At 74.4% G+C, this 43,223-nt stretch carries 37 protein-coding genes and 1 pseudogene; 21 read left to right on the top strand and 17 right to left on the bottom strand.

From position 1 onward, the window contains the following. The 3 genes from lnt to fxsA form a co-directional block, all read left to right on the top strand. Positions 1-1,006, top strand: a 1,006-nt coding sequence (gene lnt, locus ABD358_RS17290; protein WP_344631937.1) for an apolipoprotein N-acyltransferase, incomplete at its 5' end; no start/stop codon positions are given. Then, positions 1,003-1,773: a polyprenol monophosphomannose synthase gene (locus tag ABD358_RS17285; RefSeq protein ID WP_344631936.1), complete on the top strand. Its 771-nt coding sequence runs from the start codon at positions 1,003-1,005 to the stop codon at positions 1,771-1,773. The genes lnt and ABD358_RS17285, both read left to right, overlap by 4 nt. A gap of 1 nt (position 1,774) precedes the next feature. After that, positions 1,775-2,395, top strand: a complete 621-nt coding sequence (gene fxsA / locus ABD358_RS17280) for an FxsA family membrane protein (RefSeq protein ID WP_344631935.1) — start codon at positions 1,775-1,777, stop codon at positions 2,393-2,395. A gap of 150 nt (positions 2,396-2,545) precedes the next feature. Here the strand turns inward: fxsA and ABD358_RS17275 are convergent, their stop codons facing one another. The 4 genes from ABD358_RS17275 to yczE all read right to left on the bottom strand — a co-directional run bounded on the left by ABD358_RS17275 (position 2,546) and on the right by yczE (position 6,190). Next, entirely contained in the window at positions 2,546-2,923 is a 378-nt protein-coding gene (locus ABD358_RS17275) for an RNA polymerase-binding protein RbpA (protein ID WP_344631934.1), read from the bottom strand. Between the two features lie 265 nt (positions 2,924-3,188). Beyond that, positions 3,189-4,616 (bottom strand): MFS transporter, encoded by a 1,428-nt coding sequence (locus tag ABD358_RS17270; RefSeq protein WP_344631933.1) that lies wholly within the window; start codon positions 4,614-4,616, stop codon positions 3,189-3,191. Positions 4,617-4,691: 75 nt separating this feature from the next. After that, on the bottom strand, positions 4,692-5,486 hold the full coding sequence (locus ABD358_RS17265) for a glycerophosphodiester phosphodiesterase family protein (protein WP_344631932.1): 795 nt from the start codon (positions 5,484-5,486) through the stop codon (positions 4,692-4,694). After that, the gene (yczE, locus tag ABD358_RS17260) at positions 5,483-6,190 is read right to left on the bottom strand and encodes a membrane protein YczE (RefSeq protein WP_344631931.1); all 708 of its coding nucleotides are present in this window, start codon (positions 6,188-6,190) and stop codon (positions 5,483-5,485) included. The genes ABD358_RS17265 and yczE overlap by 4 nt, the downstream gene beginning before the upstream one ends. 98 nt (positions 6,191-6,288) lie before the next feature. On the opposite strand from yczE, the gene ABD358_RS17255 reads away from it, so the two are divergent. Then, positions 6,289-7,836, top strand: a complete 1,548-nt coding sequence (locus ABD358_RS17255) for an SCO1417 family PLP biosynthesis transcription factor (protein WP_344631930.1) — start codon at positions 6,289-6,291, stop codon at positions 7,834-7,836. Between the two features lie 25 nt (positions 7,837-7,861). Here the strand turns inward: ABD358_RS17255 and ABD358_RS17250 are convergent, their stop codons facing one another. Together ABD358_RS17250 and ABD358_RS17245 are read right to left on the bottom strand one after the other, a co-directional pair. After that, positions 7,862-9,211 (bottom strand): hypothetical protein, encoded by a 1,350-nt coding sequence (locus ABD358_RS17250; protein WP_425576356.1) that lies wholly within the window; start codon positions 9,209-9,211, stop codon positions 7,862-7,864. Positions 9,212-9,508: 297 nt separating this feature from the next. Further along, complete coding sequence (locus ABD358_RS17245; protein ID WP_344631928.1) at positions 9,509-9,703, bottom strand: hypothetical protein; 195 nt, start codon at positions 9,701-9,703, stop codon at positions 9,509-9,511. Between the two features lie 210 nt (positions 9,704-9,913). Here ABD358_RS17245 and ABD358_RS17240 point away from each other — a divergent pair, with 210 nt between their 5' ends. The 3 genes from ABD358_RS17240 (at position 9,914) to ABD358_RS17230 (ending at position 13,896) form a co-directional block, all read left to right on the top strand. Continuing rightward, entirely contained in the window at positions 9,914-10,744 is an 831-nt protein-coding gene (locus tag ABD358_RS17240; RefSeq protein ID WP_344631927.1) for an ATP-grasp domain-containing protein, read from the top strand. A gap of 41 nt (positions 10,745-10,785) precedes the next feature. Beyond that, positions 10,786-11,331: a DinB family protein gene (locus ABD358_RS17235; RefSeq protein ID WP_344631926.1), complete on the top strand. Its 546-nt coding sequence runs from the start codon at positions 10,786-10,788 to the stop codon at positions 11,329-11,331. A 174-nt stretch (positions 11,332-11,505) separates the two neighbouring features. Further along, positions 11,506-13,896, top strand: coding sequence for an ATP-binding domain-containing protein (locus ABD358_RS17230; RefSeq protein WP_344631925.1), 2,391 nt, complete (start codon positions 11,506-11,508; stop codon positions 13,894-13,896). A gap of 15 nt (positions 13,897-13,911) precedes the next feature. On the opposite strand, the gene ABD358_RS17225 is transcribed toward ABD358_RS17230, so the two are convergent. Both ABD358_RS17225 and ABD358_RS17220 read right to left on the bottom strand, forming a co-directional pair. After that, positions 13,912-14,331, bottom strand: coding sequence for a DoxX family membrane protein (locus tag ABD358_RS17225; protein ID WP_344631924.1), 420 nt, complete (start codon positions 14,329-14,331; stop codon positions 13,912-13,914). A gap of 130 nt (positions 14,332-14,461) precedes the next feature. Beyond that, positions 14,462-14,683 (bottom strand): DUF2277 domain-containing protein, encoded by a 222-nt coding sequence (locus ABD358_RS17220; protein WP_344631923.1) that lies wholly within the window; start codon positions 14,681-14,683, stop codon positions 14,462-14,464. Positions 14,684-14,893: 210 nt separating this feature from the next. Between ABD358_RS17220 and ABD358_RS17215 the strand changes: the two genes are divergently transcribed. The 9 genes from ABD358_RS17215 (at position 14,894) to ABD358_RS17175 (ending at position 22,093) form a co-directional block, all read left to right on the top strand. Next, positions 14,894-15,715 carry a PRC and DUF2382 domain-containing protein gene (locus tag ABD358_RS17215; RefSeq protein WP_344631922.1) on the top strand — a complete coding sequence of 274 codons (822 nt, stop codon included), beginning with the start codon at positions 14,894-14,896 and terminating at the stop codon, positions 15,713-15,715. A gap of 303 nt (positions 15,716-16,018) precedes the next feature. After that, entirely contained in the window at positions 16,019-16,663 is a 645-nt protein-coding gene (locus tag ABD358_RS17210) for an ATP synthase subunit B family protein (RefSeq protein WP_344631921.1), read from the top strand. A gap of 1 nt (position 16,664) precedes the next feature. Next, the gene (locus ABD358_RS17205; RefSeq protein ID WP_344631920.1) at positions 16,665-17,078 is read left to right on the top strand and encodes a phage holin family protein; all 414 of its coding nucleotides are present in this window, start codon (positions 16,665-16,667) and stop codon (positions 17,076-17,078) included. Then, positions 17,054-17,716, top strand: coding sequence for a DUF3618 domain-containing protein (locus tag ABD358_RS17200; protein ID WP_344631919.1), 663 nt, complete (start codon positions 17,054-17,056; stop codon positions 17,714-17,716). Before ABD358_RS17205 ends, ABD358_RS17200 begins: the two co-directional genes overlap by 25 nt. Before the next feature lie 101 nt (positions 17,717-17,817). After that, complete coding sequence (locus ABD358_RS17195) at positions 17,818-18,876, top strand: YihY/virulence factor BrkB family protein (RefSeq protein WP_344631918.1); 1,059 nt, start codon at positions 17,818-17,820, stop codon at positions 18,874-18,876. Between the two features lie 142 nt (positions 18,877-19,018). After that, the gene (locus ABD358_RS17190; RefSeq protein WP_344631917.1) at positions 19,019-19,219 is read left to right on the top strand and encodes a hypothetical protein; all 201 of its coding nucleotides are present in this window, start codon (positions 19,019-19,021) and stop codon (positions 19,217-19,219) included. 197 nt (positions 19,220-19,416) lie between these two features. Continuing rightward, positions 19,417-20,154 (top strand): DedA family protein, encoded by a 738-nt coding sequence (locus ABD358_RS17185; protein ID WP_344631916.1) that lies wholly within the window; start codon positions 19,417-19,419, stop codon positions 20,152-20,154. Positions 20,155-20,397: 243 nt separating this feature from the next. Next, the gene (locus ABD358_RS17180) at positions 20,398-21,273 is read left to right on the top strand and encodes an RNA polymerase sigma factor SigF (RefSeq protein WP_344631947.1); all 876 of its coding nucleotides are present in this window, start codon (positions 20,398-20,400) and stop codon (positions 21,271-21,273) included. 259 nt (positions 21,274-21,532) lie between these two features. After that, entirely contained in the window at positions 21,533-22,093 is a 561-nt protein-coding gene (locus tag ABD358_RS17175; RefSeq protein ID WP_344631915.1) for a hemerythrin domain-containing protein, read from the top strand. 115 nt (positions 22,094-22,208) lie between these two features. Here ABD358_RS17175 and ABD358_RS17170 read toward each other — a convergent pair whose 3' ends face one another. Beyond that, the gene (locus ABD358_RS17170) at positions 22,209-24,785 is read right to left on the bottom strand and encodes an ATP-dependent Clp protease ATP-binding subunit (RefSeq protein WP_344631914.1); all 2,577 of its coding nucleotides are present in this window, start codon (positions 24,783-24,785) and stop codon (positions 22,209-22,211) included. A 369-nt stretch (positions 24,786-25,154) separates the two neighbouring features. Between ABD358_RS17170 and ABD358_RS17165 the strand changes: the two genes are divergently transcribed. Then, positions 25,155-29,651, top strand: coding sequence for a cation-translocating P-type ATPase (locus ABD358_RS17165; RefSeq protein ID WP_344631913.1), 4,497 nt, complete (start codon positions 25,155-25,157; stop codon positions 29,649-29,651). A gap of 207 nt (positions 29,652-29,858) precedes the next feature. On the opposite strand, the gene ABD358_RS17160 is transcribed toward ABD358_RS17165, so the two are convergent. From ABD358_RS17160 to ABD358_RS17135, 6 genes are all read right to left on the bottom strand, one after another. Continuing rightward, positions 29,859-30,308, bottom strand: a complete 450-nt coding sequence (locus tag ABD358_RS17160; protein ID WP_344631912.1) for an SRPBCC family protein — start codon at positions 30,306-30,308, stop codon at positions 29,859-29,861. Positions 30,309-30,423: 115 nt separating this feature from the next. Next, a complete protein-coding gene (locus tag ABD358_RS17155) occupies positions 30,424-31,308 on the bottom strand; it encodes an SDR family oxidoreductase (protein WP_344631911.1) in 885 nt (294 codons plus the stop codon). A 216-nt stretch (positions 31,309-31,524) separates the two neighbouring features. After that, entirely contained in the window at positions 31,525-31,944 is a 420-nt protein-coding gene (locus tag ABD358_RS17150; protein ID WP_344631946.1) for a DUF2795 domain-containing protein, read from the bottom strand. A gap of 123 nt (positions 31,945-32,067) precedes the next feature. Continuing rightward, a complete protein-coding gene (gene ctaD / locus ABD358_RS17145) occupies positions 32,068-33,780 on the bottom strand; it encodes an aa3-type cytochrome oxidase subunit I (protein ID WP_344631910.1) in 1,713 nt (570 codons plus the stop codon). 321 nt (positions 33,781-34,101) lie between these two features. Continuing rightward, complete coding sequence (locus ABD358_RS17140) at positions 34,102-35,184, bottom strand: CPBP family glutamic-type intramembrane protease (protein WP_344631909.1); 1,083 nt, start codon at positions 35,182-35,184, stop codon at positions 34,102-34,104. 190 nt (positions 35,185-35,374) lie between these two features. After that, positions 35,375-35,881, bottom strand: a complete 507-nt coding sequence (locus ABD358_RS17135) for an anthrone oxygenase family protein (RefSeq protein WP_344631908.1) — start codon at positions 35,879-35,881, stop codon at positions 35,375-35,377. Positions 35,882-36,028: 147 nt separating this feature from the next. Here ABD358_RS17135 and ABD358_RS17130 point away from each other — a divergent pair, with 147 nt between their 5' ends. Continuing rightward, the gene (locus ABD358_RS17130) at positions 36,029-37,018 is read left to right on the top strand and encodes an AraC family transcriptional regulator (RefSeq protein WP_344631907.1); all 990 of its coding nucleotides are present in this window, start codon (positions 36,029-36,031) and stop codon (positions 37,016-37,018) included. Here the strand turns inward: ABD358_RS17130 and ABD358_RS17125 are convergent. Next, the gene (locus ABD358_RS17125; RefSeq protein WP_344631906.1) at positions 37,002-39,428 is read right to left on the bottom strand and encodes a SpoIIE family protein phosphatase; all 2,427 of its coding nucleotides are present in this window, start codon (positions 39,426-39,428) and stop codon (positions 37,002-37,004) included. The two genes, ABD358_RS17130 and ABD358_RS17125, sit on opposite strands and share 17 nt — an antisense overlap. A 185-nt stretch (positions 39,429-39,613) precedes the next feature. Here ABD358_RS17125 and ABD358_RS17120 point away from each other — a divergent pair, with 185 nt between their 5' ends. The 3 genes and pseudogenes from ABD358_RS17120 to ABD358_RS17115 all read left to right on the top strand — a co-directional run bounded on the left by ABD358_RS17120 (position 39,614) and on the right by ABD358_RS17115 (position 41,610). After that, positions 39,614-40,249, top strand: a complete 636-nt coding sequence (locus ABD358_RS17120; protein WP_344631905.1) for a DUF488 domain-containing protein — start codon at positions 39,614-39,616, stop codon at positions 40,247-40,249. A 517-nt stretch (positions 40,250-40,766) separates the two neighbouring features. Further along, a pseudogene (locus ABD358_RS28445) lies at positions 40,767-41,015 on the top strand (glycoside hydrolase family 6 protein); the annotation flags it as partial. A gap of 154 nt (positions 41,016-41,169) precedes the next feature. Then, the gene (locus ABD358_RS17115; RefSeq protein ID WP_344631904.1) at positions 41,170-41,610 is read left to right on the top strand and encodes a DoxX family protein; all 441 of its coding nucleotides are present in this window, start codon (positions 41,170-41,172) and stop codon (positions 41,608-41,610) included. A 74-nt stretch (positions 41,611-41,684) separates the two neighbouring features. Here ABD358_RS17115 and ABD358_RS17110 read toward each other — a convergent pair whose 3' ends face one another. Then, positions 41,685-42,971, bottom strand: a complete 1,287-nt coding sequence (locus ABD358_RS17110; RefSeq protein WP_344631903.1) for an ROK family transcriptional regulator — start codon at positions 42,969-42,971, stop codon at positions 41,685-41,687. Between the last annotated feature and the right edge of the window lie 252 nt (positions 42,972-43,223).

The raw sequence follows: 43,223 nt of genomic DNA, 5'->3' as shown, positions 1-43,223 counted from the left end.
GCCGGCGGCGGGGGCGGTGGCCCTCGCCGCGGCCACCGCGGTGTCCGGGTACGCCGTGCCGGTCCCCACCGGGGCCGCCGACACCGTCCGCATAGCCGTCGTCCAGGGCAACGTCCAGCAGCCCGGCATGGACTTCCTCGGCCGCCCGATGCTGATCCTCGACAACCACGTCCGGGCCACCCTGGAGCTGGCCGAGGACGTGGCGGAGGGCCGGACGGAGCGGCCCGACCTGGTGATATGGCCGGAGAACGCCTCCGACCTGGACCCCCACCGGCACCTGGAGGCGTACGACGCGATCGACCGGGCCGCGAAGGCGGTCGGCGTCCCGATCCTCGTGGGCGCCCTCGTCGACCACCCCACCGAGGAGGGGTACGTCGAGAACCAGGGCATCGTCTGGGACCCCGAGACCGGCCCCGGCGCCTCGTACACCAAGCAGCACCCGGTGCCCTTCGGCGAGTACGTGCCCTACCGGGAGCAGCTCAGCAAGGTGATCACCCGTCTCCAGCGCGTGCCGCGCGACTTCTGGCCCGGGGAGCGCACCGGCGTGCTGGACGTCGGACCGGCCCGGCTCGGCGACGTCATCTGCTTCGAGGTGGCCTACGACGAGATCGTGCGCGACACCGTCAACGACGGCGCCCGCGCCCTGGTCGTCCAGACCAACAACGCCACCTACGGCCGCACCGGCCAGCCCGAGCAGCAGCTCGCCATGTCCCGGCTGAGGGCGGTCGAGCACGGGAGGGCCGTCGTCACCGCCGCCACCAGCGGCATCAGCGCGATCGTGGCCCCCGACGGCACGGTCGAGCAGCGGACGGAGGAGTTCACCAGGGACGTCCTCCTCGCCGATCTCCCCCTGCGGGACGGAACCACTCTCTCCGACCGAATCGGCCCCGCGCCGGAGTGGGTGCTCGCTATCGTGGGCGTCCTGTCCTGTGCCGGGGCATACGTCCTCGGCAGGCGGGGGGCAGACGGGGAGAACGGGACAGAGGGGAAGAGGCAGCAGCAGTGAACGACGCCCGGCAGCGCGGCAGGGGTCCGCTCGGCAGGATCCTGGTGATCATTCCGACCTACAACGAGGCCGACAACATCCGCCAGGTCGTCACCAGAGTGCGCGAGGCCGTCCCCGAGGCCCACGTCCTGGTCGCCGACGACAACAGCCCCGACGGGACGGGGAAGGTCGCCGACGAGCTGGCCGCCGCCGACGAGCGGGTCAGGGTGCTCCACCGCAAGGGCAAGGAAGGACTGGGCGCCGCCTACCTGGCCGGCTTCCGCTGGGGCATCGACAACGGCTACGACGTCCTGGTCGAGATGGACGCCGACGGCTCCCACCAGCCCGAGGAGCTGCCCAGGCTCCTCACCGCGCTCAAGGGCGCCGACCTGGTGCTCGGCTCGCGCTGGGTGCCGGGCGGGCGCGTGGTCAACTGGCCCCGGCACCGGGAGTTCCTCTCCCGCGGCGGCAGCACCTACTCCCGGCTGATGCTGGGGGTGCCCCTGAGGGACGTCACCGGCGGCTTCCGCGCCTTCCGCAAGGAGACCCTGCTGGGACTGGGCATGGACGACGTGGCCTCCCAGGGGTACTGCTTCCAGGTCGACCTCGCCCACCGCGCCGTGCAGGCCGGGTTCCAGGTGGTGGAGGTGCCCATCACCTTCGTCGAGCGCGAGCGCGGGGACAGCAAGATGAGCCGCGACATCGTCGCCGAGGCGCTGTGGCGGGTCACCGCCTGGGGCGTGCGGTCCCGTGTGAACCAGATTCTGGGGCGCGGGCACACTGGATGACATGACGACCCGCGCCCCGTACCCGTACGAGCCTCCGCCGCAGCGCCCCCGCAGCGAACCGCACGCCCGGTCCGGCGGGCCCCGCCGCCCGCGCGGCCGCGGCCTCCTCCCCCTGGGAGCGGCCGCCTTCGCGGTGCTGGAGATCTGGCTGCTGATCCTGCTGGCGGACGCCACGAGCGGGCTGGTGGTCCTGGCCGTCCTGGCGGCCGGGTTCGTGCTCGGCGCCGCGGCGGTCAAGCGCGCGGGGCGGCGTGCCTGGCGCGGACTGGTCGAGACGGTGGAGGGCCTCCAGCCGGGCGCCGGCCCGGCGGAGAGGACGGACGCCGGGCCGGCGCGGCGTGCCGGGCACGGGTTCGCCATGCTGGGCGGGCTGCTGCTGATGCTGCCCGGCCTGGTCTCCGACGCCGCCGGTCTGCTGTGCCTCTTCCCGCCGACCGCGGCCCTGCTGCGCGGGGCGGTCGAACGCCGCCTCGCCCGCCGTGCGGGCCTCGCCCCCGGTTCTCTGGGCGACGCCCTCCGGCAGGCCCGGGCGGCGGGGGAGCAGGTACGCATCCACCGCCCCGACGGAAAGATCGTCCAGGGCGAGGTCGTCCGTGAGGAGGACGGGGGAAGCACGGCGTAGCCCGCCGCCGCCCGGGGCCGGCGGACGTTTCCCCGGCGGCCCCGGGCGCCGGAGGCGTTCCCGGAACGCGCGAGGCCCCGGCCACCCGAGGGTGGCCGGGGCCTCGCGTACGTCTCCCACCCGCCGTGCGGGGCGGTGTGCACGCGGCCGTCAGGCGGACTTGCGCCTGCTGTCCCGCGGGTGCACGGCGATGTTCATGGTGCCGGAGCGCAGGACCGCCAGCCTCTCGGCCAGCACCTCCTCCAACTCCTCACGGGTGCGCCGCTCCATGAGCATGTCCCAGTGCGTACGCGCTGGCTTGGTCTTCTTCTCCTCGGGCCCCTCGCCGTTCACCAGGAGCGCCTGGGCGCCGCAGACCTTGCACTCCCACTCCGGCGGAATCTCGGCCTCGACCGAGAACGGCATCTCGAATCGATGGCCGTTTCGGCATGCGTACTCCACGGCCTGGCGCGGAGCCAGGTCGATACCGCGGTCGGTCTCGTAGCTGGTCACCACGAGTCGCGTGCCGCGAAGAGCTCGCTCACTCATGAATCGTGCCTCCCGGGCTTGTCGCCCACAGGACAGGTGTCGCTGTCGTCGTCATCCGGTCAACGTCCGGTCGGCGGTGAAGATTCCCGATCCGGGAGATGCGTCGCCCGTCGTGCCGCTGCCTCGTCGGATATGCGGTACCCACCGCTGCCCGCTTTGTCACATCTGACAGGGGATGCAACTTAACGTTCGCCCATCTTTGGCATGCAGTAACGGTCCATCCGGCGAGCCAAAGGCGTACACTACCCGCCCTCCGCCCGATGGCCTAAATCCGATCCGGCATCCGGCCCGGCGCCGAGGTGCCCACCGCCGCCACCGCTCTTTCCACCGGTACCCGCAGCAGCAGGACGAAACCCAGGACGAAGAAGATCACCAAAGAGACGATCGCGTCCCGGTAGCTCCCGGTGAGCTGGTACGTCAGCCCGAACACCAGCGGGCCCAGCCAGCTCGTCCCGCGGTCGCTGATCTCGTACAGGGAGAAGTACTCCGCCTCCTTGCCACGGGGCACCAGCTGCGCGAACAGCGAGCGCGACAGCGCCTGGGTGCCGCCCAGCACCATCCCGATCGCGGCGGCCAGTACGAAGAACCACACCGGCTCCCCGGCAGGCAGCGCGTACCCCGCGCACGCCGTCGCCGTCCACGCCACCAGCGAGCCCAGGATCGTCCGCTTGGCGCCGTGGCGCGCGGCCAGCCGGCCCAGCAGCAGGGCCCCCGCCACCGCCAGGACCTGGACCAGCAGGATCGCGCCGATCAGCGTGGTCTGGTCCATGCCCAGCTCCTCGGAGCCGAAGACGGACGCCTGGGTGATCACCGTCTGCACGCCGTCGTTGTAGAGCAGGTAGGCCAGCAGGAACAGCAGGGTCAGCGGATACCGCCGCAGGTCGCGCAGCGTGCCGGCGAGCTGCCGCCAGCCGCCCCTGAGGGACGGCTCCGCGCCGCCCCCCGCGCCCTCGCGCGCCACCGGACGGTCGCGCAGCCGCCGCAGCGGGACGATCGTGAAGACCGCCCACCACAGCCCGGCGGACGCCAGGCAGATCCGCACCGCCGTGCCCTCGGTCACCCCCAGCGACTCGTGCCCGAGGAACAGCGCCAGGTTGGCCACCAGCACCAGCGCCCCGGCCGCGTACCCGAAGGCCCAGCCCCGGGAGGAGACCGCGTCGCGCTCCTCGGGGGCGGCGATCTGCGGCAGGAACGAGTTGTAGATCACCACGGCCGTGGCGAAGGAGACGTTCGCCACCACCAGCAGCGCCCCGCCCAGCAGGTAGCGGTCGCCGTCCAGGAAGAACATGCCCATGGTCGCCGCCGCGCCCAGGTAGGCGAACGCGCCCAGCATCGGCCGCTTGCGCCCCGACCGGTCCGCCACCGCCCCCGCCAGCGGCATCACCAGCACCGACAGCAGCACCGAGGCGGAGACCGCGTAGGCGAAGTACGAGCCCGCCCGCACCGGGATGCCCAGCGGGTGCACGTAGCCGGCCGCGTCCGCCGCGGCCTCGGCGACCCCGGTCAGATAGGGGCCGAGGAAGACGGTGAGCACGCTGGTGGAGAAGACGGAGTTGGCCCAGTCGTAGAAGTACCAGCCGCGCTGCTCGCGCCGCCGGTCGGCGGCGTTCCCGGTGTTCCCGGCGTCCCCGGCGCCTTTGCCGTCCCCGGGGTCCTCCGTGCCTGCGGCGCCCGCCTCGGTCTCGGTGTCCACCCACGCCCCCTCGCGTCCGTACGCCGGCGGGGACGCGCGGGGGCGTCCGGGCCGGCGCGCGGCCGGACCACCGGCCTATCCGTCCCAGGCTCCCCGCTCGGCCAGCACCGTGCGCAGTGCCTCGATGTGATCGGTCATGATGCCATCCACGCCCAGGTCGAGCAGCGCCCGCATCCGCGCCGGATCGTTGACCGTCCACACGTGCACCTGCAGGCCCCTGGCATGAGCATGGCGTACGAACGCCCGGTCCACCACGCGCACGCCGCCGTGCCGCACCGGGACCTGGGCGCACAGCGCCCCGCGGCCCACCGGGCCCGGCAGGCGGTACGAGCGCAGCCGCAGGCCCAGGACGCCGCGGGTGCCCAGCGAGGTGGCCAGACGCGGACCCGCCAGGGCGCGCGCCCTGGCCACCCGGGACTCGGAGAAGGCGCCCACGCACACCCGGTCCCAGGCGTCGGTGGAGTCCAGCAGGTCCAGCAGCGGGGCCAGCGCCGCGTCCGCCTTGACGTCGATGTTCCAGCGGGCGCGGGGGAAGGCGCGCAGCAGGTCGGAGAAGAGCGGCACCGGTTCGCTGCCGCCCACCCTCGCCCGCCGCACCTGTGCCCACGGCAGGGAGGCGATCGGGCCGCTGCCGTCCGTCACCCGGTCCAGTGTGGCGTCGTGGAAGGCGACCAGGCGCCCGTCCGCCGTGACGTGCACGTCGGTCTCCAGATAGCGGTACCCCAGCTCCACCGCCCGCGCGAAGGCGGTGTGGGTGTTCTCCAGGCCGGCCCGTCCCGCGACCGTTCCGCCGCGGTGGGCGAAGGCGAGGGGGGCGGGATGGTCGAAGAAGGGGTGGGCGGGACGCGGGGCCGGGGCGGGAGCTGTCACGGGTGCAGTATCGCGCGCCCGTCCCGCCCCTCCCCGGGGCGGTCGGCGGACGCGGGGCGGGCGCCGGGGGAGGACCCGCCGGAGGAGGATCCCCCGCCGGGGCCGGGCACGGCGAACACCCGCAGGAAGAACTGGGACAGCGGGCCGATCGCCAGTGCGTAGGCCACCGTGCCCGCGCCCGCCGTGCCGCCCAGCAGGAAACCGGCGGCCAGCACCGCCACCTCGATGCCCGTCCGCACCAGCCGCACCGACCGCCCGGTGACCCGGTGCAGGCCGGTCATCAGGCCGTCGCGCGGTCCGGGACCGAACCGCGCCGTGATGTACAGGCCGGTCGCCGCCCCGTTCAGCACGATCGCGCAGGCCAGCATCGGCACCCGCACCGCCAGTGCGCGGGGCTCCGGAAGCAGGGCCAGGGCGGCGTCCATGGCGAGGCCGACCACGATCACGTTGGACACGGTGCCCAGGCCGGGCCGCTGGCGCAGCGGTATCCACAGCAGGAGCACCGCGGCTCCCGTGGCGATCAGCACGGTGCCGATCGACAGCCCGGCGCGCTCGGCCACGCCCTGGTGGAAGACGTCCCACGGGCCGAGGCCGAGGCCGGCCCGCACCATCAGCGCCGCGCTCGCCCCGTAGACCACCAGCCCGGCGTAGAGCTGGACCAGGCGGCGGAGCAGCCGGTCGGAAGAACCTCTGAAGACGGACAACGACCCTTCCTTTCTGGCGCGGTGGACCGATGCGTGACACCCTGTGGCCTGTAAGCGTTCCGTGACCATGGCCAATTCCAAGAAGGTGGACTCGAAAGATGGCTCAGTGGACTTCTGCGGTCGGGGCGCAGCAGCTCGCCCGCCTCCTGGCCTCCCAGCAGGCCGCCGAGCCCGGCGCCGGCGGTTCCGGAACGCGGCGCGTGCCCGCCTACCGGGCCCTCGCCGACGGTGTGCGCCTGCTGGTTCTGGAGGGGCGCGTCCCCGTCGCCGCCCGGCTGCCCGCCGAGCGCGAGCTGGCCGCGGCCCTCGCCGTCAGCCGCACCACCGTCGCCGCGGCCTACGAGGCGCTGCGCGCCGACGGGTTCCTCTCCTCCCGGCGCGGCGCGGGGAGCTGGACGGCCCTGCCCGCCGGCAACCCCCTGCCGTCCGGCGGCCTGGAGCCCCTGCCGCCCGAGTCCGCCGGCACCATGATCGACCTGGGCTGGGCCGCCCTTCCCGCCCCCGAGCCCTGGGTCACCCACGCCTTCCGGGGCGCACTGGCCGACCTGCCGCCCTACGTCCACACCCACGGCGACTACCCGGCGGGGCTGCCCGCCCTGCGGCAGGCCCTCGCCGACCACTACACCGCCCGCGGCGTCCCCACCATGCCCGAGCAGATCATGATCACCACCGGGGCCATGGGCGCGGTGGCCGCCATCCGCGGCCTGCTCGCCCCGCGCGGCGAGCGGATCGCCGTCGAGCACCCCTCGTACGCCAACGTCCTGCAGCTGCTGCGGGAGGCCGGCGCCCGGCTGGTGCCCGTGGCGATGGGGGAGGGGCCGGCCGGCTGGGACCTGCCGGCCTGGCGCCGGGTGCTGCGCGACGCCGCGCCCCGGATGGCCTACGTCATCGCCGACTACCACAACCCCACCGGCGTCCTGGAGGACGACGAGCAGCGCCGCGAACTGGTCTCCGCCGCCCGGGCCGCGGGCACCGTGCTGGTGGCGGACGAGACCATGTCCGGCCTCCACCTCGACCCCCCGCCCGGCGGGCGGGCGCCCCGCCCGGTCGCGGCGTTCGACCCCGGCGGGTCGACCGTCGTCACCGTCGGCTCGGCCAGCAAGTCCATCTGGGCCGGGCTGCGCATCGGCTGGGTCCGCGCCGCCCCCGAGACCATCCGCAGCCTGGTGGCCGCCCGCGCCTGGGCCGACCTGGGCAGCCCCGTGCTGGAGCAGCTCGCCGTCGCCCGGCTGCTGACCGGGAACGGCGGGGACGGCGCGGACGGGGAGGCGGCCACGGGCTGGGACCGGGCGGTGGCCGTCCGCTGCGAGAGGGCCCGGGAGAACCGCGACTCGCTCGTCGAAGCTCTCCGGCGGCACCTGCCCGACTGGGAGTTCACCGTCCCGCGCGGCGGCCTCACCCTGTGGGTGCGCACCGGCGGCCTGTCCGGCTCGCGGATCGCCGAGGCGGGGGAGCGGCTGGGCGTCCGCGTCCCCTCCGGGCCGCGGTTCGGCGTGGACGGCGCCTTCGAGGGCTATGTGCGGCTGCCGTTCACCGTCTGCGGACCGGTCGCCGACGAGGCGGCCGCCCGGCTGGCCGCCGCCGCCCGCCTGGTGGCCGCGGGCCGGAGCGCGGGGGCCGACGCGCCGCGCTCCTTCGTCGCCTGACCGCCGCCCGGCGGGCGGCGGCCGGTCACCGGAGCGTGCGGCGGCCGGCCGAGGCCATCGGCCCTGTCAGCAGCTCCATGACCGCCCGCCGCTGCGGCTCGGACGCCTCCTCGTCGTACGGATCGGGGGTGGCGGGCACCTGGAGGCGGTGCACCGGGCCCGTGCCGAGGCGGGCGTAGCCGCGTCCCGGCGGCACCCGGGGCGGCGGCGTGGTGGCGGGCGCCTCGCCGAGCACCGCCCGCACCTGGTCCGGCGTCGCCGGGCCCAGCACGACCCGGGCCCGGGTGTGGGAGCGTACGGCGGCGGCCAGGCCGGCCGCGCCCTCGAACCGGTCGGCGACCGCCACGGTCACCCGCACCGCGCGCCCGTACCGCAGGGGCACCTGGAGCAGGTCCTGCGGATCGCGCTGCCCCTCGGAGCGCGCCAGGCGGCTGAGCGCCGACGGCCGGTCCACCAGGACCCACAGCGGGCGGCAGACGTCCTCGGGGACGTCCCGCCCGGTCTGCCGGGCCCGGTTCGCCGCCAGCAGTCTGCGCTCGGTCTCCCGCGTCACCCACTCCAGCGACGACAGCGCGCCGGCCAGGGTCGGCTCCACAGCCAGCACCCCCCCGCGCCCCGCGAGGAACGCGTACTCGCCGGCGCCGCCGCCGTCCACGATCAGCACCTCGCCGTGCCCGAGCGCCTGGAGGGCCACCGACCGCAGCAGCGTGGTGGCCCCCGCGCCGGGGCGGCCCAGCACCAGCAGGTGGGGCTCGGCGGAGCGCGGGCCCGTGCGCCACACGACCGGCGGCAGGTCCCGCCGCTCGCCGTCGTCCCCGGTCACCGGCACGGTGCGCCGGGCGGTGTGGAGGTCGGTGAAGCCCAGCACGGTCTCGCCCGGGGCGGTGGCGAAGCGCTGCGCGCACACGCCCGCCGGCAGCGGCGGCAGCGCGGTCAGGGACAGCTCGCCCGTCTCCTCGTGCCAGGCGAAGCGGTACTCCCGGCCCTGCCCGGCCTTGTCGCACAGCAGCCGCTGGAGGCGCGCCCGGGACTCCGGGTCCCCGTCGCCCAGGTGCGGCGGGTAGCGCAGCCGCAGGTGGGACAGCCGCCCCTCCTCGGTGAACGCGAAGGCGGTGAACGCCCGCCGCCAGTCGCCGTCGTGGGCGTACAGCGGCCGCGGGCGGGGGTCGCCGGCGAGGGAGAGGTGCGGGACCAGCGCCTCGTAGAGGGTCTGCAGGCGGGCGCGCTCCGCCTCGCCCGGTCCGCCGTCGGCGGCCTCGGCGGACCGGGCGCGGCCCTGCCAGGCCACGGCGCCCGCCAGGGCGACCGCTCCGATCAGCGTCCCGTACGGCGTCAGCCACAGGGTCAGCAGGCAGGCCGCGACCGCGATGAGCACGGGGCCCCGCCTCTCCCGGGGGGTGCGCTCCCACCACCGCCGCACCGCCGAGGCGGCCCGGCCCGGGACGCGGGCGGCCGCGGCCGGAAGGCGCCGCAGGGCGTCGGGGGCGCGCCCCGCCCCCGTCCCGCCCCGTCCGCCGGCCGGCGGAGCGGCGGCGGACGGGGCGGGACGGGGGGAGGAGGCGGGGGAAGCGTGCAGTGGGGTCAGTGTGCGGGGGTAGGGGCGCCAGGCCACGCCGATCTCCTGCCGTCCGGAGCCCTGGGGCTCGAAGGTCGTGGAAGTCCTGGGGGCTGTCTAGAGACTGAGCTCTCCGATGAGGTCGGCGAGGGTGGCGCCGCTCGCGTGGATGCCGGGCGCGACCGCCGATCCCGCCAGGTAGAAGCCGAACAGCGCGCACACGATGGCGTGGGAGAGCTTGAGGTTGTCCCTGCGGAAGAACAGGAAGACGATCACTCCGAACAACAGGACACCGGAGATCGACAGCACCATGGGTACTCCTGCGCGGGATGAGATGGTCACCGTGTGTCCCTCAAGCTTCACAGAGGGTCCGGTGGGCCGAAAGCGGCAATGGGGTGATTTAGCACATTTCTCCTGCTCCCCTCGGGGGGTCGCGGGATTGACCGACGCGGGCGGGCGAATCCCGCGGGCCGTTTCCCGGGCGGTAGCGTGGGGCCGACCGCGCGACGAGGAACGGCCCCGATGCCCCGCAAGCCCGCACTGCTGTACGTCACCGATCTCGCCTACGAGGCGAGGGGCCGCCGCTACGGGGACGAGGACGTCCGCCTCTCGGGCCGGCTCCGCGCGGACTTCCACGTCGCCCTGTGCTCCCCGCACGACACCGTGGCGCTGATGGACGGCTTCGACGCGGTCGTCGTGCGCAACAGCGGCCCGGTCCTCCACCACCGGGCCGCGTGGGAGGAGTTCCGCGCCCGGGCGCTGGAGCGCGGGACGAGGGTGTTCAACGAGCTGTCCGGCCGTGCCGACATGGCCGGCAAGCGGTACCTGGTCGAGCTGAGCGCGGCGGGGGAGCCGGTCATCCCGACCGTCGGCCGCCGCGAGGACCTGGACCGGCTGCCGCGGGCGGCGGAGTACGTCGTCAAGCCCGAACTCGGCGCGGACTCCATCGGCCTGGAGGTCGTCCCCGCGGACCGGCTGGGAGAGGTCGCGTTCGACGTCGACGCGGGCCTGCTGGTCCAGCCGAGGATCGACTTCCGCTACGAGGTCTCCTTCTACTTCGTCGACCGCGTCTTCCAGTACGCCCTCCACGCCCCCGACCCCGCCCGGCGCTGGGAGCTGGAGCCGTACCGGCCCGGCGCGGACGACCTCGCCTTCGCGCAGCGGTTCGTGGACTGGAACGCCGTCGACCACGGCGTCCAGCGCGTGGACGCCTGCCGCACGGCCGGCGGGGAGCTGCTGCTCGTGGAGCTGGAGGACCTCAACCCCTACCTGTCGCTGGACCGGGTGGACGCCGGGACCGCGGAGCGGTTCGTCGCCGCCATGACCGCCTCGCTGCGCGCGCTCCTCGCCTGAAACCGCCCTCCGGGGCCGGGCCGGGTGCGTAGGGTCGCGGCATGACCGATGCGGCGGACACGACGGGCACGGCGAGCACGGCGGAAACGGCGGGCGGCGCGCCGCGCGGCGACGTACGGCCGCCGGGCATCGACGCCGACGAGCGGACGACCCTGTCGGCCTTCCTCGACTACCTGCGGGACGCCGTCGCGGCCAAGGCAGCCGGAGTGCCGGGCGAGGCGGCCCGCGCTCCCGGGGTGCCCTCCGGAACCAGCCTCCTGGGCCTGGTCAAGCACCTGACGGCGGTCGAGCACAACTGGTTCGCCTGGGCGTACGCCGGGGAGGGCGAGCTGCTGGACGACGAGGCGCCCCCCGCGCCCGGCGAGACGGCCGACGCCCTCCTCGCCGCCTACCGGGAGGCCGCCGGGCGCTCGAACCGGATCGTCGCGGAGTGCGGGAGCCTGGACCGGCCGGGCGTCCGGTCGCTCCGCGAGACCCCGCCGCCGACGATGCGCTGGATCCTGGTGCACATGATCGAGGAGACCGCCCGGCACGCCGGCCACGCCGACATTCTCCGCGAGCGGATCGACGGCACCACCGGCCGGTGACCCGCCCGCGCCCTCGCGCCGGAGACGGAGGGAGAGGGGGAGGGGGAGGGGGAAACGGCGGGAGAGGAGGGGAAAAGCCTTGAGAAAAGCGGCGGCTTTTCGCTAGATTGGTGGTTTCGGGAATTCATCTCGAAAAACTCCGCACATACATATTCTAGCGAATGGAGGGCCTTTTTGTCAAGGCAGGAAATCGACGCCGAACAGCGTTACGTCACCCGCCTCTACCGCCGTCTCGACGAACTCCGGAAAGAGGAGGCCGACCGGCTCGCACAGGCCCTTTCGCAGTCCGGGACCGGCCACCAGGCCCTCCTGGAAAGGGATGTGACGGCCGCCCGGTGCCGGGAGAGGATCACCCGCCTGGACGCCGCCGAGAACGGTCTGTGTTTCGGGCGGCTCGACATGGCCGACGGCGGGCGGCGTTATGTCGGGCGTCTGGGAATGCTCGACGAAGACGCGGACCGGGAACCGCTGCTGATCGACTGGCGGGCGCCCGCCGCGCGCCCTTTCTACACCGCCACCGGAATCTCCCCCCAGGGCGTCCGGCGGCGCCGGCACATCCGGACCGGCGGCCGGACGGTGACCGGGGTCCAGGACGAACTGCTCGCCCCGGACGCGGCTGACGGAGCCACCGGGGAGCTGACGGGCGAGGCCGCCCTGCTGGCGGCCCTCGACGCCGACCGCACCGGGCGGATGGCCGACATCGTGGAGACCATCCAGGCAGAACAGGACCGGGTCGTCCGCGCGCCCCGCGCCGGGGTGCTGGTCGTCCAGGGCGGCCCCGGCACCGGGAAGACCGCCGTCGCCCTGCACCGGGCCGCCTACCTGCTCTACACCCACCGGGAGCGGCTGGAGCGGAGCGTGGTGCTGCTCGTCGGCCCCAACCCGCTCTTCCTGCGCTACGTCGGCGAGGTGCTGCCCTCCCTCGGCGAGACCAGCGTGCTGCCGGCGACCGTCGCGGAGCTGTACCCCGGGGTCACTGCGGACGGCGCCGAGCCGCCCGGGGCGGCCGAGGTCAAGGGGCGCGCGGTCATGGCCGAGGTCGTGGCCGCCGCCGTACGGGACCGGCAGGAGGTGCCCGACGGCGGACTGGAGGTCGTCCACGACGGCGGAACCGTCCGGCTGGAGCGGGACGCCTGCCGGTGGGCGCGGGACCGCGCCCGCGCCACCGGACTGCCGCACAACCCGGCCAGGCCGCTGTTCGTCCGGCTCGTGACAGACCTCCTCGCCCGGCGGATCGCCGAGCAGGTCACGGCCTCCGTGCTCGACGGCCTCCCCGCCGAGGAGACCGGCGGTCCCGCAAAGGAGCCCGTCGTCCTCTTCGACGAGGACGACGTCGAGGACATCCGCCGGGAGCTGCGCGAGGACCCCGGCGTGCGCGCGGCGATCGACGAGCTGTGGCCGCCGCTCACCCCGCAGCGCCTGCTGACCGACCTGTACGCCTCGCCCGGACGGCTGGCCTCCGCGGCGCCCGGCCTCACGCCCGCCGAGCGCGCCCTGCTGCTGCGCGACCCCGGAAGCCCGTGGACGCCGGCGGACGTCCCGCTGCTGGACGAGGCGGCCGAACTGCTGGGGGAGGACGACCGGGCCGCCCGCGCCGCGGCCGAGGCCGAGCACCGCCGCCGGGTCGCCCTCGCCCAGGAGGCGCTGGACATCTCCTACGGCTCCCGCTCCACCGACGCGGACTGCGAGGAGGAGGCGGAGGTCCTCTCCGCCCACGACCTGCTCGACGCGCGGCGGCTGGCCGAGCGTCAGCGGGAGGCGGACCACCGCACCCCTGCCGAGCGCGCGGCGGCCGACCGCACCTGGGCCTTCGGGCATGTGGTCGTGGACGAGGCACAAGAGCTGTCGGCCATGGACTGGCGGCTGCTGATGCGGCGCTGCCCGAGCCGCTCGATGACGCTGGTCGGGGACATCGCCCAGACCGGCTCCCCGGCGGGCGCCTCCTCCTGGCAGGAGGTGCTCGAACCGTACGTGGGGGACCGCTGGAGGCTGGAGCGGCTGGAGGTCAACTACCGCACCCCCGCCGAGATCGCCGAGGTCGCAGCCGGGGTGCCGGCCGCGTTCGGCGTGCCGTGCGACCCTCCGCGCGCGGTGCGCTCCACCGGGACCCGGCCGTGGCGGACGCGTGTGGCGCCCGGCGACCTGCCGGCGGCCCTGGCCGCCCTGGCCGCCGAGGAGGCCGCCGCGGTGGGGGAGGGGCGGCTGGGGGTGATCGTCCCGGCCGGCCGTCTGGAGGAGCTGGGCCGTGCGGTCGCGGAGGCCGTGCCGGGGGCGGAGACGGGCGGGGACGCGCGGTTGGAGAGCCCGGTGGTGGTGCTCGACCCCGCGCGGGCCAAGGGCCTGGAGTTCGACTCGGTCCTGGTGGTGGAGCCGGAGCGCATCGCGGCGGACACACCGCGCGGACCGAACGACCTGTACGTCGCCCTCACCCGGGCCACCCGGCGGCTGGGGGTGGTGCACACGGGCGGGCTGCCGGCCGTGCTCGCCGGTCTGCGCCCCCGCCGGAGAGACGGCCGGGCGGGCGGCCGGAGGGACGGCCGGGCGGACACGGGGGCGGGCCGGTGAGACGCCGGCCCGCCGTCAGCCCGGCGAGAACAGCGGGCCGGTGAAGGTCAGGCCGAGGTCGTCGCCGCAGCGGGCGAAGAACCCCGCCGTCATCAGCGCGGCACCGGCCAGGGAGAGGTCCTTGAGGAAACTGGTCGTCGTCTGCTGGCGGACGATCGGGTCGCCCCTCTTCCAGAAGGGGTGCATCACGAAGGCGGTGGGCACCAGGAAGACGGCCAGCAGCAGGGCCCCGAGGTCCGGCCAGACCCCCAGGAGCACGCTCAGCCCTCCCAGGAGCAGCAGGACGCCGCCGGCGACCGTCGCCGCCCGGGAGGCGGGCACGCCCATGAAGGCGGCGTACCCGGCCATCTGCCGGGAGCCCAGGAGGTGTCCCACCGCCGCGCTCAGGAAGAGGAGGGCGAACAGGACGCGGCCGAGGAACACCAGGAACTCCATCGGTACCTCCGTGTCGGCACGTCCGGCCGGGACCTCGGCCGGCGGTCTGTCGGGAAGGGCGGAGGGGACAGTTCCCCTTCCGGGGGGAAACAGTCCCCGCCCGCGCCCGCGCCCGGGGCCGGGAGGAGCGCTACTCCGCCCGGCTCCGGCCGCGCACCTCGAGGTCGCCGAGGAGCTGCCGCGTCGCCTCGGCCACAGCCTCGACGGCCCGCTCGAACGCGGCGCGGTTGTGGGCGGCGGGGGTGCGGAAGCCCGACACCTTGCGGACGTACTGGAGGGCGGCCGCCCGGATGTCCTCGTCGGTCGTCTCCGGAGTCATGGGCGGTCGGAGTGTCTTGATGCTGCGGCACATGCCCCCAGTGTGACGCGGAAGGCGCGGGCCGAGGGGGCGAACGGCCGGACCGGGTGGCGCGGGCCGGCGACATCGGCTCTCACCGGTTTCCGGGCGCCCGCGGGGCCGGGCGGAACCCTGAACACCGCTTGTCTGTTTGGTTATGTTTTATCCACCTTTCGGGGGTACCCGCCGCGTGGACCAGGAGGAACCGTCGACGAGGAGATCCTCATGATCACCAGGGAGCAGATCCCCGCGGTGCTGGACCACCAGGTCTACGACCCCGAGGGGAAGAAGATCGGGGAGGCCGGGCACATCTTCCTCGATGACGTCACGGGCGAGCCGGAGTGGGCCAGCGTCCGCACAGGGCTGTTCGGCACCAGCGAGACCTTCGTGCCGATCCACGACGCCGCCTTGGTGGAGGACCACCTGGAGGTCCCCTACACCAAGGACCAGGTCAAGGACGCCCCTCATGTCGATGTCGAGCAGGGCCACCTCTCGGAGCAGGAGGAGCGGAGGCTGTACGAGTACTACGGCATGGACTGGAGCACCTACGGCCGGGAGACCGCCGGCCGGACCGGCACGGCGAAGCAGACCGGCACGGCGGGGCGGACCGGCACGGCGGGGCGGACCGGCACCCGCGCCGGAACGGGCGGGACGGGCCGCGGCGAGGCGATGACGCGTTCCGAGGAGGAGATGCGCGTCGGCGTCGAGCGTCACCCCACCGGGAAGGCGCGGCTGCGCAAGTACGTGGTCACCGAGAACGTCCAGCGGACCGTGCCCGTGCGGCACGAGGAGGTCCGCGTCGAGCGGGAGCCCATCACCGAGGAGAACATCGACGAGGCCATGAAGGGCCCGGAGATCACCGAGTCCGAGCACGAGGTGACGCTCCACGAGGAGCGTCCGGTGGTCGAGACGGAGGTCCGTCCCGTGGAGCGGGTGCGCCTGACCACCGACGAGCGCACCGAGGAGGAGACCGTGCAAGGGGAGGTGCGCAAGGAGCGCATCGAAGAGGAGGAGGTCTCCAAGGACGACAAGCGCCGGCGCCGCTGACCGGCCGCACCGGCCCCCGGTGCCGGCCCGGCCGGGGCCCGCCCGGAGCTCCCGCTCTCCGGGCGGGCCCTCCGCCGCGTCCTGCCCGCCCGTCCGCCCGTCTCCCGGCCGTTCCCTCCGCCGTCTTCCGCGGCGTCCGGCCGTCCCGCCCCGGCCGGACCCGCCGGGGTGGGCAAATGGTGCGGTGCGTGATTGTTGCGCCAAACCTCGGGTACTCCGGCCGATGTAAGGCAATGTGCATATATGCCTCGAAAGGCAGAGCCCACAGACCAACAGGAGGCACCGGTGAGTGAATCTCCGAACGTGAGCAGCAGCCCCGCCCGGCAGACGGGCCAGGCCGCGAAGGAGGAGACCCGGGCCACGGCCGACCGGGCGAAGGAGGCCGCCGGCACCGTGGCCGGCAGCGCCAAGGAGCAGGCGCACACGGTGACCGGCGAGGCCCGTCGCCAGGCGATGGACATGGCGGGCCACCTGAAGGAGCGAGCCGCCCAGGAAGCGGAGACGCAGACCAAGAAGACGGCCGACACCATACGCCAGTGGGCCGACGAGCTGTCGGGCATGGCGGAGAGCGCCCGGTCCGACTCCCCGGTGAAGAGCCTGGCCGCCCAGGCCGCCGACGGCGGACGCCGTGCCGCCGACCTCCTGGAGAACCGGGGCGCGGGCGGGCTGCTGGAAGGCGTGGAGACGTTCGCGCGCCGCCGCCCGGGCGCCTTCCTCGTCGGGGCCGCGCTGGCCGGGTTCGCCGTGGGCCGCATGGCCAAGGCTGGCACCAAGGCCGGCCACCAGGGACCCGACGGCGCGGACGGGGGCCACTACTCGTCGTCCTCCAGGATGCCGGTGACCGCCGGCGGCGGAGAGCTCCGGTCGATGGGCCCGGGGCCGGTGCCGACCTACACCGAACCCCCGTACGACGGCACGGACGCCTCCCGGCGGCCGGAGGTGGGCTGAGATGGCGTACACCACCGAACGGCCGGGCCGTGAACGGGAGGACGCCTCGATCGGCGAACTGCTGTCCGCGGTCACGTCGGATGCCCAGAAGCTGCTCCGCCAGGAGATCGAACTGGCCAAGGCCGAGGTCCGCGAGGAGGCCACCAAGGCCGGCAAGGCCGCCGGCATGTACGGCGGCGCCGGGTTCGCCGGGTACATGACGGCGCTGTTCGCCTCGCTGGCCCTCGTCTTCGCGCTGGCCAACGTCATGGACTGGGGCTGGGCGGCCCTCATCGTCACCGTCCTGTGGGCGGTGCCGGCCCTCGTGCTCTACATGAAGGGCCGCTCCCGTATGCGCGAGGTCTCCCCCAAGCCGGAACGCACGGTTCAAACGCTCAAGGAGGACGCTGAATGGGCACGTCACCCGACACGCTGAGGGCGCAGATCGACACGACCCGGGAGGAGCTCTCCCAGGACGTGACCAGGCTGGCCGAGCACGCCAACCCCCGCCACGCCGTCCGCCGCCGCACGGAGCGGATGCGGGACAGGATGACCGGAGTACGGGAGCGAGTCATGGGAACCACCTCCGACAGCGCGCGGCACACCGCGGACTCGGTGCGCGAGACCGCCGGGCAGACCGCGGAGAAGGCCCGCGCGGGCGCCGGGCAGGCGGGCGGGGCGGTGAAGGCGGCGCCCCAGCACGCCGCCCGCAAGACCCAGGGCAACCCGCTGGCCGCCGGAATGATCGCCTTCGGCGCCGGAGCGCTGGCCGCCTCGATGATGCGCAGCTCGCGGACCGAGGAGGAGGCCATGGGCCGGCTGGCCGAGAAGGCGGGTGACATGGCCGAGCCCGTCAAGGGCGCCGCGATGGAGTCGGCCGGACGCCTGAAGGAGGACGCCGCGCGCACCGCGCAGCAGGCCGCCGAACAGGTCAAGGGGACCGCCGCCGATGCCGCCCGCGCCACCGCCGAGGAGGCCCGGGGACAGGCCCAGCAGGTCAAGGGGCAGGCGCAGCAGTCCGGGCAGACCGTCAAGGGCGAGGCCCGCCGCCAGGGCCCCGGTTCGGCGCACTGACGCCCCACCGGCCATCCCGCGGACTGCCCGCCCGACGGTCCGGGACGCCCGGAGGGCCGCCCGCGAGGGCGGCCCGCCCGGGGTCCCGGCGAGGTGCCACCATGAGCAAGCACAAGACCCGGCAGGGCCTGGCGGAGGAGTCCGGACGCACCCCGGACGAGCTGAGCGACCTGCCGAAGAAGTCCTGGAAGGGCGTGCTGAAGCGCACGGTCGCCGAGTTCAGGGACGACAACCTCACCGACTGGGCGGCGTCCCTCACCTACTACGGGATCCTGTCGATCTTCCCCGCGCTGCTGGCGCTGGTGTCGGTCCTGGGAGTGATCGGCCGGTCCGCCATCCAGCCCCTGGCCGACAACATCGGCAGTCTGACGCCCGGACCCGTGCGCGCCATCCTGCTGAGCATGCTGGAGCAGCTCCAGGGCAACCAGGGCGGCGCGGGGATCGCGCTGGTCATCGGTGTCGCGGTGGCGCTGTGGTCCGCCTCCGGCTACGTCGCGGCCTTCATGCGCGCCTCCAACGCCGTCTACGACATCGAGGAGGGGCGGCCGATCTGGAAGAAGCTGCCGGTCCGGGTGGGCGTCACGCTCGTCCTGCTGGTGATGCTGGCCCTGAGCTCGTTCGCGGTCGTCCTCACCGGCGACCTGGCCCGGCGGGCCGGCGACCTGGTCGGCCTGGGCGGCACGGCGGTGAGCGTGTGGAACATCGCCAAGTGGCCGGCGCTGGCGGTCCTGGTCAGCCTGATGATCGCGCTGCTGTACTGGGCGGCGCCCAACGCCAGGCAGGGCGGTTTCCGCTGGGTCACCCCCGGCAGCCTCCTGGCCGTCCTGCTGTGGGTCGCGGCGTCGGCCGGCTTCGCCTTCTACGTCGCCAACTTCGGCAGCTACAACAAGACGTACGGCAGCCTGGCCGGCGTGATCGTCTTCCTCGTCTGGATGTGGATCTCCAACATCGTGATCCTCCTCGGCCAGGAGTTCGACGCCGAGATGCAGCGTGGGCGGGCCATCCAGGCCGGCCGCCCGGCCGACGAGGAGCCCTACGTCGAGCCGCGCGACACCCGCACCTTCCCTCCGGGGTATCCGGACGACGGAGGGGCCCGCGACGACGAGGAGGGGGAGGGGAGCGCCCGGCGGACGGACCCGGGCCGGGACGCCGACCGGTGAGCACCGAGCCGGAGGAGCCGGAGGGAACCGGGGGAACTCGGGCCAGGATTACGGCTTTCGGGTGAATCATCCCGGTGTGCAAGGGTACGCAGGCAGCAGGCGGTCCCGCCCTCGGGGCCGAACGGAGCAGAGGAGGCTCGCTGTGAAGGGTGAACGCGACAAGGACGAGTCCTCCGCCGCGCCGCGGCGGCAGGTGCAGCTGCGCAGCGGTGGCGACCAGCCGGTGGACCCGGAGGACCTGGTCATGCTGTCGGGGCGCGACGTCACGCCGGAACGGGTGGAGAGGGCCCGGCGGGAGCTGGAGGAGAAGGGGGCCGCCGCGGTCGAGAGGTACCTTCCCTAGCCCGGTTCCGGGCCCGTCCGGCGGCGCCGCCCACCGTGCTCCGTGGGCGGCGCCGCCGTGTCGCGGCCGGCCGGTCCCGCGCCGGCCGCGTTGTAGGTTGGAGCCGCCGGCGCCACCCGGTGCCGTGACGCCCGGGCGGTGCATGCGCCCGCGGCTCCGCCCCGGACGCATGTCCGTGTTCCAGGAGCACCTTCCACGTGACGAACCTCGCGCTCGGTCCCGGCTGGCTGGACCCGGAGCACCTCATCCAGACGTTCGGACTGATCGGCATCCTCTGCATCGTCTTCGCCGAGTCCGGGCTGTTCTTCGGCTTCTTCCTGCCCGGCGACTCGCTGCTGTTCACCGCCGGCCTGCTGGTCGCCGCGGACCGCTACCTCCACCACCCGCTGTGGCTGGTCTGCGTGCTGGTGGTCGCCGCCGCCGTCCTCGGGGACCAGGTCGGCTACACGTTCGGCCGGAAGGTCGGCCCCGCCCTCTTCGGCCGGCCCGACTCCCGCTTCTTCAGGCGGGAGAACGTGGAGAGGGCCCACCGGTTCTTCGAGGAGCACGGCCCCAAGTCGCTGGTGCTGGCCCGCTTCGTGCCGATCGTGCGGACCTTCACGCCGATCGTCGCCGGTGTCAGCCGGATGCGCTACCGCTCCTTCCTGGTCTTCAACGTCGTCGGCGGCGTGCTGTGGGGCGCCGGGGTGACACTGCTCGGGGCGGCGCTGGGGCAGGTGCGGGCGGTCCACGAGAACATCGAGGCGATCCTGGTCGGCATCGTGCTGCTGTCGGTGCTCCCGATCGCCGTCGAGTACCTGCGCGCCCGGGGCCGTTCCCGTGTGACCGGGGCCGCGGGGGCTCCGGTCCTCACCGAGACCGGGGCGGAGGTCGCCGCCCCGGCGGACGGAGGGGCGTCTCCGGCCCGGGAGCGCGGGCGCCGCACCCGGGGCTGAACCGCGCTCGCCGTCCGGGTGCCCGAAGGCCGGCATGTCCGGGTTCTCCCGTCGTGGGCGCCGTGTGCCCGCCGTCCGCCGGCCCGCAGTCGGGGGGATAAATCCTATATGCTCATTTTCTCCCGGGGCGGTAAACGGACATCGTGTCGCCCGCCGGTAAAACCTCACCCGGACGGACGTGTGAGCCATTCGGGTCCGGGTACGCGCCGTGCTGCACATGACAGGTCAAAAGAGGAGGGCATGATGCGTAGCCTGAGCCCGGAGGTTCAGCTGACGAACGGTGACGCCTTGCCGGACCAGGAGCAGGAGAAGGCCTCCCCTGATCTGCCGAGAATCGAGGACGCGGGCAAGGTCGCGCCCCGTGACGCCCGACAGCTGTCCAAGCTGTTCTTCGAGCGCCTGAGAGAGCTGGAGGAGGGCACGCACGAGTACCAGTACGCGCGCAACACCCTCATCGAGCTCAACCTCACCCTGGTCAACTACGTCGCGTCCCGTTTCCGCCACCGGGCCGAGCCGATGGACGACATCGTGCAGGTGGGCACCATCGGTCTGATCAAGGCCATCGACCGGTTCGACCTGGACCGGGAGGTGGAGTTCACCTCGTTCGCCGTCCCCTACATCGTGGGGGAGATCAAGCGCTTCTTCCGGGACACCAGCTGGGCCGTGCGCGTTCCGCGCCGCCTCCAGGAGCTGCGCATCGAGCTGGCCCGGGCCAACGAGGAACTGAGCCGCCGGCTGGGCCGCTCGGCCACCACCGAGGAACTGGCCGAGTTCATGGGCGTGTCGGTGGAGGAGGTCATCGAGGGACAGGTGGCCAGCAACGGCTACGTGGCCGGCTCCCTCGACCTCCCCGTGGGGGACGACGGCAAGGACACCCCGCTGGCCGACCAGCTCGGGGACGTCGACCCCGCGCTGGAGAAGGTGGAGAACCTCCAGGCCCTCAAGCCGCTGATGGAGCAGCTCGACGAACGGGACCGCCGCATCCTCCGGATGCGTTTCGGCGGCGACATGACCCAGTCGGAGATCGGGGCCGAGCTGGGCATCTCGCAGATGCACGTCTCCCGTCTGCTGAGCCGGGCCCTGGCGCGGCTGCGGGAGGGCATGCTGGCGCAGAAGTAGCGGGAAGGCGTCGGAAGGACGCCGACGGGACGCGGCCGCCGGAGGCGGGCCGTGTGCCGACGCGGGGTCAGGGCCGGGGGCCGTGGCCCCGCGTCGGCATGCCGGGATGCCCCGGAGTCCCGTGCGCCGTCCGCGCGAAGGGCGGTTCCGGCCGGGGGACGGGCGGGTTGGGGGCCGGGACCCCGGGAACACGTTGCCGTGTCCGCCCGCCGGGCGGACACGGCAGGACAGCGGGCGAGTGAAAGGAACGTGCGGCCCCATGGGACACGGCGGAGACATCATCCACGAGCTGACCACCGACCACCGGGAGGTCGAGGAGCTCTTCGGAAGGATCGAGGCGCTGCCGGCGGGAGACGAACGGCGCAAGGAGTACGCGGACGAGGCCGTCAGGGAACTGGTGCGGCACGCCGTCGCCGAGGAGCAGTACCTGTACCCGGCGGTGCGCGACTTCCTGCCGGACGGCGACGAGGTCGCCGACAAGGAGCTCGACGACCACGCCACGGCCGAGCGGATCATGAAGGACATGGAGGGCCTGGGCGCGGACGATCCCGAATTCGACCGGCTGGTCGGCCAGTTGATGGTGGAGATCCGCACCCACGTCCAGGACGAGGAGGACAACCTCTTCCCGCGGCTGCGCCGGGCGGCGACCGCCGAGCAGCTGAACGAACTCGGCGAGAAGGCGCGCACGGCCAAGAAGACGGCCCCCACCCGCCCCCACCCCGCCGCGCCGGACACCCCTCCGGCGAACAAGATCATGGACCGGGGCGCGGGCATGGTCGACCGGCTGCGCGACGCCCTCACCGGCCGCGGCAAGGGCTGAGCCCCCGGCGGCAGGGGCCGGGGCCCCGGCCTCGCCGCAGCCTTCCCGCGCCCGGCGGGCGCCGGCACCGGTCACCGGCGCCGGCGGCCGCCGGGCCGCCGCGGACACCCGGACACTACGCCTCCGCCGCCGCGGCGTCGGCCGCCGTGTCCGTGTGGAAGACCAGGGTGCCGTCCGACGTGTCGACCCGCACCCGGGTGTGCGGCCCCAGCTCCCCGCCGAGCAGCATCCGCGACAGCGGATTGTCCACCTCCCGCTGGATGGTGCGGCGCAGCGGCCGGGCGCCGTACTCCGGCTGGTAGCCGTGCCGGGCGAGCCACTCCACCGCCTGCGGGGTGAAGTCGATCTCCACGCCCTGGGAGTGGACCCGCCGCCGGGTCTCGTCCAGCAGCAGGTCGGTGATCCGCCGCAACTGCTCGTCGGAGAGCCGGCGGAAGACCACGATCTCGTCGATGCGGTTGAGGAACTCCGGCCGGAAGTGCTCCCGCAGCGGGCGCAGCACCCGCTCGCGGCGGGCCGCCTCGTCCGCCTCGCCGCCCCCGTCGCCGGTGAAGCCCAGCGCTCCGCCGCGTCCGGTGATGGCCTCCGAACCGAGGTTGCTGGTCATCACGATGACGGTGTTGGTGAAGTCGACCGTGCGGCCCTGGGAGTCCGTCAGCCGCCCGTCGTCGAGGACCTGGAGCAGGATGTTGAAGACGTCCGGGTGGGCCTTCTCCACCTCGTCCAGCAGCAGCAGCGAGTACGGGTGGCGGCGCACCGCCTCGGTGAGCTGCCCGGCCTCCTCGTGGCCGACGTACCCGGGCGGGGCGCCCACCAGCCGGCTGACGGTGTGCCGCTCCTGGTACTCGCTCATGTCCAGGCGGACCATCCGGTCGTCGGTGCCGAACAGCGCCTCCGCCAGGGCGCGGGCGAGTTCGGTCTTGCCGACGCCGGTGGGGCCCAGGAAGAGGAAGCTGCCGATCGGCCGGTCGGGGCTGCCCAGCCCGGCCCGGGAGCGCAGCACGGCCTCGGCGACGACCGAGACGGCCTCGTCCTGGCCGACGACCCGCTGGTGGAGGTGCTCCTCCAGGTGCAGCAGGCGGGCCTTCTCCTCCTGGGTGAGCGTGCTGACGGGGATCCCGGTCTGCCGGGAGACGATGTCGGCGATGTCCTCGACGGCGACCTCGGCGATGCGGTCGCCCACCACCGGCTGTGCGTCGTCCTTCTCGCCGATCGCCTTCTCCACCTCGGCGAGGCGGTCGCGCAGCTCCTTCGCCCGCTCGTAGTCCTCGTCGGCGACGGCCTGGTCCTTGTCCCGCCGCAGCTGCTCGGCCTCCAGCTCCAGCGCCCGCACGCCCGTGCCGCGGGTGGAGGAGCGCAGCCTCACCCGCGCGCCTGCCTGGTCCATCAGGTCGATCGCCTTGTCGGGGAGGAAACGGTCGGTCAGGTAGCGGTCGGACAGCTCGACCGCGGCCAGCAGCGCCTCGTCGCTGTAGCGGACCTGGTGGTGGGCCTCGTACCGGTCGCGCAGGCCCCGCAGGATCTCCACGGCGTCGGCCGTGGTGGGCTCGGGGACCAGGACGGGCTGGAAGCGGCGGGCCAGCGCGGCGTCCTTCTCGATGTGCCGGCGGTGCTCCTCCAGCGTGGTGGCGCCGATGACGTGCAGTTCGCCGCGGGCCAGGGGCGGCTTGAGCATGTTGCTGGCGTCCATCGAGCCGCTCTCGCCGCCGCCGGCGCCCACGACGGTGTGGAGCTCGTCGATGAAGACGATCAGCTCCTCGGAATGGGCGCGGATCTCGTCGATGACGCCGGTGAGCCGCTCCTCGAAGTCGCCCCGGTAGCGGGTGCCGGCCACCAGGCTTCCGATGTCGAGCTGGACGACGCGGCGGCCCAGCAGGTTGTCCGGCACGTCGCTGTCGGCGATGCGCTGCGCCAGGCCCTCCACGATGGCGGTCTTGCCGACCCCGGCCTCGCCGATCAGCACCGGGTTGTTCTTGCCCCGCCGGGCCAGGATCTCTATGGTCTGCTCGATCTGCTCGTCGCGGCCGATCACCGGGTCGATGCGGCCGTCACGGGCGAGCTCGGTCAGGTCCCGGCCGTACTTGTCCAGGTTCGGCGTGCTGCTCGCCGGCCGCCCGGGCCGGCCGCCCGGCGCGGACTGCGGCTCGCCCGGACCCTGGTGGCCGGTCTGGTGGCTCTCCGGGAGCCCGGAGCGCGCGTCGAAGTGGGCGGCGTTGAGGATCTGTCCGGCCGCGGAGTCCCGGTTGGCGGCCAGCGCCACCAGGATGTGCTCGGGCCCGATGTAGGACACGCCCGAGGACCGGGCGACGTCGTGGGCTTCCATCAGGGCGCGCTTGACGGCGGGACTGACGGAGATGGAGGCGCGCGGCGGACCGCCCCCGGCGTGCCGGTCGATCTCGGCGACGATCGTGTCGGGGTCGCCTCCGGCGCGGGAGACCATGGAGCGGGTCGGATCGGTGGTGAGCGCCGCCCGCAGCAGGTGCTCGGTGTTGAGGTCGGTGCTGCCGTGCTCGGCCGCGTACGACGCCGCGGACGAGACGAGCTGCCGGGCGGGTTCGCTCATCAGCCTGACGAAGTCGAAGTACCGGGGACCGGACCGCTGCGCGCCCGAGGCGGCGCCCAGGAGGCGTGCGAGGAACTCGCCGAGCGGATCCCGGCCGAAACTCCCGGGACCCATGTACCCGCTGGTCATATACGTCCATCCCGCTGGCCCGGCCGTCGGCCGGGCCACGCTGCTGTCTCGGTGCCTCTGGTCTGTCTCGCCGTCCGGGTTTCCCGCTCGGAGCGACACGACACGTCACCGATGCCACCACTTGATCCGATATGTCCGCGTGGCCCCTCCGGTCCCGGACCGGAGGGGTTTCGCAGGTGTGAGCCGCCCGGGAGGGGTTATCCGGAGCGTGTAACTCCTTCGGTGGGGGACGTGCCCGGACCGGACGGCGGGACCGCGAGGCCCGTGCGGGCGGCGAGCCCCGGGACCCGGCCCCGGCCCGCGGAGTTGCCGGGCGTCTCGTCGGTTCGCGGAAGGGCACGGTCGATGTCGTTGCTGTCGGGTCTGCGTGTGCCGGTTCCCCCCGTGATCGGGCTGGTGCCGGACGGAGTGACGGCGGGAGCCCGGGAGGCCGTGGGCACCGCGGGCCGGCTCGCCGGCCGGCTCGTCGGACTGCCCGGGCGGGCGGTGTGGACCCGGCCGGGGCGCTGCTACATCACCGTCCACGGGCTGAACAACTCCGACGGGGAGCGGCTGGCCCGGCGGGTGGAGCGCAACCTGGAGGAGCACCCGGGGGTGCTCTGGGCCCGGGTGAACGCGCCCTCGGGACGGGTGGTGGTGGCCCTGGCCTCCCCGCCCCCGCCCGAGCGGGAACTGGTGGCGCTGGTGGAACGCGCCGAGACCCAGGTCCCCTGCGAGGAGGAGCACGGGGAGTGGTGCCAGGAGCCGCACCACCCCTGCGAGGGCCCGCGCACCCGCCAGTCGGTCTCCGCCCTGGCCGCCGACGTGCTGGGACTGGGGCTGTCCACCGTCAACCGGCTGGCCCCCTGGACGCCGCTGCCGCCCGAGGTGGCCGCGCTCACCGGGGCCGTCATCCGCCACCCTCGGCTGCGGCACCTGATCGACGTGGGACTGCACGACCCGGAGCGCTCCGAGTCGCTGCTGCCGGTGGTCTCCGCGCTCGCCCAGGGCGTGGCCACGCGGGGCGGCGGACTCATGCTCGACGTCGTCCAGCGCCTGGCCCAGTGGCGCGAGGCGGGCGCGCACCGCCGGGCCTGGGAGGAGGCGGAACCCCGGCTGGTGGCCGGACCGGAGGACGCCGCGGCCGGCCCGATCGAGGCCGAACGCCCCCGCCCCGCCCCCCGCGACGCCACCGACCGCTACGCCGAGCGGTCCATGGCGGTGAGCGCGGCGGCCGGTGCGGCCGCGGTGCCGTTCGCGGGACCGCGGCGCGGACTGGCGGTGGCGCTCTCCGGCGTCCCCAAGGCCCCGGACGCGGGCCGGGAGGGCTTCGCGACCACGCTCGGCCGCGCCCTGGCGCTGCGGGGCGCCACGGTCATGGACCGGACCGTGCTGCGGCGGCTGGGCCAGATGGACACCGTCCTGCTGGACGAGGAGGCACTGAGCGGCAGCCGCCACGAGCCGGCCGACCTGGTGCCGCTGGACGGCACGGACCCCCGGGAGGCGGCCGAGCGGACCTTCGCGCTCTTCGCCCCGGAGAGCCCCGACGCCACCCGCCGCGACGAGGACGGCTGGGTCCTGGGGCCCCTGGAGGAACTGGAGCTGACCGGCCGCAAGGGCACGCAGACCGCGCGGCGGCTGCGGAAGCAGGGCAGCGAGCGCGTCCTGGGCCTGGCCCGGGGCCGGCGCCTGATGGCCGTGGCGGGACTGGCCCGGCAGAAGGCCCCGGGCGCGGACGCCGTGGCGGCGGCCGCCCGGCGCGCGGGAGTCCGCGTGGTCCTCGCCAGCGACCGGCCCGAGCCGGCGTTCGGCTTCGCCGACACCGTCGTCCCCGGCGGCGAGCGCCTCGCGGAGTCCGTGCGCGCGATGCAGCGGGACGGCGCGGTGGTGCTGCTGGTGTCGGGGGACCGCCGGGCCCTGGCCGCCGCCGACTGCGGGATCGGCGTGCACCGGGACGGCGAGCCGGCGCCGTGGGGCGCCCACGTCCTGGCCGGCACCGACCTGGAGGCGGTGGGGCTGATCGTGGACGCGGTGGGCGTGGCCGCCCAGGTCGACCGCGAGAGCCGGATCCTGGCCGCGGGCGGCAGCGGCGTCGGCGCGATCGCGGCCCTCCAGGCGCCCGCCTTCCAGGCGACGGCCCGGGGCGCGGCGGCGAACACCACCGCCGGTACCGCGGCGTTCTGCCTGGGCACCTGGCGCGCCCGGCAGCTGCTGTCCCGCCCGGTGACCCCGCCGGTGGAGACCACGCCCTGGCACCTGATGCCCGCCGACCGCGTCCTGGAGCGCCTGGGCACCACGGACCGGGGCCTGGAGCGGGGGGAGGCCGAGGCCCGGGCGGCGAAGGGGACGGACTCCGAGCAGCCGAGGGGCATCAGCCTGCCCGCGGCGTTCGTCGAGGAGCTGGCCAACCCCCTCACCCCGGTGCTCGCGGCGGGCGCCGCCCTGTCGGCGGCCGTGGGGTCGCAGACCGACGCCGCGCTGGTGGCGGGGATCACCGGCGCCTCCGCCCTGGTGGGCGCCGTCCAGCGGGTGCGGACCGACCGGGCCCTGGCGGAGCTGTTCGCCCGCTCGGCGATCGGCGCGCGGGTCCGGCGGGGCGGGACCGAGCGCCTGGTGGCCGCCGGCGACCTGGTGCCCGGGGACGTGGTCGTGCTGCGCTCCCAGGAAGTGGTGCCCGCCGACTGCCGGCTGCTCCAGGCCGACGGACTGGAGGTCGACGAGTCCTCGCTGACCGGCGAGTCCCTGCCGGTGGCCAAGGACCCGGCGCCGGTGGTCGCCGCGCAGATCGCCGACCGCCGCTCCATGCTCTACGAGGGCACCACGGTCTCGGCGGGCACCGCGGTGGCCGTGGTGGTGGCCACCGGGTCGGCCACCGAGGTCGGGCGCAGCCTGGCCACCGCCCGGCAGAAGGCCCCCGCCACCGGGGTGGAGTCCCGGCTGCACGAGCTGACCAGGACCAGCCTGCCGCTGGCGATCGGCTCGGCCGCCGCGGTCGCCGGAGCCGGCCTGCTGCACGGCCGCAGGCTGGCCGACACGCTCGCCTCCGCGGTCAACCTGGCCGTCGCCTCCGTCCCCGAGGGACTGCCGCTGCTGGTCAACGCCGCCCAGCTCGCCGCCGCCCGGCGGCTGGCCGACCACGGCGCCCTGGTGCGCAACCCCCGCACCATCGAGGCGCTCGGCCGCGCCGACGTGCTGTGCTTCGACAAGACCGGCACCCTCACCGAGGGGGAACTCCAGCTCGCCACCGTCAGCGACGGCGAGCGCGACCTGCCCGCGGACCGGCTCGACGCCGTCTGCAAGGCGGTGCTGGGCGCGGCGCTGCGCGCCACCCCGCCCGCCCGCGCGTCCGAACCCATGGAGCACCAGACCGACCGCGCGGTGGTGGTCGGGGCGCGGCGCGCGAAGGTGGCCGTGCGCCAGGGCGCGCCGCAGTGGCGGCGCACCGACGCCCTGCCGTTCGAGCCGTCCCGCGCCTACCACGCCACGGCGGGCCGCACCTCGCGCGGGGCGCTGCTCAGCGTCAAGGGGGCGCCCGAGAACGTGCTGGAGCGCTGCACCCGCCGGCGCGCCGGGAACGGCGGGGAGACCGAGCTCGACGACGCCGCCAGGAAGCGGCTCACCGCCGTCGCCGAGGAACTCGCCGGCGCCGGACGCCGGGTGCTGGCCGTGGCCGAGCGCCGGCTGGGCCGGGACGAGGACCTCACCGACGACGCCGTCTCCGGCCTGGCCTTCCTCGGCTTCGTCACCTTCGCCGACCCGGTGCGCTCCAGCGCCGCCCCGGCCACCGCGCGGCTGCGCGCGGCCGGGGTGCAGACGGTGATGCTCACCGGCGACCACCCCGCCACCGCCGACGCCATCGCCGCCACCGTCAGCGAGGACCCCGACCAGAAGGTGTGCACGGGCGCCGAGATCGACGAGCTGAGCGACGAGGAGCTCGACGAGCTGCTGCCCACCCTGGACGTGATCGCCCGGTGCAGCCCGCACCACAAGGTCCGCATCGTCCAGGCGTACCAGCGCATCGGCAAGGTGGTGGCGATGACCGGCGACGGGGCCAACGACGCCCCCGCCATCCGCCTGGCGGACGTCGGCATCGCCCTGGGACGGCGCGGCACGCCCGCCGCGACGGCCGCCGCCGACCTGGTGGTCAGCGACGACCGGCTGGAGACGATCATCGCCGCGCTGCTGGAGGGCCGCGCGATGTGGGGATCGGTCCGGGGCGCGCTGGGCATCCTCCTCGGCGGCAACCTCGGCGAGGTGGCCTTCAGCGTGCTGGCCGCCTCCCTGACCGGCGCCTCGCCCCTGAACGCCCGGCAGATCATGCTCGTCAACCTCCTCACCGACCTCGCCCCCGCCCTGGCCATCGCGGTGCGCGAACCGGCGACGGAGGGCGCGGAGGCGCTGCTGAGGGAGGGGCCGGAGCGGTCCCTGGGCGCCGGCCTGTCCCGGGAGGTGCTGCTGCGCGGCGCCACCACCACGCTCGGTGCGGGGCTGGCCTGGGGTGCGGCCCGGCTCACCGGGCGGGGGCGCCGTGCCAGTACGGTGGCGCTGGCCTCGGTGGTGGGCACCCAGCTCGCCCAGACGCTGCTGACCGGGGGACTGGACCGCAACGTGCTGATGGCCGGGCTCGGCTCGGCGGCGGCCCTGGCGGCCGTCATCCAGACGCCCGGGGTCAGCCAGTTCTTCGGCTGCACCCCGCTCGGCCCGGTCGGCTGGGGCATCGCCCTCGGCTCGATCACCACGGCCACGGCGCTGGGCGCCGCCGCGACCCCGCTGGTCCGCCGCCTGGCGGTGCCGTCGATCCTCCCGGACGCGCCGGAGGAAGCGGAGGAAGCGGAGGGAGCGGGGGAGACTGCGGAGGACGCGCGGGAGACCGCGGCGGAGAGGTGAGAACGGCCCCCGGCGGCTCCCGGCGGCCCGCCGGGGGAGCGGCGCACGGCGGGCGGCCTCCCGGACACCGGCCGGACACGGACCGGGCGCGGAGGGAGCGGACAAGGGACGGCCCCGGAGCGTGTCGCACGCTCCGGGGCCGTCCCGTGGGCCGTCCGGCCGTACCGAGTGGTGAGGAGCCCCGCGGCCGGACGGACGAGGACCGGATCAGACCTGGCCGCGCCAGGCGCCCGTCTCCGTGCCCCGCTCCTCGATGAACTCCTTGAACCGCTTCAGGTCGCCCTTGATGCGGTGGCGGACCATGCCGAGCTTGTCGCCGACGGTGTCGGCCACGCCCTCGGGCTCGTGGTCCATCTGGAGCATCACCTTGGTCCGGCCGTCGTCCAGGCGGTGGAAGGTGACCACCCCCGCCTGCCGGGTCTCACCCTCGACCGTCGTCCACGCCACCCGCTCGTCGGGGATCTGCTCGGTGATGCGGGCGTCGAACTCCCGCTTGGCGCCGGCGACCTTCGTCACCCAGTGGGTGAGGGTGTCGGTCTTCTGCTCGACCCGCTCGACGCCCTCCATGAACTCCGGGAAGGTCTCGAACTGCGTCCACTGGTCGTACGCGGTGCGCACCGGGACGCGTACCTCGATCGACTCCTCGACCTTGGACATCCGCCATCCCTTCTTTCGGTCGTGATGACTGGTGTGTCATGTTTTGTTCCGTCAGTTCACGCCTACCCGGAAGGAGTACGGCCATGCGGCGGCCGGCGGAGAGGGTCCGGGGCCGTCACGGCAGGGGAGTGCCCCCGGTGGCGTTGACGATCTCGGCCGTGATGTAACTCGCCTCCTGGGACGCCAGGAAGACGTACGCGGGGGCCATCTCGGCGGGCTGGGCCGGCCGGCCCAGCGGGGACTGCTTGCCGAACTCCGAGGTGTCGGGCATGGTCGCCGGGATCAGCGGCGTCCACACCGGCCCCGGGGCCACGGCGTTCACCCGGATGCCCCGCTCGGCCAGGTTCTGCGCGAGCCCCTGGGTGAAGGCGATGATGGCGCCCTTGGTGGTGGCGTAGTCGAGGAGCTGGGGGCTGGGCTTGTACCCCTGCACGGATGTGGTGTTGATGATGCTGCCCCCCGCGGGGATGTGCGGCAGGGAGAACTTGCACAGCCAGAACATCCCGTACAGGTTGGTGCGCACCGTCCGGTCGAACTGCTCGGTGCTGATGCCGTCGATGCCCTCCGGCTGCGCCATCTGGAAGGCGGCGTTGTTCACCAGGACGTCGATGCGGCCGAACTCCGACACGGCCCGCTCCACCAGGCGGCGGCACTCGGACTCCTCGCGGATGTCGCACAGGAGGGGCACCGCCTTCCGGCCGGCCTCCTCCACCAGCCGCGCCGTCTCCCGGGCGTCCTTCTCCTCCTCGGCGAGGTAGGTGAACAGCACGTCCGCGCCCTCGCGGGCGAAGGCGAGCGCCACGGCGCGCCCGATGCCCGAGTCGCCGCCGGTGATGACCGTCCTGCGGTCCTCCAGCCGGCCGCTGCCGCGGTAGGACGACTCCCCGTGGTCGGGTTCCGGCTCCATCCGCCCGGTCAGGCCGGGGTGCGGCTGGTCCTGCTGGGGGAACTCCGGCCGCGGGTGGCGGGTGGTGGGGTCCTGCTGCTCCCGGTCGCTCATGTCCGTCCCTTCTCTTCTCTCGTCCTGTCTTCTCGCGGTCTGCCGTGTTCCGGGCCGTCCCGGCGTGTTCCGGGGCGGTCCCGTCCGCTCGTCCGCCGCGCGGCCCCGGAATGACGGGGACCGCGGCGGGGCCGGGAGGGCCCGGGGGGGCCCGGAGCCTGAGGGCTCCGGGCGGTCCCCGTCCGGGCGGGAAGCGGTCCGTGGCGGATCGTGCCGTCAGGTGCGGTGGGTGACGTCCTCCACGCCCAGGCCGAGCGCCCGGGCGATGTCCTGGACGTTCTGGAACTCCTGGCCGGCCGGCAGCTTCCCGGCCAGGCCCAGCAGGCGGTCGGGCGCGTTGTTCCGGCGCAGAGTGTCGAGCACGGCGTCGCGGTCGGCGGGGTAGAGCTCCTTGCCCAGGTGCCGGGCCAGCTCGCTGCGCACCTCGACGTCGTCCTGGTTCATCCCCGGCGGGGTGCCCCCGGTGAGAACGGTGTTCGGGGCCCGGTCCACGTCGGGCTGGTCCTCGCCGGAGGGCTGGAGCTCGTGGTCCTCCTCCATGCGGGTCGACCGGCTCGCGCGGAGTTCGCCCTCCATCTCCTGCTTGAGTTCGTCGTCCCGGATGGGGCCCGTCTTGTTCTTCCCGTGCGTGGCCATGTCGTCCTCCCGAAGATCCAGACAGTGGTCGGCGGGTGCGCCCACGTCCGAATCGTCTTCCCCCGGCTGCCGGTATTACACCGTTTACCAGGGTTTGTGATCATTTTCTTGGCCGGTGCCCGGTCACCCCATGTCGCCCTTCCGCTCCGGGGTGACGTCGGCGATGTCCCGGCGGCCCACGTTCTCCTCCTGGTCGATGGCCGCGATGTCGGGGTGGTGGAGGTCGAACGCCGGGGATTCGGAGCGGATCCGCGGCAGGGTGACGAAGTTGTGCCTCGGCGGCGGGCAGGAGGTGGCCCACTCCAGGGAGCGGCCGTAACCCCACGGGTCGTCCACCTCGACCCTCGGCGCGTACCTGGCCGTCTTCCAGACGTTGTAGAAGAACGGCAGCATCGACATGCCCAGCAGGAACGAGCCGATGGTGGAGATCATGTGGAGCCCGGTGAAGCCGTCGGCGGCCAGGTAGTCGGCGTACCGGCGGGGCATGCCCTCCGCGCCCAGCCAGTGCTGGACGAGGAACGTGGCGTGGAAGCCGATGAACAGCGTCCAGAAGGTGATCTTGCCGAGCCGCTCGTCGAGCATCTTGCCGGTGAACTTCGGCCACCAGAAGTGGAAGCCGGCGAACATCGCGAAGACCACCGTGCCGAACACCACGTAGTGGAAGTGGGCGACGACGAAATAGCTGTCGGTGACGTGCCAGTCCATCGGCGGGGAGGCCAGGATGACGCCGGTCAGACCGCCGAAGAGGAACGTGACCAGGAAGCCCAGCGCCCACAGCATCGGGGTCTCGAAGCTCAGCGACCCCTTCCACATCGTGCCGATCCAGTTGAAGAACTTCACTCCGGTCGGCACCGCGATCAGGAAGGACATGAAGGAGAAGAACGGCAGCAGGATCGCCCCGGTGGCGAACATGTGGTGCGCCCAGACCGTCACCGACAGGCCGGTGATCGCGATGGTGGCCCCCACCAGGCCGACGTAGCCGAAGATCGGCTTGCGGCTGAAGACCGGGATGACCTCGGTGATGATGCCGAAGAACGGCAGCGCGATGATGTACACCTCGGGGTGGCCGAAGAACCAGAACAGGTGCTGCCACAGGATCGGGCCGCCGTTGCCCGGGTCGTAGATGTGGGACTGGAACGTGCGGTCCGCCTGCAGGGCGAACAGCGCCGCCGCCAGCACCGGGAAGGCCAGCAGCACCAGCACGCTGGTCAGCAGGACGTTCCAGGTGAAGATCGGCATCCGGAACATCGTCATGCCCGGGGCGCGCATGCAGATGATCGTGGTGATGAAGTTGACCGCTCCCAGGATCGTGCCGAAGCCGGACAGGCCCAGGCCCATGATCCACAGGTCGCCGCCGATCTGGGGCGTGCGGGTGTCGTCGGACAGGGGCGGGTACGCGGTCCAGCCGAAGTCGGGGGCGCCGTCGGGGGTGAGGAAGGAGCTCACCGCGATCAGCGAGCCGAAGAGGTAGAACCAGTACGCGAGCATGTTCAGCCGCGGGAAGGCCACGTCGGGCGCGCCGATCTGCAGCGGCATGATGACGTTGGCGAACCCGGCGAACAGCGGGGTGGCGAACATCAGCAGCATGATCGCGCCGTGCATGGTGAACGCCTGGTTGTACTGGTAGTTGGAGAGGAGCTGAGTGCCGGGGCGCGCCAGCTCGGCCCGGACCAGCAGCGCCAGCACACCGCCGATTACGAAGAACCCGAACGAGCTGGTCAGGTACAGCATGCCGATCTTCTTGTGGTCCGTGGTGGTCAGCCAGGTGACCGCCACCGCCCCCCAGCTCCTCCTGGGAGACTCCTCCCGCCTGGCCTCTTCCGTCCCAACTGCCATGACCCGCGTCCTCTCGACCCGCCGGCTCCGACCGGCACCGGACGCGTTCCCCGTCCGGTGCCCGCACACCTGCCGCTTCCGGAATTCCCGCCGATGGCCGCGGACGGCCGGTGGGGCGGGACCGTCTCGGCGCGGACGGAGCCGGGAGCCGGACCCGTCCCTGTTCGCCGTTTCGGCGGGCATGTGATGCGAATGCCGTTTTTCGGTGTTCCTGTCGCCTTCTGTCTTACGCGCAGGAGCCCCCGGCGGCAACGGCATCGGCCCCGTGTCCGCCGTCCGCCGCGGCGGACGGAACGCGGATCCCGGCGGGGTGAGGACGCGTCAGCGGCCGGGACCTCCCTCCGGACCGGCGGCGGGCGCGTACCGGGCGAGCCACACCGCGAACGCGGCGCCGGTGACCAGCAGGGCGCAGAAGGCCCAGGCGTTCAGCACGGCGGCGGAGGGCGCCCAGCAGGCGGCCAGGTCGTAGACGACGTGCCCGGCCACCAGCGGAGTGAGCCGGCCGCAGCGCAGGTACAGGAAGAGGGCGCAGACGCCCAGCAGAGCGAGAGCCACCCCGGGCACCCCCAGATACAGGTGGGCCGCGACCCGGAGCAGCAGACTGAGCGCGCACAGGGCCCACAGCGGGCGGCCCGCGGCGCGCCCCAGGACGACGACGGCGCCGACCAGCACCATCTCCTCGGCCACTCCCGTGAACAGGATGTTGGCCACCATGTCCGCGGGGCCGCTCCAGCCCAGCGCCGCGCTCTGCGCCCCGTCCAGGACGGGCAGCCGCGGCGCGGTCTGAGACAGGGTCAGCCGGAGATGGGCCATCCAGGCGACCGTGGTGTAGGCGATGACGAAGACGGCGCCGAAGACCATCACGGCCGTCAGCCGTCCGGCCGGGGTGCGCGCACCGGGCGGACGGACGCCCAGCCCGCGCAGCCCGGCGCCGTGCGAGGCGGCCAGTTCCCCGCAGAGCCAGGCCAGCACGGCGGTGGTGGCCAGACTCCCCACCGCGCCCTGCGTCTCGCCGGCCCGCACCAGGTCCACGGCGCGCGCGCCCGCGGCGAGAGCCGCCAGGGCGAGAGCGGCCCGGGTCCGCGGCGCCGCCGGCCCGGCGCGGGCCGCCGACAGCCGCACCAGCCAGGCGCCGGCGGCCACCGAGCAGAGCAGCCGGAGCCAGGGGAGCAGCGCGTCCGACCAGCCGTGCGCCGGAACTCCTGCCAGGACGGCGAAGTCGGCCGCCGAGCCCACCACCGGTACGGCGCACGTCACCAGCAGGAGGCGCCGCAGATCGCGCGCCGCCCCGCCGGGGCCGGCGCGGGGACGGCCCCGGCGGGGCGGGGCGCCCGGCCGGGGGACCCGGACGGGCGTCGGCGAACCGGTGTGCTGGAGGCCGGAGTTCGGCAGGGTCTGGGCCACGGGCACGTCTTCCCGTACGAGTCGGCGTCGGCTGGGCGGGCGTTACCTCTTCCGGGTATCCGCCCACGGGCCGCCGACACCTCCGGCGCCGTGCGGCGCGCCTTCCGGAAGCGGCCCCGCGCCGTGCCGGCGCACCGCCGACCGCCCCGTGCGCCCCGGCCGCCCGAGACGGTGCGGCCGGGGCGCACGGTCACCCGGCGGCCTGGGCGAGACGTCCGTGCAGCACGAGCGCCCAGGCCAGACAGGCGAACGAGGCCGCGGCGGCCACCGTCCGCACGGTGTTCCAGCGCACCCACCGCGCCTCGAAGCGCTCGCGCACCGCCGCGAGACCGGCGGCGCGGTCCACCTCGCCGGCCGCGGCCAGCGCGTCGTTGAGCGGGACGTTGACCCGGAAGGTGACGACCAGCACCACCGCGTACAGCGCGAACGCGGCCACCGTCCACGGCAGCGCCGGCCGTCCCCCGCCCAGGTGGAGCACCGCCGCCGCACCGGTGGCCAGGGGCGCGCCGGCGAAGCAGACGGCGAACCACCCGTTGAGGATCGCCACGTTGATCCGCTGCATGGCCTCGACGAACGTCCGGTCGCCGGACCGGCCCAGACCGGGCATGACGGAACAGGCGTAGGCGTAGAACAGGCCCGCCACCAGCCCGGTGGACACGGTGGCCACGAGCAGTACGGCGGTGCGGAGTTCGGACACGGGGAACCTCCGGGGACGGGAAGCGCACGGGAACCGGGAGAGCGGGCGGCCGTCCGCCCGCGGCCGGCCCCAGTCAATCCGGCGGGCCGGGACCGGTCCATCGCCGAGAGGCTCGCCCCCATGTCCGCGCGTCTACACTCCAGGCCCATGGACGCGCTGACGGGACTGCTGGACGGCCCCCGGGCCAGGGGGGCGTTCCTGATGCGGGCGGTTCTGAACCCGCCCTGGTCCGTCCGCGTGCAGGACCGCGCGCCGCTCACCCTGGTCGTCCTCCTGCGGGGCGGGGCCTGGGCGGTCCCCGGCGGCGGCGGGGCCGTACGGCTGGAGGCCGGCGACGTGGCGGTCGTGCGGGGCCCGGCCCCGTACACCTTCGCCGACGATCCGGCCACCCCGCCCCAGGCCGTGATCCACCCCGGGGGCCGCTCCACCACCCCGGACGGCGAGGAGCTGTGCGGCGCGATGGACCTGGGCGTGCGCACCTGGGGCAACGACCCCGACGGTTCCACGGTGCTCCTGATCGGCACCTACCGGATGCCCGGCGAGATCGGCCGCCGGCTGCTGGACGCCCTGCCGGCCCTGCTGGTCCTCTCCCACGACGACTGGGACTGCCCCCTGGTGCCGCTGCTCGGCGAGGAGATCGCCAGGACGGAGCCCGGCCAGGAGGCCGTCCTCGACCGGCTGCTGGACCTGCTGCTGATCAACGTGGTGCGGTCCTGGCTCGCCCGCCCGGAGGCGGGGGCGCCGGCCTGGTACCGGGCGCACGGCGACCCCGTGGTGGGACACGCCCTGCGGCTCCTCCACGAGGACCCGGCCCGCCCCTGGACGGTCGCCGGACTGGCCGCCCGCGCGGGCGTCTCCCGCGCGGCCCTGGCCCGCCGCTTCACCTCCCTGGTCGGCCGGCCGCCCATGGCGTACCTGACCGACTGGCGGCTGTCCCTCGCCGCCGACCTGCTGCGCGGGACGGACGCCACGATCGGCGCGGTGGCCCGGCAGGTCGGCTACGGCAGCGCGTTCGCGCTCAGCTCCGCCTTCCGGCGCGTGTACGGGGTCAGCCCGCAGCAGTACCGGAAGGGTCCGGAGCCGGCCGCCGCGGAGGCGGACGGGCGGCCGGCGGCGGGACTCACAGAAAGCCCGTGAGCGGCTGCTCGGTCCAGATCGTCTTGCCTGAGGAGGTGTACCGGCTGCCCCAGCGGTGCGCTATCTGGGCGATGAGGAACAGGCCCCGGCCCCCCTCGTCGGTCAGCCGGGCGCGGCGCAGGTGCGGCTGGGTCTGGCTGGGGTCGGAGACCTCGCAGATCAGCGCCTTGTCCCGGATCAGCCGCAGCCCGATGGGGGACCCGGCGTAGCGGATGGCGTTGGTGACCAGCTCGCTGACGATCAGCTCGGTGGTGAAGGTCAGCTCCTCCAGGCCCCAGGTGGTGAGCTGCTCGGTGACCAGCTCGCGCGCCTGGCCGACGACGGTGGGGTCGGCCGTGAACCGCCAGGACGCGGTGGCGTCGTCGGGCAGGGACCGCACCTTGGCCACGAGGAGGGCCACGTCGTCGGTGGGCGGCTCGGTCAGGACGTGGTCCAGCAGGGCGCGTCCGATCCCGGTGGGCGCGTCGCCCGCGGCCACGGCGTTCTCCAGGCCCTCGCCCAGCCGCTTCAGCTGGTCGTCGGCGCAGCCCCTGGGGGAGCCGTGGGCCACCAGCTCGCTGGTGTAGAAGGCCAGCACGCTGCCCGGTCCGAGATGCACCTCGAGCGGTTCGAAGGGCATGCCGCCCATGCCCAGGGCGGGCCCCGGCCTGAGGTCCACGCAGCGGGTCGCCCCTCCCGTTCCGGCCAGGACGGGCGGCGGATGCCCCGCGCTGGCCATGGCGCACCGTCCGGTGACCGGGTCGTACACGCAGTACAGGCAGGTCGCGCCGACCACGCTGCTCTCCCCGTCGCCGGCCTGCGGCTCGGTGGCGGACAGCCGCAGGACCAGGTCGTCCAGGTGGGTGAGCAGCTCCTCCGGCGAGAGGTCCAGGTCGGCGAGGGTCTGCACGGCCGTGCGCAGCCTGCCCATGGTGGCCGTCGCGCCGAGTCCGTGCCCGGCCACGTCGCCGATGACGAAGGCCACCCGGGAGGAGGACAGCGGGATGACGTCGTACCAGCAGCCGCCCACCCCCGCCGCGGTGCCGGCCGGTACGTACACCCCGGCGGTCTCCGCCGCGCTGAGCTCCACCCCCGCCGGCGGCAGCAGACTGCGCTGGAGGCTCTCGACCGTGCGGAGCTCGGAGGTGTAGCGCCGGGCGTTCTCCACGCTCAGCGAGGCCCGGGACGCGATCTCCTCCACCAGGGGCAGGTCGCCGTCGGAGAACGGGGTGCGGCTCCCGTTGCGCCACAGCCCCAGGACGCCCAGCACATGCCCCCGGGCGTGCAGCGGGACGATCAGCGCCGAGGTCGCCGCGTCGGGGAAGGCCAGCCGCCGCCGTTCGGCGTCGAGGTCCACCTCCTCCCGCAGGGCCGCCAGATCGGGCACGAGGAAGGGGCGCCCGTCGCGGAGGACGTCGCTCTCCAGGTCGCGGGCGCGGAGGGTCTCCCCGCGCTGGTACATCTCCGCCGGCCAGGCGTCGCCCTCCGGACCGACCACGACCCGGCGCAGATGCGTCCCGGGGGCGAAGACGCCGGGCTCCCGGCCCTGGAACACCGTGTCGGACAGGTCGACGCACGCCAGGTCGGCGAAGTCCGGCACCAGGATCCGGACCAGCTCCTCGGCGTTGCGGACGATGTCCAGGGTCTGCCCCAGGCGCGTGGCGGCGGCGTGCAGGAGCGACATCCGCCGCCGGGCCAGGGACTGCTCGGTGACGTCGGTGAAGACCGCCGCGGCCCCGATGGCGCGGTCGTGCGGGTCCTCGAGCCGGAAGATCGACACGGACAGCACCCGTTCCCGGTCGGGGACGCGCAGCAGCCGCGCCGAGTGCTCCCAGTCGATGAGCGACTCGCCGGTCTCGATGACACCGCGGAACCGCTCCTCGAACGCCGCGGCGTCCTCCGGCACGAGGAGCTCCGAGAGCCTCATGCCGGGGGCCCGCGGCGGGAGGCCGGGACCGGGGGAGAGACCGAAGAACTCGGGGGTGAGGTTCACCCGGGTCGTCATCAGGTCGGTGTTGCGGATGATCAGCCCGATGCGGCTCTGGGTGAACAGCGCGCGGATCAGCGCCTGGTCCTCCGTCCAGCGCCGTCCCAGGGCCGAGGGGACGGCGCACACCAGGAACCGCGCCCCGCTCCCGTCGGGCAGCGTCAGCACCTCGGCGGACACCTCGACCGGCACGCCGTCGCGGTGCCGCAGGGCGGTGTGGATCTCGGAGGGCTTCCCGGGGGCCGCGCCGAGGACGCCCTCCCAGAGGCCGGGGTCGGCGGCGAGGCCGGCCATCCGCCGCCCGCGGATCTCCTCGGCGGAGTACCCGGTCAGATCCAGCACCGAGGAGGTGCACCGCAGCACGGCCCCGCGCCCGTCCAGCACGAACACGACCGCACCACCCGGCAGGGGATCGACGTCGTGAAGGTGCGTGGTCGGGTTCACTCGGTTGCCTCGCTCCCGGGGAGTGCGACGCTGCTTCGGCCATTCAACCCCGAGCGGGGCCCGCGCGCATGGCGACGACGGTCCGTGCGCGGCCCCCGCGGGCGCGTGCCGCTGGAAGGGACGGGTACCCAGGGAAGTGCGCGGGAACCGCGCGGGACTCGGAGCACCGGGAAGGACGGGCCGGCATGGGCGGTACGGAGGCATCGATCCCGGTCACCCCTGCCGCCGCCGACGCCCTGCTCACCTTCGGCCACGGCACCGCGGGCCGGGAGCGGCTGCTCCGGCTGCTGACGGGGGCGGGTGTCGCCCTGGTGGTGGACGTCCGCGCGTTCCCGGGCAGCCGCCGCGACCCGGACGTCGGCCGCGACCGGCTCCGGGAGTGGCTGCCCGGGGCCGGTGTCGGCTACCGCTGGGAGGAGAGGCTGGGCGGGTACCGGCGTCCGCCGTCCGACTCGCCCGACACGGTCTGGCGCAACGCCTCCTTCCGGGCGTACGCCGCCCACACCCGGGACGCGTCCTTCCGGGAGGCGCTGGACCGGCTGCTGGAGGACGCCGGCCGGGTCCGGACCGCCGTCATGTGCAGCGAGGCGGTGTGGTGGCGCTGCCACCGCCGTCTCATCGCCGACGCCGCGGTGGTGACCCGGGGCGTCCGCGTGGCGCACCTGATGCACGACGGCAGGCTCGTACCGCACGCGCCGACCCCGGGCGTGCGGCTGCGGGCGGACGGGCTGATGGTCTACGACGACCTGGCCGCGGCCGGCTGCGAGGGTTCCGCCGCGAGCCGGTCCGGTCCACCGGCCGGACGGCCGTCCGGCCGGTGACCGTGCGGCACGGCATCCGGACCACCCTTATGGAACCGCTCCCATAAATCTGGAGCGGTTCGTTTCACTTTTCCTGAGGCGCCGTGACGGCCATGCCGCGGCTGCGTGCCTGTTCACCTGGGTGCCGCACCGTACTTACCCGGCAGTTTCCCTTGACGTGAACTCCTGTGTGATTACTCTTCTTGGGAGCGCTCCCAAAATATGTCCCACCCCACGCCCCGGATCGGCGGTCGGTGGCCGACGGTCGGCGTCCACCGTGGTGCCGCACCGCCGATCCGGTGACCACGCTCCCGCGCCCGCCCGCGGTCACTGTCCACGTCCCTCCTCCGGCACGAACGTCCCCACCCGTTCGTGCCGCCGGAAGAGGGGCGGACCCGGGACGGGCGGTCCGGGGCCGCGCCGCCGCGAGGCGGTGGTTCACATCCCCCCACCGAGGAGTACGCATGCTCCGCACGACCTTCCCCCGGGCGAAGGTGTACTTCGACGCCACGCTCTCCGGCCGGCTGCCCCGGCGGAGATGGCAGCCCGGCTGAAGGCCGCCGGGATCGCCGACAGCGCCGACGGCATCTCCGTCAACGTCTCCGACTACAACCGCACCGCCGACGAGGTCGCCCACGCCAAGGCGGTGCCGAACGCGGCCGGCTCGCCGGACCCGAAGGCCGTGACCGACACCGGCCGCAACGGCAACGGTCCCGCCGGCGGGCAGTGGTGCGACCCGTCCGGACGGGCGGTCGGCACCCCCGGCACCGACCGGACGGGCGGCGACCGGATCGCCGCCTTCCTGTGGGCCGCGCTCCCCGGCGAGGCGGACGGCCGCGCCGGGCCGGCCGGTTCATCCCCCAGCTCGCTTACGACATGGCTGTCGCGGCACCGGTGGCAACACGGTGACCGGCGGTACGACGGCACAGAGAGGACACCCCGTGGAACTGCTGGACAGGCACAAGGACCATGTACTCGCGCTCTACCGCATGGTGGTGGGATTACTGTTCGCCTGCCACGGCGCGGCGACCCTGTTCGACGTGCTCGGCGGCCCCCACAGCGGCCATGTGCCCGGGGTGGGCCAGTGGCCCCTCTGGTGGGCCGCGGCGATCCAGCTCGTCGGCGGCGTCCTGGTGATGCTCGGCCTCGGCACGCGGGCCGCAGCCCTGGTCTGCTCGGGCTCGATGGCGTACGCCTACTTCGTCAACCACCAGCCCGAGGGTCTCTTCCCCATCGAGAACGGCGGTGAGGCGGCCGCGATGTTCTGCTGGGCCTTCCTCCTCATCGCCGCGCTCGGTCCCGGCACGTGGACGCTGGGTTCGCTGTTCGCGCGCGGCGAGCGCGCGGCCCACGGCGAAGGGGTGCGGGTCACCGCCGTCTGATCCGGGCGGCGGTACGGGGACGGCCGGCGCCGCGGAGCGATCCCGCGGCGCCGGCCGTGCGCTCACCGCGCCGCTCAGGCGCCGGCCGACCGCACGGGGACGGGCTCGGAGTCCGCCAGGTTCTCCGGCAGGCGGAGCCCCTGACGCAGGGGCACGAGCTCCGACTGGAGCACCATGGCCGCCGCGCCGATCGCGGGCGCGGTGGCGGCCGACCGCGAGAGCCGGACCTCGACCGAGTGCGCCGCGCGGGAGAAGAACGCGCGGTCGAGTTCCTCCTGCACCACGGGCAGGTACACCGACCCCGCGATCGCCAGGCTCGGGCCGGTGAGCACCACCAGTTCCAGGTCCATGACGTTGGCGAGCGTGCGGGCGGCCACCGCCAGATAGCGCGCCGAGCGTTCCAGCAGCGCGCGGGCCCCCGGCGCGCCGCGGTGCGCGGCGCGGGTGACCGCCGCGAAGTCCGCGGTCACGGACGACGGCCGGCCGCGCCGGGAGGCGCCGGCCAGCCCGGCCGCGCGGGCCAGCTCCTCGTCGGCACGGGCCGCGGCGACGACCGCGGAGGGGCCGGCCAGCGCCTCGACGCAGCCGCGGGCCCCGCACCAGCACTCGGGCCCCTCCATCTCCAGGCAGCTGTGGCCGATCTCGCCGGCGTTCCCGCTGGCGCCGCGGTAGGTGATCCCGTCCACCAGCAGGCCCGCGCCGATGCCGGTGCCCATGTACAGGGCGGCGAAGGTGGAGGTGCCGCCGACCCCGCCGGACCAGTGCTCGCCGAGGGCCGCCGCCGTGGCGTCGTTGTCGGAGACGACGGGCAGCCCGGTGGCCTCCTGGAGCGCGCGGTCGAGCGGGAAGTCCTCCCAGTGCCGCATCAGGGGAGGGGTCAGCCGCATCCCGCTGGTCGGGGAGAGGGGGCCGGGGGAGACCAGCCCCAGGCCGAGGACCCGCTCGCGTTTGACCCCGACGCTCTCGATGAGCGCGTCGACCTCGCCGGCCATGCGCGCGACGACCGCCGGGGGGTCCTCGGCGCCCGCGCCGGCCCGGGACATCCGTGCGACGACCGAGCCGCCGAGATTGGTCAGGACGTAGGTGAGGCCGGCGTGGTCGAGGTGGACCCCGACCGCGTACCGGGACGACTGGTTGAGCTGGAGCAGGACCCGGCGCTTGCCCCCGGTGGACTCCGCGCGGCCGGTCTCGACCACGAGCCCGTCGTCGATGAGCCGGCGCACGACGGTCGAGATCGTCGCGCCGGTGAAGCCGGTCGCGTTGATGAGGCCGACCCGGCTGATGGTGCCCGCCGCGCGGATCACGTCGAGCACGGCCGCCCTGCTGCTCGCGTGGGCCGTGGCCCGCGCTGGTCCGCTCACTGGTTCCTCCGCCCGCGCCCCGCCGGGGCCGTCCACGCTGCCGATGCGGTCCGCTCGGCCCTGTGCCGCACGCACCGAATCGTTAGTTTATTTGCCTATTGAAGGGGGGCAAGTGCCCGCCCGCGGGGACGGGCGCGGCCCTCCGCCGCGCACCGCGCTTCCCTCCGCGATCCCTTCCGCGCCCTTTCCGGTGTCCCGTGAGGTCGCCCCGGGGTGCCGGAGGTCCGCCGCGGTTCCTCCCCGTAGGCATGT

Source organism: Streptomyces glaucosporus, from assembly GCF_039533345.1.
GTDB lineage: Bacteria > Actinomycetota > Actinomycetes > Streptomycetales > Streptomycetaceae > Streptomyces > Streptomyces glaucosporus.
The sequence above is the reverse complement of the archived record's forward strand: the minus strand, read 5'-3'. Positions and strand labels throughout refer to the sequence as shown.

Coding starts and splice junctions, on each gene's coding strand:
- ABD358_RS17275 (WP_344631934.1), bottom strand. CDS start 2,923: ATGAGTGAGCGAGCTCTTCGCGGCACGCGACTCGTGGTGACCAGCTAC.
- ABD358_RS17120 (WP_344631905.1), top strand. CDS start 39,614: ATGGGCGGTACGGAGGCATCGATCCCGGTCACCCCTGCCGCCGCCGAC.
- ABD358_RS17180 (WP_344631947.1), top strand. CDS start 20,398: ATGCGTAGCCTGAGCCCGGAGGTTCAGCTGACGAACGGTGACGCCTTG.
- ABD358_RS17175 (WP_344631915.1), top strand. CDS start 21,533: ATGGGACACGGCGGAGACATCATCCACGAGCTGACCACCGACCACCGG.
- ABD358_RS17245 (WP_344631928.1), bottom strand. CDS start 9,703: ATGGTGCTGTCGATCTCCGGTGTCCTGTTGTTCGGAGTGATCGTCTTC.
- ABD358_RS17240 (WP_344631927.1), top strand. CDS start 9,914: ATGCCCCGCAAGCCCGCACTGCTGTACGTCACCGATCTCGCCTACGAG.
- ABD358_RS17235 (WP_344631926.1), top strand. CDS start 10,786: ATGACCGATGCGGCGGACACGACGGGCACGGCGAGCACGGCGGAAACG.
- ABD358_RS17130 (WP_344631907.1), top strand. CDS start 36,029: ATGGACGCGCTGACGGGACTGCTGGACGGCCCCCGGGCCAGGGGGGCG.
- ABD358_RS17255 (WP_344631930.1), top strand. CDS start 6,289: ATGGCTCAGTGGACTTCTGCGGTCGGGGCGCAGCAGCTCGCCCGCCTC.
- ABD358_RS17225 (WP_344631924.1), bottom strand. CDS start 14,331: ATGGAGTTCCTGGTGTTCCTCGGCCGCGTCCTGTTCGCCCTCCTCTTC.
- ABD358_RS17205 (WP_344631920.1), top strand. CDS start 16,665: ATGGCGTACACCACCGAACGGCCGGGCCGTGAACGGGAGGACGCCTCG.
- ABD358_RS17195 (WP_344631918.1), top strand. CDS start 17,818: ATGAGCAAGCACAAGACCCGGCAGGGCCTGGCGGAGGAGTCCGGACGC.
- ABD358_RS17220 (WP_344631923.1), bottom strand. CDS start 14,683: ATGTGCCGCAGCATCAAGACACTCCGACCGCCCATGACTCCGGAGACG.
- ctaD (WP_344631910.1), bottom strand. CDS start 33,780: ATGGCAGTTGGGACGGAAGAGGCCAGGCGGGAGGAGTCTCCCAGGAGG.
- ABD358_RS17200 (WP_344631919.1), top strand. CDS start 17,054: ATGGGCACGTCACCCGACACGCTGAGGGCGCAGATCGACACGACCCGG.
- ABD358_RS17215 (WP_344631922.1), top strand. CDS start 14,894: ATGATCACCAGGGAGCAGATCCCCGCGGTGCTGGACCACCAGGTCTAC.
- ABD358_RS17160 (WP_344631912.1), bottom strand. CDS start 30,308: ATGTCCAAGGTCGAGGAGTCGATCGAGGTACGCGTCCCGGTGCGCACC.
- ABD358_RS17150 (WP_344631946.1), bottom strand. CDS start 31,944: ATGGCCACGCACGGGAAGAACAAGACGGGCCCCATCCGGGACGACGAA.
- ABD358_RS17170 (WP_344631914.1), bottom strand. CDS start 24,785: ATGACCAGCGGGTACATGGGTCCCGGGAGTTTCGGCCGGGATCCGCTC.
- ABD358_RS17155 (WP_344631911.1), bottom strand. CDS start 31,308: ATGAGCGACCGGGAGCAGCAGGACCCCACCACCCGCCACCCGCGGCCG.
- fxsA (WP_344631935.1), top strand. CDS start 1,775: ATGACGACCCGCGCCCCGTACCCGTACGAGCCTCCGCCGCAGCGCCCC.